This window comes from Streptomyces sp. NPDC005863 (assembly GCF_042871345.1).
In the GTDB taxonomy this organism is placed as follows: Bacteria; Actinomycetota; Actinomycetes; order Streptomycetales; family Streptomycetaceae; genus Streptomyces.
The window spans coordinates 1-54982 of the sequence record NZ_JBIAII010000010.1 but is presented as its reverse complement, the minus strand read 5'-3'; the positions used below and the strand labels follow the sequence as shown (position 1 = coordinate 54982).

The 54982-nt window shown below is 70.2% G+C and carries 53 protein-coding genes and 6 pseudogenes (1 of these 59 cut by a window edge); 27 read left to right on the top strand and 32 right to left on the bottom strand.

Annotated features, from left to right (window positions below):
* From ACFYO9_RS29375 to ACFYO9_RS29350, 6 genes are all read left to right on the top strand, one after another.
* Positions 1-346, top strand: the final stretch of a protein-coding gene (locus tag ACFYO9_RS29375) for a hypothetical protein (RefSeq protein WP_355809215.1). It extends 458 nt beyond the left edge of the window; only the last 346 of its 804 coding nucleotides appear in the window; its start codon lies beyond the left edge, outside the window; it ends in the stop codon at positions 344-346.
* Positions 343-1362: a hypothetical protein gene (locus ACFYO9_RS29370; protein WP_355809217.1), complete on the top strand. Its 1020-nt coding sequence runs from the start codon at positions 343-345 to the stop codon at positions 1360-1362. Before ACFYO9_RS29375 ends, ACFYO9_RS29370 begins: the two co-directional genes overlap by 4 nt.
* A 230-nt stretch (positions 1363-1592) precedes the next feature.
* Positions 1593-2747 carry an MFS transporter gene (locus ACFYO9_RS29365; RefSeq protein WP_388666718.1) on the top strand — a complete coding sequence of 385 codons (1155 nt, stop codon included), beginning with the start codon at positions 1593-1595 and terminating at the stop codon, positions 2745-2747.
* 204 nt (positions 2748-2951) lie between these two features.
* Complete coding sequence (locus ACFYO9_RS29360; RefSeq protein WP_358778085.1) at positions 2952-4016, top strand: sugar ABC transporter permease; 1065 nt, start codon at positions 2952-2954, stop codon at positions 4014-4016.
* Positions 4017-4119: 103 nt separating this feature from the next.
* On the top strand, positions 4120-5208 hold the full coding sequence (locus tag ACFYO9_RS29355) for an RNA ligase (protein WP_358778086.1): 1089 nt from the start codon (positions 4120-4122) through the stop codon (positions 5206-5208).
* Positions 5208-6116 carry an AAA family ATPase gene (locus ACFYO9_RS29350; protein WP_358778087.1) on the top strand — a complete coding sequence of 303 codons (909 nt, stop codon included), beginning with the start codon at positions 5208-5210 and terminating at the stop codon, positions 6114-6116. Before ACFYO9_RS29355 ends, ACFYO9_RS29350 begins: the two co-directional genes overlap by 1 nt.
* Positions 6117-6168: 52 nt before the next feature.
* Here ACFYO9_RS29350 and ACFYO9_RS29345 read toward each other — a convergent pair whose 3' ends face one another.
* The 3 genes from ACFYO9_RS29345 to ACFYO9_RS29335 form a co-directional block, all read right to left on the bottom strand.
* Positions 6169-6591, bottom strand: a complete 423-nt coding sequence (locus tag ACFYO9_RS29345; protein WP_358778088.1) for a Dabb family protein — start codon at positions 6589-6591, stop codon at positions 6169-6171.
* Entirely contained in the window at positions 6588-7220 is a 633-nt protein-coding gene (locus tag ACFYO9_RS29340; protein ID WP_358778089.1) for a TetR/AcrR family transcriptional regulator, read from the bottom strand. The genes ACFYO9_RS29345 and ACFYO9_RS29340 overlap by 4 nt, the downstream gene beginning before the upstream one ends.
* A 143-nt stretch (positions 7221-7363) precedes the next feature.
* Positions 7364-8542: an acyl-CoA dehydrogenase family protein gene (locus ACFYO9_RS29335; protein ID WP_358778090.1), complete on the bottom strand. Its 1179-nt coding sequence runs from the start codon at positions 8540-8542 to the stop codon at positions 7364-7366.
* Between the two features lie 125 nt (positions 8543-8667).
* On the opposite strand from ACFYO9_RS29335, the gene ACFYO9_RS29330 reads away from it, so the two are divergent.
* Complete coding sequence (locus ACFYO9_RS29330; RefSeq protein ID WP_358778091.1) at positions 8668-10521, top strand: CoA transferase; 1854 nt, start codon at positions 8668-8670, stop codon at positions 10519-10521.
* Entirely contained in the window at positions 10518-12191 is a 1674-nt protein-coding gene (locus ACFYO9_RS29325) for a class I adenylate-forming enzyme family protein (RefSeq protein ID WP_358708305.1), read from the top strand. The genes ACFYO9_RS29330 and ACFYO9_RS29325 overlap by 4 nt, the downstream gene beginning before the upstream one ends.
* Before the next feature lie 125 nt (positions 12192-12316).
* Here the strand turns inward: ACFYO9_RS29325 and ACFYO9_RS29320 are convergent, their stop codons facing one another.
* From ACFYO9_RS29320 to ACFYO9_RS29300, 5 genes are all read right to left on the bottom strand, one after another.
* Positions 12317-13132, bottom strand: coding sequence for a metal ABC transporter solute-binding protein, Zn/Mn family (locus ACFYO9_RS29320; RefSeq protein ID WP_358778092.1), 816 nt, complete (start codon positions 13130-13132; stop codon positions 12317-12319).
* Complete coding sequence (locus tag ACFYO9_RS29315) at positions 13090-13959, bottom strand: metal ABC transporter permease (protein WP_358778093.1); 870 nt, start codon at positions 13957-13959, stop codon at positions 13090-13092. Before ACFYO9_RS29315 ends, ACFYO9_RS29320 begins: the two co-directional genes overlap by 43 nt.
* Entirely contained in the window at positions 13956-14591 is a 636-nt protein-coding gene (locus ACFYO9_RS29310) for an ABC transporter ATP-binding protein (protein WP_355809251.1), read from the bottom strand. The genes ACFYO9_RS29315 and ACFYO9_RS29310 overlap by 4 nt, the downstream gene beginning before the upstream one ends.
* 115 nt (positions 14592-14706) lie before the next feature.
* Positions 14707-17460, bottom strand: coding sequence for a discoidin domain-containing protein (locus ACFYO9_RS29305; protein ID WP_358778094.1), 2754 nt, complete (start codon positions 17458-17460; stop codon positions 14707-14709).
* A 275-nt stretch (positions 17461-17735) separates the two neighbouring features.
* On the bottom strand, positions 17736-18623 hold the full coding sequence (locus tag ACFYO9_RS29300) for a PRC and DUF2382 domain-containing protein (RefSeq protein WP_358778095.1): 888 nt from the start codon (positions 18621-18623) through the stop codon (positions 17736-17738).
* Between the two features lie 334 nt (positions 18624-18957).
* On the opposite strand from ACFYO9_RS29300, the gene ACFYO9_RS29295 reads away from it, so the two are divergent.
* The 4 genes and pseudogenes from ACFYO9_RS29295 (at position 18958) to ACFYO9_RS29280 (ending at position 23455) form a co-directional block, all read left to right on the top strand.
* Positions 18958-19923: a pirin family protein gene (locus tag ACFYO9_RS29295; protein ID WP_358778096.1), complete on the top strand. Its 966-nt coding sequence runs from the start codon at positions 18958-18960 to the stop codon at positions 19921-19923.
* Between the two features lie 490 nt (positions 19924-20413).
* Positions 20414-20791 (top strand): annotated as a pseudogene (locus ACFYO9_RS29290) (PucR family transcriptional regulator); the annotation flags it as partial.
* A 372-nt stretch (positions 20792-21163) separates the two neighbouring features.
* Entirely contained in the window at positions 21164-22516 is a 1353-nt protein-coding gene (locus ACFYO9_RS29285) for an MFS transporter (protein WP_358778097.1), read from the top strand.
* Between the two features lie 96 nt (positions 22517-22612).
* Positions 22613-23455, top strand: a complete 843-nt coding sequence (locus ACFYO9_RS29280; RefSeq protein WP_358778098.1) for an IS5 family transposase — start codon at positions 22613-22615, stop codon at positions 23453-23455.
* Positions 23456-23579: 124 nt separating this feature from the next.
* Here the strand turns inward: ACFYO9_RS29280 and ACFYO9_RS29275 are convergent, their stop codons facing one another.
* From ACFYO9_RS29275 to ACFYO9_RS29205, 15 genes and pseudogenes are all read right to left on the bottom strand, one after another.
* A complete protein-coding gene (locus tag ACFYO9_RS29275; RefSeq protein WP_358778099.1) occupies positions 23580-23711 on the bottom strand; it encodes a hypothetical protein in 132 nt (43 codons plus the stop codon).
* Positions 23712-23996: 285 nt separating this feature from the next.
* A pseudogene (locus tag ACFYO9_RS29270) lies at positions 23997-24254 on the bottom strand (hypothetical protein); the annotation flags it as partial.
* 229 nt (positions 24255-24483) lie between these two features.
* Positions 24484-24810 (bottom strand): MazG-like family protein, encoded by a 327-nt coding sequence (locus ACFYO9_RS29265; protein WP_358778100.1) that lies wholly within the window; start codon positions 24808-24810, stop codon positions 24484-24486.
* Between the two features lie 11 nt (positions 24811-24821).
* Positions 24822-25355, bottom strand: coding sequence for a hypothetical protein (locus tag ACFYO9_RS29260; protein ID WP_358778101.1), 534 nt, complete (start codon positions 25353-25355; stop codon positions 24822-24824).
* Positions 25352-26134, bottom strand: a complete 783-nt coding sequence (locus tag ACFYO9_RS29255) for an aldo/keto reductase (RefSeq protein WP_358778102.1) — start codon at positions 26132-26134, stop codon at positions 25352-25354. Before ACFYO9_RS29255 ends, ACFYO9_RS29260 begins: the two co-directional genes overlap by 4 nt.
* Complete coding sequence (locus ACFYO9_RS29250; protein WP_388666692.1) at positions 26131-26742, bottom strand: AAA family ATPase; 612 nt, start codon at positions 26740-26742, stop codon at positions 26131-26133. The genes ACFYO9_RS29255 and ACFYO9_RS29250 overlap by 4 nt, the downstream gene beginning before the upstream one ends.
* A complete protein-coding gene (locus tag ACFYO9_RS29245) occupies positions 26736-27338 on the bottom strand; it encodes a 3'-5' exonuclease (RefSeq protein ID WP_358778104.1) in 603 nt (200 codons plus the stop codon). Before ACFYO9_RS29245 ends, ACFYO9_RS29250 begins: the two co-directional genes overlap by 7 nt.
* Complete coding sequence (locus tag ACFYO9_RS29240) at positions 27335-28513, bottom strand: radical SAM protein (protein ID WP_358778105.1); 1179 nt, start codon at positions 28511-28513, stop codon at positions 27335-27337. The genes ACFYO9_RS29245 and ACFYO9_RS29240 overlap by 4 nt, the downstream gene beginning before the upstream one ends.
* Before the next feature lie 18 nt (positions 28514-28531).
* Complete coding sequence (locus tag ACFYO9_RS29235) at positions 28532-29569, bottom strand: nucleoside-diphosphate kinase (protein WP_358778106.1); 1038 nt, start codon at positions 29567-29569, stop codon at positions 28532-28534.
* Positions 29566-30597, bottom strand: a complete 1032-nt coding sequence (locus ACFYO9_RS29230) for a thymidylate synthase (protein ID WP_358778107.1) — start codon at positions 30595-30597, stop codon at positions 29566-29568. The genes ACFYO9_RS29235 and ACFYO9_RS29230 overlap by 4 nt, the downstream gene beginning before the upstream one ends.
* A gap of 350 nt (positions 30598-30947) precedes the next feature.
* A complete protein-coding gene (locus tag ACFYO9_RS29225) occupies positions 30948-31397 on the bottom strand; it encodes a helix-turn-helix transcriptional regulator (RefSeq protein ID WP_358778108.1) in 450 nt (149 codons plus the stop codon).
* A 371-nt stretch (positions 31398-31768) separates the two neighbouring features.
* Entirely contained in the window at positions 31769-31921 is a 153-nt protein-coding gene (locus ACFYO9_RS29220) for a hypothetical protein (RefSeq protein ID WP_358778109.1), read from the bottom strand.
* A 452-nt stretch (positions 31922-32373) separates the two neighbouring features.
* The gene (locus tag ACFYO9_RS29215; protein WP_358778110.1) at positions 32374-32826 is read right to left on the bottom strand and encodes a DUF6302 family protein; all 453 of its coding nucleotides are present in this window, start codon (positions 32824-32826) and stop codon (positions 32374-32376) included.
* 94 nt (positions 32827-32920) lie between these two features.
* A complete protein-coding gene (locus ACFYO9_RS29210; RefSeq protein ID WP_358778111.1) occupies positions 32921-33310 on the bottom strand; it encodes a hypothetical protein in 390 nt (129 codons plus the stop codon).
* On the bottom strand, positions 33307-33924 hold the full coding sequence (locus ACFYO9_RS29205) for an ATP-binding protein (protein WP_358778112.1): 618 nt from the start codon (positions 33922-33924) through the stop codon (positions 33307-33309). The genes ACFYO9_RS29210 and ACFYO9_RS29205 overlap by 4 nt, the downstream gene beginning before the upstream one ends.
* Positions 33925-34235: 311 nt before the next feature.
* On the opposite strand from ACFYO9_RS29205, the gene ACFYO9_RS29200 reads away from it, so the two are divergent.
* Both ACFYO9_RS29200 and ACFYO9_RS29195 read left to right on the top strand, forming a co-directional pair.
* The gene (locus ACFYO9_RS29200) at positions 34236-35597 is read left to right on the top strand and encodes an XRE family transcriptional regulator (protein ID WP_358778113.1); all 1362 of its coding nucleotides are present in this window, start codon (positions 34236-34238) and stop codon (positions 35595-35597) included.
* 33 nt (positions 35598-35630) lie between these two features.
* Complete coding sequence (locus ACFYO9_RS29195) at positions 35631-36536, top strand: phosphotransferase (RefSeq protein WP_358778114.1); 906 nt, start codon at positions 35631-35633, stop codon at positions 36534-36536.
* Between the two features lie 255 nt (positions 36537-36791).
* Here ACFYO9_RS29195 and ACFYO9_RS29190 read toward each other — a convergent pair whose 3' ends face one another.
* Positions 36792-37934, bottom strand: a complete 1143-nt coding sequence (locus ACFYO9_RS29190; protein ID WP_358778115.1) for an FAD-dependent monooxygenase — start codon at positions 37932-37934, stop codon at positions 36792-36794.
* Positions 37935-38105: 171 nt separating this feature from the next.
* Here ACFYO9_RS29190 and ACFYO9_RS29185 point away from each other — a divergent pair, with 171 nt between their 5' ends.
* Entirely contained in the window at positions 38106-38441 is a 336-nt protein-coding gene (locus ACFYO9_RS29185; protein ID WP_358778116.1) for an ArsR family transcriptional regulator, read from the top strand.
* A 190-nt stretch (positions 38442-38631) separates the two neighbouring features.
* On the opposite strand, the pseudogene ACFYO9_RS29180 reads toward ACFYO9_RS29185, so the two are convergent.
* From ACFYO9_RS29180 to ACFYO9_RS29165, 4 genes and pseudogenes are all read right to left on the bottom strand, one after another.
* A pseudogene (locus ACFYO9_RS29180) lies at positions 38632-38958 on the bottom strand (transposase family protein); the annotation flags it as partial.
* A gap of 92 nt (positions 38959-39050) precedes the next feature.
* Positions 39051-39776 carry a GNAT family N-acetyltransferase gene (locus ACFYO9_RS29175; RefSeq protein WP_388666715.1) on the bottom strand — a complete coding sequence of 242 codons (726 nt, stop codon included), beginning with the start codon at positions 39774-39776 and terminating at the stop codon, positions 39051-39053.
* Between the two features lie 433 nt (positions 39777-40209).
* Entirely contained in the window at positions 40210-40617 is a 408-nt protein-coding gene (locus tag ACFYO9_RS29170; protein WP_358778118.1) for a thioesterase family protein, read from the bottom strand.
* Positions 40618-40725: 108 nt separating this feature from the next.
* The gene (locus ACFYO9_RS29165; protein ID WP_358778119.1) at positions 40726-42147 is read right to left on the bottom strand and encodes a helix-turn-helix transcriptional regulator; all 1422 of its coding nucleotides are present in this window, start codon (positions 42145-42147) and stop codon (positions 40726-40728) included.
* 1076 nt (positions 42148-43223) lie between these two features.
* Here ACFYO9_RS29165 and ACFYO9_RS29160 point away from each other — a divergent pair.
* The 11 genes and pseudogenes from ACFYO9_RS29160 to ACFYO9_RS29110 all read left to right on the top strand — a co-directional run bounded on the left by ACFYO9_RS29160 (position 43224) and on the right by ACFYO9_RS29110 (position 51585).
* Complete coding sequence (locus ACFYO9_RS29160) at positions 43224-44285, top strand: hypothetical protein (RefSeq protein ID WP_358778120.1); 1062 nt, start codon at positions 43224-43226, stop codon at positions 44283-44285.
* On the top strand, positions 44282-45037 hold the full coding sequence (locus tag ACFYO9_RS29155; RefSeq protein ID WP_358778121.1) for an ATP-binding protein: 756 nt from the start codon (positions 44282-44284) through the stop codon (positions 45035-45037). Before ACFYO9_RS29160 ends, ACFYO9_RS29155 begins: the two co-directional genes overlap by 4 nt.
* A gap of 118 nt (positions 45038-45155) precedes the next feature.
* A complete protein-coding gene (locus ACFYO9_RS29150; protein ID WP_358778122.1) occupies positions 45156-45776 on the top strand; it encodes a WhiB family transcriptional regulator in 621 nt (206 codons plus the stop codon).
* Positions 45773-46204: pseudogene (locus ACFYO9_RS29145) on the top strand (DUF2637 domain-containing protein); the annotation flags it as partial. The gene ACFYO9_RS29150 and the pseudogene ACFYO9_RS29145, both read left to right, overlap by 4 nt.
* Positions 46205-47169: 965 nt before the next feature.
* Positions 47170-47361, top strand: a complete 192-nt coding sequence (locus tag ACFYO9_RS29140) for a hypothetical protein (protein WP_358778123.1) — start codon at positions 47170-47172, stop codon at positions 47359-47361.
* A gap of 37 nt (positions 47362-47398) precedes the next feature.
* Entirely contained in the window at positions 47399-47683 is a 285-nt protein-coding gene (locus ACFYO9_RS29135) for a hypothetical protein (protein ID WP_358778124.1), read from the top strand.
* Positions 47680-48312: a plasmid mobilization protein gene (locus ACFYO9_RS29130; RefSeq protein ID WP_358778125.1), complete on the top strand. Its 633-nt coding sequence runs from the start codon at positions 47680-47682 to the stop codon at positions 48310-48312. The genes ACFYO9_RS29135 and ACFYO9_RS29130 overlap by 4 nt, the downstream gene beginning before the upstream one ends.
* On the top strand, positions 48309-50024 hold the full coding sequence (locus ACFYO9_RS29125; RefSeq protein WP_358778126.1) for a relaxase/mobilization nuclease domain-containing protein: 1716 nt from the start codon (positions 48309-48311) through the stop codon (positions 50022-50024). Before ACFYO9_RS29130 ends, ACFYO9_RS29125 begins: the two co-directional genes overlap by 4 nt.
* A 79-nt stretch (positions 50025-50103) precedes the next feature.
* The gene (locus ACFYO9_RS29120) at positions 50104-50556 is read left to right on the top strand and encodes a hypothetical protein (protein WP_358778127.1); all 453 of its coding nucleotides are present in this window, start codon (positions 50104-50106) and stop codon (positions 50554-50556) included.
* An 82-nt stretch (positions 50557-50638) separates the two neighbouring features.
* Positions 50639-51325 carry a hypothetical protein gene (locus tag ACFYO9_RS29115; RefSeq protein ID WP_358778128.1) on the top strand — a complete coding sequence of 229 codons (687 nt, stop codon included), beginning with the start codon at positions 50639-50641 and terminating at the stop codon, positions 51323-51325.
* A 116-nt stretch (positions 51326-51441) separates the two neighbouring features.
* Positions 51442-51585 carry a hypothetical protein gene (locus ACFYO9_RS29110; protein WP_358778129.1) on the top strand — a complete coding sequence of 48 codons (144 nt, stop codon included), beginning with the start codon at positions 51442-51444 and terminating at the stop codon, positions 51583-51585.
* 241 nt (positions 51586-51826) lie between these two features.
* Here ACFYO9_RS29110 and ACFYO9_RS29105 read toward each other — a convergent pair whose 3' ends face one another.
* From ACFYO9_RS29105 to ACFYO9_RS29095, 3 genes are all read right to left on the bottom strand, one after another.
* A complete protein-coding gene (locus ACFYO9_RS29105; RefSeq protein ID WP_358778130.1) occupies positions 51827-52513 on the bottom strand; it encodes a DUF317 domain-containing protein in 687 nt (228 codons plus the stop codon).
* Positions 52514-52591: 78 nt separating this feature from the next.
* Positions 52592-53080 carry a hypothetical protein gene (locus ACFYO9_RS29100; protein WP_358778131.1) on the bottom strand — a complete coding sequence of 163 codons (489 nt, stop codon included), beginning with the start codon at positions 53078-53080 and terminating at the stop codon, positions 52592-52594.
* A gap of 102 nt (positions 53081-53182) precedes the next feature.
* Complete coding sequence (locus tag ACFYO9_RS29095) at positions 53183-53530, bottom strand: DUF317 domain-containing protein (protein ID WP_358778140.1); 348 nt, start codon at positions 53528-53530, stop codon at positions 53183-53185.
* Between the two features lie 198 nt (positions 53531-53728).
* Between ACFYO9_RS29095 and ACFYO9_RS29090 the strand changes: the two are divergent.
* Positions 53729-54511 (top strand): annotated as a pseudogene (locus ACFYO9_RS29090) (transposase).
* 80 nt (positions 54512-54591) lie between these two features.
* Here ACFYO9_RS29090 and ACFYO9_RS29085 read toward each other — a convergent pair.
* Positions 54592-54888 (bottom strand): annotated as a pseudogene (locus ACFYO9_RS29085) (Imm21 family immunity protein); the annotation flags it as partial.
* Positions 54889-54982 lie beyond the last annotated feature (94 nt).

Here is a 54982-nt window from a genome sequence, read left to right as displayed (position 1 = left end):
CTGGCCGGACGAGCCGGACACCGTGGAACTGCGCGCGGCGGAACTGTCGCAGCCCTTGGTGCTGCGGCCCTTCGGCGACGCGGACGACAAGGCGCGGTGCTGCAAGGACGCGACGGTCGCCGTGGACCTGCCGGGGCCGGACGGGTTCGGCGGGCGACGCCCGACGGTGTTCGACGTGACGCTGGTGACGAAGAGCGGGGCCAGGGTGGCCAAGCGGGCCGCGTTCACCCTCGACTGGAGCGGGGTCGCCGGGGCTCCCTCGCCGACCACGGCGCTCATGCCTTCCTTGGCGTCACGGTCGATGCGTACAGCGGGCGGCGGTCCGCCGAAGGTGCTCGCCCGATGAGCGAGCCCTCTCCCCCGGATCCGGGCCCGGCCCCGGGTGCGGACCCGATCCCGGTCCCCGCCCCGGAGCCACGACCGAGCCCGGATCCGAACCCGGAGCCCGCCCCTGCCCCCGCACCACCACCGACCCCGACCCCGACCCCGACCCCAGAGCCGGCTCCCGCCCCAGCCCCCGCCCCCAACCCGACACCAACGCCCTCCCCCTCCAGAGTCGGCTGGGTCGAGATCGTCGGGGCCGTCGGGTCCCTGGTCACCCTCCTCACCGCCGTCCTCTTCTACTTCGGCTGGGCGAGCACCGATGCCGAGACCAAGGCGCTGGGGCTGCGTGACACCGTGTTCCATCTGTCCACCAGCGACTATCTGTTGCGCAGTGTCGGCGCGCTCTATCTCCCTGCCTGGCTGGCCGCGGGCGTCGCGCTCGGCACGCTCGGGCTGCTGCGCAGGGTGGCGGCCGAGCCGGAACGGCTTGCCCGCGCCGTGCGGGTCCTGCGGTTCGCCTGGACGGTGCCGGTCGCGCTCGTACCGCTGTACCCGCTCGCGCCTTGGCTGTTCGACCTGTTGTTGCCGCTCACCGCGATCGGCGGCTTCGCGCTCAGCGCGTACGCCCGCACCCGGGAACGCCAGGACCTGCGGCTCTGGGGGCTCACGGCGTTCATCTGCGTGCTCTCGCTCTTCTGGGCCGTGTCGGCGTACGCGGCCATCGCGGGCCGGGGGCGTGCGGAGCTGACCGAGCGGACCGTTCGCAGCGAGTTCCCCGCGGTCGTCGTCTTCAGTGAGAGGGACCTGATGATCCGGGGCGGCGGGAGCTGCTTTCGGCGCGTCACCGACAAGGGGAGCCAGTACGCGTACGAGTACGCCGGGCTACGTCTCTTCCACGTCTCCGGCGACCGCGTCTTCCTCGTCCCCCGCGACTGGTCGCCCGGTGACGGCACCCTGTACGTCCTCAAGGAAGGAGCCGGGCAACGCGTCGATCTGCTCAGTGGGGCGGTGCGCCGGGCGCGGGAGTGCGGCGGGTGACCGGCCGGGTTCAGGGGGTGCTCCGGGACGGGCGGAGCCGTGGTCCAGCTCACACCGGTCGGCCGGAACTCGTGACGCGTACGGGCCGACTCCTGTCGAGGACCTGAGGGCAGGCCCTGAGGACCTCACGACCTGACGAACCGGGGAGCGAAGGAGTGCCTGTGACGGCCGAGCCGAGGAACGTGGAACCGACGGCCGCGGACGGGGGCGGCCCGCGATCCGACGGCGCGATGACCGCGTTGCTGACCGGCGCCATGGCCTTCTCGATGATGCAGCTGTTCCTGCTCGGCGCCCTCGGCCCGCGTCTCGTAAGGGACTTGGACGTGTCGCCGACGGTGCTCGGTCTGACGACGACGGTCGGTTTCGGGGCGGCGGCCGTGCTCTCGCCGCTCGGCGGCCGGGTGGTCGACCGGGTGGGGCCGCGCCGGTGTCTCGTGGCGCTGCTCGTGGTGGCGGCGGGGGCGCTCGCGCTGATCGGGTCGGCGCCCGGTGCCGGGTTCCTGCTGGCGGCGGTGGCGCTCGGCGGGTTGCCGCAGGCGCTCGCCAATCCGGCCACCAACAAGGCGATCCTGGCCGCCGTGCCCGCGGAACGCCGGGGCGCGGTCACGGGCATGAAGCAGTCGGGGGTGCAACTCGGGGCGTTCGCGGCCGGGTTGCCGCTCACCGCGCTCGCCGGGCTCGCGGGCTGGCGCGCTGCCGTGTGGACGGCGGCGGCCGCGGCGGTGGGGGCCGCGGTGTGGGCGGCGCGTACGCTGCCGGCCGACCCGGCCCCGAAGTCCCCGCCTCCCGCCGTGTGGCGGCCACGCGGCACGATCGCGTGGCTCGCGGTGTTCTCGCTGCTGCTCGGGTGCGGGATCGCGTCCGTCAACACCTACCTGTCGCTGTACGGGGCCGAGCGGCTCGGGTGGGGGCCCACGGCGGCCGGGGCCCTCGTGGCCGTCCTCGGCGTGGCGGGGATCGCGGGCCGGGTGGGCTGGTCGAAGGTCGCGGGCGACCCGGACCGGGCGCGCCGGCTGCCGGCCGCGCTCTCCGCGGGGGCGGTGGCGGCGGCGTTGCTGCTCGCCGCGTCGACGTACGCGCATCCGCTGGTGTGGCTCGCGGCGGTCGCCGTGGGTGTCTTCGCGGTGTCGGCCAACGCGGTCTCCATGGTCCTGGTCATGCAGCGCGCCGCCCCCGGCCGGGCGGGCCAGGACTCGGCCCTGGTCTCGGCGGGCTTCTTCGCCGGCTTCGCAGTCGGCCCCCCGCTGTTCGGGGTGCTGGCGTCGTCGGGCAGGTACGGCGCCGGGTGGCTGGTCGTGGCGGGCGAATTCGCGGCGGCCGGCACGGTGGCTCTGACGTGGGCGGTACGCGAACGGGGCGCGGTGCGGGTGGTGGGGGGCGGGTGAGTACGGGGTGGGGCGACGCGAGTGGCGAGCGGCCGGCGAACCCGTGGGGCGACGCGGATGGCCGGCAGCCGGTGAACGCGTGGAGTGCCCCCCGCCACGGGGGGGGCGGGCAGCCGATGAGCACCTAGGACGCCCCGCCGTCACGCGTGGCGGACAGCCGATGACCAAGTGGGTCGACCCGACGACACGAACGGCAGGCAGCCAATGAGCACGTACGACGACCCGCCGACGTGGACCGCGCCCGGCGACCCGGCGCCGATGACTCGCGCTCGCGCCGAAGCCGCCCTGTCCACCCTCCTCGACCGCGCCGCCCTCACCCACGCCCAAGTCGGCGACCGCTTCCCGCTCTTCGCGGAGCCGGGAACCGGCCGGTGGACCAGCTCCCGGCGAGGTTCGTGGACGGGTGGGTTCTGGGCCGGGCTGCTGTGGTTGCGCGCCCGCGTCACCGGCGACGCGGCGGACCGCGAGGCCGCCACCCGCTGCACCGGCCGGCTCGCGGCGATGGTCGACGCGGACACCGCCACCCGCGGCCTCATCTTCTGGTACGGCACCGCGCTCGCCGACGGCCCCGCGGCTAAGGCGCTGCGCGACCGCGCGGCCCACGCCGTGCTGGCCTCGTACGAGCCCGAACTCGGCCTGGTCCCTTGGGGATCGGCATTTGGGGGTGAGCGTCTCCTCGCCCGGGTGGACGGCGTGCCGGGCATCGTGCCCCTGCTGTCCACCGTAAGACCCGAGGTGGCAGCCGCCCACCTGCGACGCCACCTCCAACTCTGCCTCGCCGAGCAGCCGTTCACCTGGTGCCTGCGGTACGACACGGACGCCGGTTGGATCCCCCGTGACGAGCCGCCACCCGGCTGGGCCCGTGGGCCGGCCTGGCTCCTCCTGGCCGTCGCCGACGCCGTGCACCACCTCACGGGCCCCGACGACGACTGGCGCGGCCCGTATGAACCAGCAGACCTCCTAGGCGTGTTGGCGCCTACCACCCTCCGCGTCCCGCCCGCCGACGCGACGTACCCGGACGGCCCCCGCGACACCTCCGCCGCCGCGCTCACCGCGTTCGCGCTGCTGAAGCTCGGTCGGCGGGACCAGGCGACCGCCCTCCTGGCGCAGCTAGTCCGCGACCACGTCACGGAGGACGGGCGGCTCCTCGACGGGTGCTACGACCTCGGCTCGGGCACCGCCGTCCGGCACGAACTCGTCTGGGGCGACTTCTTCCTGGCCTGCGCCCTCGCGGTGCTGTCGGGAGTGATCGACGCCGAGGAGGTCTAGGCCCGCCGGCCGCCTCATCCGCGCGGAAAACCAAAGGCGCAGCTCTCGGGCGTTCAGGCATGATCGGGGCTTCCGACCACTCGGCTCGTCAGGAGAGACGACGATGCTTGCCCCCATAGGCGACCTGCTCGACCCCGCCCTGCTCGCACGCTGCCTCGACGAAGGCTTCGTCCGCGAGCAGAGCCACCCCACGCTGCCGCTGCGCATTCTCAACTACACGGAGAAGGCGCAGTTCGAGCGGGAGTGGAACCAGGTCACCCGGCAGTGTCGCGGGCTCGTCGTCGACGGACAAGGGCACGTCGTCGCCCGGCCGTACGCCAAGTTCTTCAACTACTCGGAACACCCCGAGGGCACCTTCGGTCTCGACGACCCCGTGGTCGTCACCGACAAGCTGGACGGTTCGCTCGGCATCCTCTACCCGGTCCCCGGCGGCGGCCACGCGATAGCGACCCGGGGCTCGTTCGCCTCCGACCAGGCCCTGCACGCGACGGAGATATGGCAGGAGCGCTACGCCGCCACCGCCACGATCGCGCCCGGCGTCACCTACCTCTTCGAGATCATCTTCCCGAAGAACCGGATCGTGTGCGACTACGGCGCCCTCGACGACCTCGTGCTGCTCGGCGGCGTCGACCTCGCGACCGGCGCGCCCATACCCGCGGCCGACCTGCCGTGGGAGGGGCCCCGCGTGGACACCTTCGGCTTCGCGACGCTCGCCGATGCCCTGGCCGCCGCACCGCGTCCGGGCGCCGAAGGCTTCGTACTGCGGTTCCCCGGCCGTGCCGACACCATGATCAAGATCAAGCAGGACGACTACGTGGCGCTGCACCGAATCATCACCGGTCTCAACGCCCGGGTGGTCTGGGAGCGCCTCGGCGCGGGCGACACCGTCGCGCGGATCTGTGACGGGCTGCCCGACGAGTTCCACGGCTGGGTCAGGGAGGTCGCGGCCGACCTGACCGCACGGCGCGACGCGATCCTCGCCGAGGCGCATGCCGAGCACCGGCGCGTCCTCGCGGCCCTGCCCGAGGGCTGGACACGCAAGGAGTACGCCGCGCTCGCGGGCCGTTCACCGCTGCGCGGCTGGCTGTTCCAGCTCCTGGACGGCCGCGACCCGTCGGACCGGATCTGGCACACCCTGCGGCCCGAGGGCGACACGCGCCCCTTCCACTCCACCACCGAGGACGACTCCTGATGCCTTCCCTGCACTTCACCCGTGGCCTGCCCGCCAGCGGCAAGACCACTTGGGCGCGCGCCTGGACCGCCGAGGACCGCGCCAACCGGGCCCGCGTCAACCGTGACGACCTGCGCGCCATGCTCGACTCCGGCGAGCACGTCAAGGGTGTGACGGAGAAGCGCGTCATGGCGGTCCGCGACGTGGCCATCCTCGATCTGCTGCGCCGCGGGTACGACGTGGTCTGCGACGACACCAACCTGCCGCAGCGCGTCGCCCGCGACCTGGCCAGGCTCGCGGACCGGGCCGGCGCCGAGCTGCACGTGCACGACTTCACCCACGTCCCGCTCGCCACCTGCCTGGAGCGGGACGCGGCCCGCGAGTCCTCCGTGGGCGAGGACGCCATCCGCGACCTCCACCTGCGCTACCTGGCGGGAAAGGCCTCCCCACTGCCGCTGCCCGAGGAGAGCCGGACCGCCACGCCGACGGGCCGGCTGTACGAGCCGAAGCCCGGCAGTCCCAAGGCGGTTCTGGTGGACATCGACGGCACGGTCGCCCAGATGACGGGCCGCAGCCCGTTCGACGAGACCCGGGTGCACGAGGACCTGCCGAACCCGCCGGTCGTCCAGGTCGTAAGGGCGCTGCACGCGGCGGGCCACCACATCGTGTTCCTCTCCGGCCGCACCGAGGGGTGCCGCGAGGCGACCGAGGCCTGGCTGACGGAGCACGTCGGCGTCCCGTACTCCGGGCCGTTCATGCGGCCGGCCGGGGACTCCCGCAAGGACTCGATCGTCAAGGTGGAGCTCTTCGACGCCCATGTGCGGGACGCGTACGACGTCGTCTGCGCGCTCGACGACCGCAGCCAGGTCGTCCAGGCGTGGCGGGCCATCGGTCTGACCGTGCTTCAGGTCGCCGAAGGCAACTTCTGACGTGACCGGCCCGGCGGCGCGGCGCTACCGGGCCGGTGTCGACTCCGTCGTGTCATTCGGGGGCGACGACGGGCGTCGGCGCGCTGCTGCCGGTGTACGAGGGGAGGTCGGCGACCAGCTTGGTGAGGGCCGGGTCGCCCGCGTAGCGTCGCGCGTGCAGGTCGGCGATCTTGTCGGCTATCTCGGGGTCGTCGCTGTCGGTGGTGTCGTAGGAGACGAAGGACTCCAGCAGCGGCAGGCCGATCCGGTCGGTGTGGGCGTGCGAGGGTGCCATCAGGTACTCCCAGTACCCGTCGAGGTCCTCGATGAGGAAGACGGCGCCGTACTCGAACTCGCCGCCGATGTCCCTGCCGACGACGTACCGTTCGACCGCGTCGATCGACTCGCCCTGGTTGCGCAGGCTGGCGAGGGCCTCCTCGCGCTGTGCAACGGTGACGGTGGTCTTGAAGGTGAAGCGGTTGTGGTGGTAGATCATTTCTCTCCCTCGGTGGTCTGCGGACGGTCTTCGGGGTTCGTGGTCGGGGCCAGCCAGTAGCCGAGCAGCGCGGTCACCGCCTGGTCGGCCAGGCGCCGGGCGCGTTCGAAGCCGACGTCCTCGATCGAGCCGATGCTCGCGAGACCGTGCAGCGTGCCCCAGAGCAGGTCGGCGGCGTCCTCGACGTCGGGCAGGCCGGCCGCGGTCTCGTCCGCCCAGGCGCCGATCAGCTGCCGGGTGAAGGTGATCACGTGGTCGGCGGCGGTGCGGCGGGCGGAGGCATCGACGTCCGTGCCGGGTGCGCCCGACACGAGCTGGTACAGAGCGGGCCGTGACCGGGCGAACTCCAGGTAGGCGGCCGCCGCCAAGTGCGGGCCCCGTGACGCCGGTTCACCGGCCACCGCGGCCCGCATCCGCTCCGCCAACTCGCCGTTGCCCCGCTCAAGGAGCGTGTGCAGTACGGCTTCCTTGCTCGGAAAGTGCTGGTAGATCACCGGTGCGCTGTAGCCGATCTCGGCGGCGATCCGCCGGATGGTCACCGCCTGCCAGCCCTCGGCCTCGGCCATCCGGCCTGCGGTCTCCAGGATCTCGGCGAACGTCCGTTGACGCACCTCTTCCCGCTTCCCCACCACGAACTCCTAACGGCGTTAGAAAAGCTAACGTCGTTAGCATCTTGCGTGTTTCCCCGTCTGTCAAGCCGTCGTGGTCAGGCTGGGGAAGGAGCCTCCGGAGTGGAGCTCGGGCGCCGTCATCCGGCCACCGCCCCTCCCCCTCACGGCAGTTCGGCGCGCAGCACCCGGCGCGCGACCGAGGTGATGTGGAGTTCGTCCGGGCCGTCGAGGATCCGGGCGGCGCGGGCCGTGCGGTAGAGCGCGGGCAGGGCGGTGTCCGGGCCGAGGCCCGCCGCTCCGTACACCTGGATCGCCGCGTCGGTGATCTGTTGCAGGGTGCGGGCGGCGGCGACCTTCGCGAGGCCGACCTCCACGTGGGCATCGTTACCCGCGGCGACCTCGGCCACGGCCTCGTACACCAGCGGCCGGGTGGTGCGCAGGGCGAGCAGCGCCTCGAAGACGTGGCGCTGGACGAGTTGGAGGTCGCCCAGCGGGCCGCCGGAACGGCTGCGGGTGACGGCGCGTGCGCGCATCAACTCGAAGGCGCGGTGGGCCTGTCCGAGCCAGCGCAGGCAGCGCAGGGTACGGCCGAGCTGCAGGCGTTCACCCGCCACGTTCAGGGCCGCGCCGGGTTCGCCGACCACGTGGTCCGCGTCGACGCGTACGCCGTCCAGTGCGATCTCCCACTGCCCGGCCGCGCCCAGGACGGGCAGCGGGCGCACCACCCGGAAGCCGGGCGCCGCGGTGGAGACCAGCAGCAGAGAGAGGCCGGTACGGTCCGGAGCTCGCCCGTCGGTGCGGGCCAGCACCGTGACCAGGTCGGCGTCGCCCGCGCCGCTGGTGAACCACTTGCGCCCGCTCACCCGCCATCCGCCGTCCCGCTGCGGCTCGGCGCGGGTCTCGGTGAGGAACGGGTCCGTGCCGGGGGTGTCGGGCTCGGTCATCGCGTAACAGGTGCGGAGTTCACCGGCGGTCAGCCGGGCCGGGTAGCGTTCGCGCACCCGCGGGCTGCCGTGCCGGGCCAGCATCAGGACGTCGAGGAGCGGCGCCGAGCCGAGGGCCGCGGGACCGTGCTCACTGGCCCCTTCCACCTCGGCGACCTGCGCGTACGAGGTGAGGGGCAGCCCTTGTCCGCCGAACTCCACGGGGAGCGGCAGCGCCCAGAGCCCCGCCTCCCGCGCCTCCTTCTGGAGGCGGGACATGAGCGTCGCGGCTTCCGGTCCGCCGGCGTCCAGGACCGGTTCGCAGGGCATGACGCGCTCGCGCACGAAGGCGGCAACCCGGTCCCGTATCCCGGCGGTGTCCTGCGGACACGGAGGCCCTCCGCGTACGTCCCACATCTGCCGCTCCCTCGCATTTCTGGCGCCGCCCGGGAACTCCCGCGAACGGCTGTCCGACTGACTCTTCTGTGGAACAGGTCGGAGGCACGGACCTCCGAGTTCCCGCGCGCAACGAATGGAGAGACATGGCGACACCGATCACGCAGGCCATACCGGCGCCCGCGCGGACCGCGGCACCGCTGGACGGTCTGCGCACGGAGAACTCGGGGCCGCCGGGCCCCGCCGACGGCCTGGTCGCGGAGCATCTGCGGCTGCTCGGCGCCGACGTCGGCGGACAGCCCGGCGGTCTGGTCACGCTGGGCGGCGGGGAGTTGGGCGAGGTCCGCGCGCGCTCGGCGTGGAGCACACGAGCCGATGTCGTCGACGAGGCCACCGTCCAAGCGGTCACCGGCATCATGGCGGTGCACGGGCGCCGCGACGGCGGGCCGCGCGGCCTCGCCGTCGACTACGCGGCGACCGCCACCGGGATCCTCACCGTGCAGGGCCTGTTGGCCGCGCTCCTCGCCCGGGCCCGCGGCGGGCGGGCCGTCGAGGTCGAGGTGACGGCGGAGCGCGCCGGGCTGCTCGCCGTCTCGCAGTATCTGGCGGCCGCGGGGGCCGAGGAGGGCGAGGCGGCGGAACTCGCCGCCGGGGGGCCGCCGTTCACCTCGTCCGACGGGGTCGTCTTCGAGTTGGAGACGCTCGACCCCGGGGTGTGGGCGGTCTTCTGGCGCTCGCTGGGGGCGCCGGAGGATGCGGTACGACGCGGATGGCGACCCTTTCAATTCCGGTACGCGACCGCGTGCGCGCCCTTCCCGGACGCACTGCACGAGGCGGCACGGGGGCATGCGTGGGAACGGGTGCGGCAGGCGGCGGGCGCGGCCGGCGCCGACGTGTGCCGGCTGTGGTCGCTCCAGGAGCGGGCGGACGAGTACGACGGCCGGGCGCCGTGGGAACTGAGCGCGCGTGCGGGGTCGTCGTACCGCGCCGCCTCCCCCGGGGCTCCCGAGTCATCCGGCGTACCTCGCTCCGCCGGTGTTTCCGTGAGTGCGCCGCTCGCCGGAATCACCGTCCTGGAGGCGGGCCGCCGCATTCAAGCGCCGCTCGCCGCCCACCTGTTGGGGCTGCTCGGCGCCGACGTGATCCGGGTGGAGCCGCCGGGCGGCGACCCGCTGCGCGGCATGCCGCCCGCCTGCTCGGGCGTCTCGGCACGCTGGCTGGCCCTGAACCGGGGCAAGCGTGCCGTCGAGGTGGACATCAAGTCGGCGGCGGACCGCGACCGGCTGCGCGCCCTGGCGGCCGGAGCCGATGTGTTCCTGCACAACTGGGCACCGGGAAAGGCCGCCCAACTCGGCTTGGACGCCGCGGATTTGGCTGTCGACAACCCCGGCCTGGTGTACGCCTACACGAGCGGCTGGGCCGACCGGCTGCCCGGCGCCCCGTTGGGCACCGACTTCATGGTGCAGGCCCGCACCGGAGTGGGCGCCGCCGCGCGTCCGGCCGACGAGCCGCCCGCGCCGTCCCTGATGACCCTGCTCGACGTGCTCGGCGGTCTGCTCGGCGCCGAGGCCGTCCTCGCGGGCCTGTTGCTGCGCGAGCGCACCGGAGCGGGCGTCCGCGTGGACTCCTCCCTGCTCGGCGCCGCCGACGTGCTCACCGCGCCCGCGCGGGCGAGGGCGGCACAGGGTCTCGACCCGCGCCGACCGGCCGGTTTCCGGCGTCCGCTGCCCACCGCCGACGGCCTCATCGCCCTAGCCGATCCCTGCGCGCTCCCGTACGACATGCGGGCACCGTCCCCCGGACCGGCCCCGGAGCCGCCGGCCACCGACCCGGCCGCCCTGGAGCGGCTCTCCTCCGAACGGGCCCTGCACCTGCTGCGCGACCGCGGCCTGTCCGCCGTACCCGTCGTCACGGACATCGCCGATCTGCTCTCCTCCGACGCCATCAGCCGCGACCCCCACGGCGCCCCCGCCGTGCCCGCCCCCTGGAGCTTCCTGTGACCGTGCACCTGCACGACCTCCTGCCCACCGAGCTGCGCCGCTCCTGGGCCGTCGACGGCACCTGCCCCGACCTCGACGTCTACAGCCTCTACCGGGCACGCCAGATCGCCGACCCGCACGCCACCGCCGTCATCGACCGTAAAGGGAAGCTCTGTTACACCGCCCTGGACCGCAAGGTCCGATGTCTGGCCGCCGGGCTCACGGAGCTCGGCGTGCGCGCGGGGGACGTGGTGGGCGTCCAACTCCCCAACGGGCGTACCGCCGTCATCGCGGATCTGGCGCTGGCCGCCGTCGGCGCCGTGGCCCTGCCCTTCCCGGTCGGCCGGGGCGGCCGGGAGGCTGCCTCGCTGCTGCGCAGGTCGGAGGCGGTCGCGGTGATCGCGGTGGCCGAGCACCGGGGCAGCCGGCACGCCGCCGACCTGCTGGCGCTCGCGGGTGAACTGCCCGCGTTGCACACGGTGATCGCGGCGGGCGACGCCCCCGAGGGGAGCGTGCCGCTCGCCCGGCTGCTGCGCACCGACCCGACGACTTTCGTGCCGGCCCGGCCCGACCCCGACTCGGCGGCCCGCATCCTCGTCTCCTCCGGCTCGGAGTCCGAGCCGAAGATGGTGGCGTACTCGCACAACGCGCTCGCCGGAGGCCGCGGCAACTTCCTCGGCTCCCTGATGCCGGACGGACAGCCGCCGCGCTGTCTGTTCCTGGTGCCGCTGGCCTCCGCGTTCGGCAGCAACGGCACCGCCGTCACGCTCGCCCGGCACGGCGGGACCCTGGTCCTGCTCGACCACTTCACCCCCGAGGCCGCCCTGGAGGCGCTCGCCGAGCACCGGCCGACCCACCTCCTGGGCGTACCCACCATGATCCGCATGCTCCTCGACCGGATCGCGCGGGGCGACCACCCCGACCTGTCCCCGCCCACGGCCCTGGTCGTCGGCGGCTCCCCGCTGGACGCGTCGACGGCGGCGGAGGCACGCGAGGCCTTCGGCTGCCCGGTCGTGAACCTCTACGGCTCCGCGGACGGCGTCAACTGCCATACGGGGCTGGAGAACCACGAGGCCACCGACGGCGCGGGCCCCGGCATCCTCGCGGGGCACCCCGACCGGCGGGTGGCCGACATACGTATAGCGGTGCCCGGCACGCCCCACCTCGTCGAGGCGGCACCGGGCGCGGTCGGCGAGATCGTCGCCCGCGGCCCCATGACGCCGCTGTGCTACGTCGCCGCGCCCGAACTGGACGCCCGGTACCGCACGTCGGACGGCTGGGTGCGCACCGGAGACCTCGGGATGATCGCGCGGGACGGCGCGCTGCGGATCGTCGGACGGCTCAAGGACGTCGTGATCCGGGGCGGCGCCAACATCAGCCCCGCCGAGGTGGAGGTCGAACTCGCCGCGCACCCGGCGGTCCGTGACGTGGTGTGTGTCGGAGTTTCCGACCCGCTCATGGGCGAACGCCTCGCCGCCTGCGTGGTGGTCCGGGACGGCGCCACGCCCACGCTGGAAGAGCTGGGAGCGCACCTCGACGCGCGCGGCCTGGAGCGCCGCAAACATCCCGAACGGCTGCTCCTCCTCGCGGAGTTGCCGCTCACCCCGGCAGGCAAACCGGACCGCGCCGCGCTGCGGGAGCGGGTCGCGGGGCCGGTGGAACAGCGGCAGCCTGTCGCGACGGCGGGTTGACCCGCTGGGTGACAGGGGATGTGCGAGAGGGCCCGCCTGGACTATTCGGGCGGACCCTCTCTTCTCTTGACGGGGCGTCAGCCGAGCGGCACCCCCAGCACCCGTTCAGCTCAACTCAACTGGGCTCAGGCGGATGCCTTCATGGCCTTCTCCACCGCCGTCGCCGCGTTGCGGTACACCGCCAGCAAGTCCAGGTCCCGAGCCGGGTAGTTGACGATGCCCACCTGGCGCGCCCCCGAGTCGGGCAGCACCTTGCCCGTCGACATGTGCACGTTGTCCAGGACGAGGGCGGGCTTCTTCTTGGAGAGGTCGGCCAGCTGCTTCGCCGTCACCGCTTCGGGGCCGTACGTGCCGACGATCCGCGCTCCCGCCATCTTCGCCGCCCACGCGGAGTAGACCTGGGCGACCGCGGTCGGCGCCTTGCCGTCGGGCCACGCCTTTTCGAGGTCCTTGCGGAGGGTGGCGTACTCGGCGTCGAAGGACTTGTTCCATTTCGCGGCGTCCTTCTCGGTGCCGAACAGCTCGCCCAGCCGGGTCACTTCGGCCTTCACCTTGGCCGGATCGTTGTCGAGCTTCTCCTCGACCAGTTCCGCGTCGGAGCCCGCCGCCTCCTTGATCTGCTCCGCGTACGGCTCGAAGGGGGCGTAGAGCACGAAGTCGGCCTTGGCGACCGCGGCCAGGTCGGAGGGTTTCGGGTCGTAGTCCGGGGCGTGCTGGGCCGAGGACGGGACGATGACCTCGACGTCCTTCGCGCCCGCCGCCTTGGCGAACGCGGCCTCCCAGGTGGTGGTGGCGACGACTACCGGTCCCCCGGCTCCGCCCGAGGACTTCGCGCCGTCCGAGGCGTCGCTGTCGCCACCGCAGGCGGTGGCCGTCACGGTCAGGCCCGCCGCGAGGGTCAGTGCGAGGAGGGGAGTGATGCGGCCGCGGGTGCGCGCCATGAGGTGATGCTCCGTTCGGGTATGAGGTGGACGGCGAGGACCAGCACGCCGGCCGTGAGGACGAGGACGGGGCCGGGCGGCAGGTCGAAGCGGAGTGCGACGAGGAACCCGGTGAGGTTCACGACGACGCCGATGCCGACCGCCCAGGCGGTGATGGAGGTCAGGGAGGTGCCGAGGCGGCGGGCCGCCAGTGCGGGCAGCAGCGTCAGGGCGTCGACGAGCAGCGCGCCGGTGAGCTTGATGGCTCCGGCGACCGCCACCGCGACCAGGACGAGCAGGACGAAGGTGAGCCCGTCGACCCGTACGCCGCTGGAGACGGCCAGTTCCCGGTCGTGGAGCAGCAGCGCGATGTCGCGCCGCCGCCACCAGAACAGGCCGGGTACGGCCACGGCGAGCGCGGCAAGCACCCACAGGTCGGCCGCGGCCACCGAGAGGATGGATCCCCACAGCAGCGCGAACGCGCCGGCCGCGTTCACCCCCGAGACGGAGAGGACGAGCAGCGCGGCGGCGATGGCCAGGCTCATCACCAGGCCCATCGCGCCGGAGAGGCCGTCCGGGGAGCGGGCCAGGGGCGCGACGCCCGCGCCGGCGAGCGCGCAGGCCACCAGGGCGCACAGCATCGGATCCAGACCGGTCAGCAGGCCGATCGCGATCCCGAGGAGCGCGACGTGCATCATCGCGAACCGCACCGGCATGATGTCGAGCCCGACGATGACGACGCCGACCACCGGCAGGCCCACGGCGGCCAACAGCAGGGCGAATCCGGCCCGTTGGACGGGTACGAGTTGCAGCAGCTCGCCGACGTCGGCGGCGGCCAGGGTGGTCACCGGACCTCCCGCAGCCGCCCCGCGGCCATCTCCAGGACGCGGTCGCAGCGGTCCGCCAGCGCCCGGTCGTGGGTGACGACCATGACGGTCACCGGCAGCCCGAGGAGCACGTCGGCGGCCTCCTCCTGGCCGGCGAAGTCGAGCGCGGCGGTGGGCTCGTCGGCGAGCAGCACCCCGGCGCCCGCCGCCACACACCCGACGGCCCGCGCCAGATACATGCGCTGGAGCTGCCCTCCGGAGAGGGTGTGCAGCGGCCGGTCGACAAGGGGGCCCACGCCCAGTTTCCGCGCCGCCTCACCCGCCTCCGCGGGTGCACCGCTGCTGCGCAGCAACTCGCCCGCGAGCAGCGGGAACCGGCCCACGGCGGGCTTCTGCGGGATCCACGCACAGGCCCGTCGGCGCCAGGCCCACTCCGCCGCGTTCCCGGTGCTGCGCCCGCCGACGAGGATGCGCCCGGCAAACTGCCGGTGCAGGCCGATGACCGCGCGCAGCAGCGTGGTCTTGCCCGACCCGTTGGTGCCGGTCATCGCCACGCGCTGGCCCGGCGCGACGTCGAGGTCGACGTCGTGCACCGCCTCGACCCGGCCGTGCCGACAGACGACGTCGCGCATCCGGACGTCCAGTCCCTCCATGCCACCTCCCTGTTCCCCTCAGCAGTCGGGGCGGGGAGGGCGTTGGTTCCCGGAGATTTCCGGATCGGCGGGCGGCGCGGTGCGCCCCGGAGGCCGTACGAGCCTCTCGGGCGCGTCAGTTCACCTTCAGCTCCGCGATTCCCGGGTGCTTCTTCGCGTTCGCGTCACCGCGCACCGTCACCCGTACGAAGCGGGCCGACCGGTCGTCGTCGGTCTTCGCGCGGTGCCAGTGCCGCCCGTCCGTGGAGAGTTCGACGGTGTGCGCGGCCGGCTTGGTGTCGGTCCAGGTCGGGGTGACCTTCTTGATGTGGACGCGCTTGCCGAGGTCCGTCGTCAGACGGCCGGTGGGGCCGTCGGGGACCCATGCCGTGGCCGTGTTGCCGTCCACGGCCGCGCCCGCGTACATGCCGGGCTGCTGGGAGGTGGCCGTGGCACCGGTGCAGCGGGCCTTGTTCGTGGTGGGGGTGAGGTCGGGGCGGCGGGTCTTGAGGACGGCGGGCGCCGCCTTGCTGACGATCTGCTCGCCCTGCGGCGTGTCGATCGTCATCGGCTTCCCGTCGGTGAGCCGCACGGTCGTATGGTGCGCGCCGAGCTCGATGTCGTACGTACGGCCCTGCCAGGTCAGCCCGCGCAGAGTGACGCCGCGGGCGAGCTGCGGCGGCAGCATCGGGTCGAGGCGAACGCGGTCCTCGCGCATCCGCAGGCCGGTCAGGCCGTTGGTGAAGACCTGCAGGAAGCCGCCCTTGCCGGTGAGGAAGTCGTGCGCGGGCGAGCCCGCCAGCGGGTCGTCGGCGCCGGCCTTGTCACCGCGCGCCTCCGAGAACTGCGCGAAGGGCCCGCGTACGAACGGCTTGATGGACCGTTCCAGATAGGTGTACGTGGAGCAGCCCGCCTCACCGATCCCGGCGGCGTCGATCGCGTGCACCGAGTCCGTCATGGCCGGGCCGTCCGGGTCGGTGCGCTGCGCGTAGTAGTCGAGGGTGCCGGCCGCGGCGCCCTCGGGCATCCGCCACTCCAGCGGGTACATGAGCAGGACCGTGTCGGCCTGCTTGATGGTGCTGCCGTTGTAGCCGTCGTACTGCTGGAAGACCTTGCGCTTCGCGTCGTACGGGATGCGGATGCGGTCGGCGATCGACTTCCACCGCGCGGGTGCGTGCTCGCCCAGCAGCTCGGCGGCGCGGGTGGCGTGGCGCAGCGCGGTGACGGCGCCGGCGTTGGTGAACACCGCGTCGTCGACACCGTTGCTGTACTCGTCGGGGCCTGCCGTGTCCTTGATGGAGTAGCTGCCGTCCTTGTTGCGGCTGACGCGGTCGGCCCAGAACTCGGCGATGCCCTTCATGACCGGCCAGCCGCGCTCGCGCAGCCACTGGTCGTCCTTGGTGGCGAGGTAGTACTGCCAGGTGGCCAGGGAGATGTCGGACTGGAGGTGGATCTGGGTGCGGCAGTGCGGCGGGTCGACGCTATGGCACTCCTTGGCCAGGTTGCCCGAACTCCCGCTGTTCCAGGGGTAGAAGAGCCCGCTGTAGCCCAGCTCTCGGGCGTTCGCGCGGGCCCCGGCACGCGTCCGGTAGCGGTAGTCGACGACGGACTTGGCGAGTTCGGGGCGGGTGGCGAGCAGCCCCGGGTACATCCAGGTCTCGGCGTCCCAGAAGACGAGGCCGGCGTAGTTGTCGCTGGTCAGCCCGGCCGGGGCGATGCTGTTGGCGGCGCCGGCGCGGGTGCTGGAGTACAGCCCGTACTGTGCGGACCGTACCCATGACCGCATGTCGCGCCGGCCGTGCACCTCGATGTCGCTGCGCCACAGCCGCGCCCAGGCGGCGGTGTGGGTGCGCAGCAGCCCCGTCCAGCCACGGTCGGCGGCACGCCGCGAGGTGGCGGTGGCGTCCCGGCGCGGCGAGCGGGAAGTAAGGGCGGTGTCGACGCCCACGTACTTCGTGAAGTCGTACGACCGCCCGCGCTGGACCGGCAGGTCGAGGGACTGGCGAGCCGTCAACTTCGTTGCGGCGCTCGCCTGTTGAGGCTTGACGCCGTGCGTTCCGGCTTCGGCGCGGAGCGTGGAGGCCACGGCGCCGTCGACCTTCGTGCCGTCCGTGCGGAAGGCGACGTCCATGCTCGTCGCGGCCTGCCGGTGACCGCGCTGCTCGGCGGTGCGGTCACCACCGCCGGTCTGCCGGATGCGCCGCGCGCCGCGGCCGTCCAACAGGTCCGTGACGGTCGCCTTACCGCTCCAGTGCGGCGTCATGCTCATGCGTACGGCGCCCGCGTGCGGGTGGGCGCGGTCGGCGAGCACCTCGTACACGAGGTCGGTGCGGCGGCCGTCCGCGGCGGTCCACGTCAAGGAGGTCCGCACGACGCCGCAGTGGAGGAAAAGTGTCTGCCGGTAGTGGGAGATGCGGCCGGACGGTGTCGAAGAGTTGAAGGTATCGCCGTGCGCGCCGCCGGTGCTGACATTGAGGGCGGACCAGGTGGGCAGCGCGGCGACGGCCTGACGGTCCTTCGCGGTCTGCTTGTTGTGCGCGTACAGGCCCGACACGAAGGAGCCGTCGTAGCGCGGGGTGAACAGCGGCCAGCCCGTCTTGATCTTGCTGTCGGCGTAGCCGGCGCCGTTGGGCGCTACGCGCTGACCCAGGTAGCCGTTGCCGACGAAGGCGTCGTGGGTCTCTGTCGCGTCCGGGCTGGTGGTGCCGAGCGTCCAGCCGTCGCTCTTGCGGCAGTTCGCGTCCGTGGGGGTGGCGGCGGCCGGGCTCGCGGTGGCGATGTCCTGTGCCGCCTGCGAGGCCGCGGGCGGCACAGAGGCGACGAGCGCTCCGGCCAGGAGGACCGCGGTCAGCCGGGCGGCACGCGGCCGTGCGCCGAGGGAGTACGTCATTGTTCTCCGTCACTCTGGTTCGCCTGTGAGGGTCCAGGGACCATAAATTTCCTGAACGATCCACGTCAATAGATGCGCACCATCGATCAAGTCCCGAACACAAAAGCAGCCCTGCGGGCGGGCGAGCGGCCGACATTCCGGCTCGCAGCACCCCGGCGAGAACCACCCGTACACGGCAAAAAGGGAGGGAACACCCGTGCACGGGTGTTCCCTCCTTGCGCCGTCAGCTGCCCCGTCAGAGGGCGCTCAGCGCGACGAAGGCCGGAGCGCCTGCGTCAGTGGCTCGGACCCTGCTTCCGGTCGCGCCAGTTCTCGCCCTTCGCGTCGCCACGGCCACGCTCGCCCTTGGCGCGGTCGTACTCGATCTGCTCCTTGCGCACCTGGTCGGAGACCTCACGGGTCTCGGTGACCTTCTCGGTCTCCAGACGGACCCGCTCGACCGGCACCGCTTCCTTGCGGACCACCGGCTTCTCGGCGTGCAGGGTGACCTCGGCCTCTTCCTCGCCGATCCTGGCGCGCGTGCCGTCACCCTCGCGGATGGGCTCGCGGACGACGCGCACCTCCTCGTGCGAGACGGGCACGGAGGTCGTCACGTCCTCGGTCACGACCACCTTGCGGAGCCGGGCCTGGCCGACGGTCTCCTCTTCGGTGCCGACGCGCAGCCGCTCCTCGGAGCGCACCATCTCGTCGCGCTTGCGGTCGCGGTCCTCGGCTCCGGCGCGCGTCGCGAACTCGCGTCCGGCACCCGCACCGGCACCCGCGCCCGCTCCGGCCATGTCGCCCCGGCCGCGACCCGTATCGGGCCGCATGCCGCCGCCCATGCCACCGACGGCGTCAGCGGGGCGCTCGAGACCGTAGTGACGGTAGAGCTCGTGCTCCTGCTCCGGCTCGAGGTGCTGGTCGGCGTCCACGCGCGGGGCGTCCTTGACGGCTTCCTTGGTGGTCGCGACGTGCAGCTGGTCCTCCTGGCGACGGGCGCCGGCCAGCGGGACGAAGCTCTGCTTCATCCCGAAGAGACCGGTCTTGACGGTCACCCACTCGGGACGGCCGCTGCGGTCGTCGAGGTAGACCTGCTCGACACTGCCGATCTTCTCGCCGGTCTGGTCATAGGCCGTCAGGCCCGCAAGCCCGTCGGGATTGGTGAAGGCCTCGCCCTGCGTCATGGGTGATCACTCCCTTGGAGCGCGCGACGGGCAGAATCGACTCTCGCCACGGACGACGCACGCCTCCCCTCCATCGCGCGCCGACCCGCTGCACTCCGCAACCAGGAGAGTCACGGAACGTGTGCGGATCGCCCGGCGAGGGGCGTTCGGCGGCACGGTTACGGCGATCGAGGCGATCTGGGCCGCTCCCCCGCCCGCTAGCCCATTCGGGTCACCCGCAGAGGGCGCCTCGACCGTGATCGGAGCGGGGCGGGACCGGACGGGACCGCAGCCGGAAGGGTGAAGGCCAAAGACGCCTGCCGCTGGGGCACGCCCGCAGGCTAGGTTGAGCGGCATGAGCAACCTTGACCGTCAGGCGGTTCCCTCGCTGTGCGGCGGACGTGGATTCGTCGTCGCCGAACCCGTACGCGAGCTGCTGAGCCCCCGCCGCGTCCAGCTCGGCGCGTCGACCGAGGTCCGCCGGCTCCTCCCGAACCTCGGGCGCCGCATGATCGGGGCGTGGGCCTTCGTCGACCACTACGGTCCCGACGACATCGCCGACGAGCCGGGGATGCAGGTGCCGCCGCATCCGCACATGGGGCTGCAGACGGTCAGCTGGCTGCACGACGGCGAGGTGCTGCACCGCGACTCGACGGGCAGCCTGCAGACGATCCGGCCCCGCGAGCTCGGCCTCATGACGTCGGGCCGGGCGATCTCGCACTCCGAGGAGTCGCCGAAGTCGCACGCCCGCTTCCTGCACGGCGCCCAGCTGTGGGTGGCGCTGCCGGACGAACACCGTTACACGGAGCCGAAGTTCGAGCACCACGCCGACCTGCCGACGGTCACCGCCCCCGGTCTTGAGGCGACCGTGCTCCTCGGTGCCCTCGACGGCGCGGCGTCGCCCGGCTCCACGTACTCACCGATCGTCGGCGCCGACCTCGCCCTCACGGCGGGCACGGAGACCCGCCTGCCGCTCGTCCCCGACTTCGAGTACGGGGTCCTGTCGATGTCGGGCGAGGCGCACGTCGACGGTGTGCCCCTGCTGCCGGGATCGATGCTCTACCTCGGCTGCGGACGCGACGAGTTGGCCTTGCGGGCGGCGTCCGACGCGGGCCTCATGCTCCTCGGCGGCGAGCCCTTCGAGGAGGAACTGATCATGTGGTGGAACTTCGTTGCCCGCTCCCAGGACGAGATCGTACAGGCTCGCGAAGCCTGGATGAAGGGGTCTCGATTCGGCGAGGTGAAGGGCTACGACGGGGCGCCTCTACCCGCACCGAAGCTGCCCGACCTCCCTCTCAAACCACGTGGAAGGACGCGCTGACCTGGGAAGAGACGGTCCGTCGGACCAAGAACCAACGAGGCTCCGACTGTTCACGCCATGCCGAAGGTATCGGTCGCCATGGACGCCAGAGCGCGTGCCTGATCCCCTCCCGGGTGGGCTTGCAGGTTCCCAGGCTGTGAGCATCTGTAGGCAGCTTTGACTGGACGAATGCTGACCTGATGCTGACTTTCCTGACTGGCCGTCAAGTGCTGTCGGAGGTCGGGCCTCAACCTGGATGACGTGAAGCAGAAGAGAAAACGCACGCCCCCCTCGCGACTCTGGCTGCGCCGGAAGCCGATCACCCCAGGGACACAGCCTTGGGGGCGGGAGCACATCGGCCATTGTGGGAATCCGACATCGCTTGACGCAGTGACCGCCACTTCCGGCCCCGGGAGGCCACTTTCAGGCACGGCGCCGGTATCGAGCGCGACCACGAAGTCGATCCCGATCCTCGCGGCCGCGCCTGCGACGCGGGCAGCGACTAGCCTGGAGCGTCCCGGCCGCCGCCGAGCAGGCCGTGGACGCCTTCGCCGAGGGCTATAAGCGCGCTCAGCGCGTGGCGATCCGGCAAGAGATCTCCGCGCGCCGGGAGTTCATCGACGATCTGCTCTACGGCCGCAGCGATCTCGGCCTGCTCGCCGGGCGGGCCGAACGCTTCGGACTACGGTTGTCCCATACACACGCGGTAGCCGTCGCCTAGGGCGGGACGGCGTACGACGAGACCCGTGCCGTGCTATGTGAGGTCGAGAGCGCCCTGCTCGGTTGGTTCGGTGACCGCAGCATTCTGCTGGCCGCCAAGGACGGCCGGCTCATCTGCATCGCCCCGGGTGACCAGAGCGAAATCTTGGCCTTCTTCGCTAAGAGATCGCGCGGATAGGTGCTCCGCGGCGACGAGCTTCCCGGTGTCCAGGAAGTTCTGGCGAACGGGCCTACGAGTGAAGAGACGAGACATCGGGCAGGGCCCTGAGCCGGGTGTCTCTGCCCTGGTAGCGTTCACGGCATGTCTGCTGCTTCGTGTGCGGCCGCTTGTGCCGCAGTGACCAGGTCCTTCCGCTAGCGGCGGGACGTTCGACTCACACACTCTTCCTGGACGTCCAGCCGCTTCGTGATCAGACCGGAGCGGCACGTTTGTGCTGCTCAGAACTTCTTCTGAGCGACGGAGCACCTGATGCTTCCAGGCAGCCTTTCTTCCCGCGGGCACAGCCCGTCCCCGGCACGCGCATGGCTGGTGCTGTGCGCGATGTCCATGCTGCAGTTCTTCATCGCGGTCGACGTGACCGTGGTCAACATCGCCCTGCCCTCGATCGGCGCCGACTTCGACGTCGACGGGCACACTCTGACCTGGGTCGTGGTTGGGTACACGGTCACCGGTGGCGGGCTGCTGATGCTCGGTGGCCGGCTGGGCGACCTGCTCGGGCGGCGGCGCGTGCTGCTGCTCGGCACCACCCTGTTCGGTGCCGCGTCCCTGCTGGCGGGCCTAGCCCCCACGTTTGCGCTGCTGGTGGTCGCGCGCCTGCTACAGGGCGCCGGTGAGGCCATCGCGCTGCCTGCCGCGATGGCCACCATCGTCCTGATGTTCCCCGAAGGCCCGCACCGGTCGCGGGCGTTGAGCGTGTGGGCGGCGGTGGCCAGCTGCGGTCTCGTGGTCGGGTTCGTCCTGTCCGGAGTCATCACCGCCCACCTGGGGTGGCGGTGGATCTTCCTGGTCTCGGTCCCGTTCATCCTGATCGTGCTGCTGGCGGCCGTCTTCCTGGTCGAGGGGGAACGGTCTGTGGCCAAGGACGTCCCGCGGCTGGACCTTTCCGGCGCGCTGCTGCTGACCGCCTGCCCGCTGCTGTTCATCTTCGGCGTGGTCGAGGCCGGTGAACCCGGGACGCCCGCATGGGTGATCGTGGGGGCGTTGGCCGGGGCGGTGGCCGCTGGGGCCGGGTTCGTGCGGGTCGAGGCGCCCTCGCGCAACCCGCTGCTGCCGCTGCGCTTCTTTGCCAACCGCACGCGTGTGGCGGCCAACCTGGCCACGATGCTGCTGAGCGGGGCGTTGTCGACCTCGTTCCTGCTGTTCACCTTCTATCTGCAGGACCGGTTGGGCATCGGTCCGCTCGGCGCGGGCCTGACGATGCTGCCTCTGGCGCTCTCGCTGATCTTGTTCTCCATGCTCGTGCCCCGGCTGCTGGGCCGCTGGGGAGCACGCGCGTGCGTGCTCGCCGGCATCGGGTTCACCGCGGCCGCGATGGCAGCGATCGCGGCCATCGCGGCCCTGCGGGCAGATGCCGTGGCGATGCTCCCGGCCATGCTCCTGATCGCGGCCGGGATGGGGTTCGGCCTTGTGGGACTCCAGTACCTCGCGGTCAGCGGCGTCACCGAGGACGACGCCGGGGCCGCCTCGGGCGTCCAGCGCGCGGCTGACCAGTTGGGCGGTGCGACCGGGGTGGCCGTCTGCGTGGGGATCGGGTTCGCCCCGTCCCTGCACTCCCTCGATCCGTTCCTGGTCGCCACCCTGCTGGCCGCCATGGGGCTCGTGACCGGCGCGGTCGTGGCCTGGCGCATGCCAGCGCCCGCTCCCGCAACGGACCTGCAGGCACAGGCCGGGTGACTTTCGCCCCGCAGGGGTGTGCCGCCATGACAGTCGGGACGGCACACCCCTGCGGGACTTACTGGTCAACGCCCCCTACGGCCGAACGAAGGTCACGTGCCCGTCCTGCCCGCATCCATAACCGACCCCTTGTGGGAGCAGTTCAAAGCCCTCCTGCCCAAGCGGGCAGTAGCCGTTCATCCATTGGGCTGCCACTGTCCCCGCATCCCCGACCGGGTCGTGTTCGACAAGCTCCTGGCACGCCTCGTGCTCGGAGGCACCTACCAGCAGCACGCCGACCACACCTGCTCGGCAACCACGATGAGGGCCCGGCGGGATGAGTGGATCGCCCACAGCCTTTTCGACCGGCTGCACCAGCTGGCGCTGAAGGCATACGACAACGCCATCGGCCTCGACCTTGAGAACCTCGTCGTGGACGGTTGCGTCGTGAAAGCCCCTGGCGGTGGCCAGAACACCGGACGCAGCCCGGTGGGCCGAGGCAAGAGCGGTCTGAAGCGTTCGATACTGGTCGACAGTGAGGGCTTGCCGTTGGGGTGGGTCCTGGCTGGCGCGAACCGCAACGACTCGCTGCTGTTGCGACCCACCCTGGAGACCCTGCACCTGTTCGGGTTCCGTCTGCCCCCGTCGATCACGGTGCACCTGGACGCGGGCTACGACTCACAGCCCACCAGGGCGTTGCTGGAAGAGCTGGGCTGCGCTGGACAGATCACCCCGAAGGGGCGGTTCGTCCCGATCAACCACACCCACCGGTGGGTGATCGAGCGGACCAACTCCTGGCATAACCGGGGGTTCAAGGCGTTAGCGATCGTGACCGACCGGCGTGCGGTGGTGCAGAACGCATGGGTGGCGTTGGCCAGCGCGATCATCGTGATCCGCAGGCTCCTACGCCGGGCCTGGACGACCTACCGGTGGGATGCCCGCCCGGCCCGACGGCCCTGACCTATCCGCGCGATCTCTAAGCAGTCATACGCCGCCACGGAGGGCGGCCTCGCCCGCCCGAAGGGTAGTCGCCGACGTAGGCCACGACGGACACGAACCCCGGCTTGCATCCGTGCCGGTCCAATCACTCGCCGAACCCGGTAACTCGGCAGGTGCAGCGCCGTGGCACGCACCGGCCGTACACGTCGAGCAGCTCGCCGCGGATGGCGTCCAGCTCGTTATGCGTGCGGAGATCCGTGGCGAATGCCGACGCCATACTGAAGCCCTCCAAGCAGCAGTGTGTGCAGACCGCATATCTGCGCCGGTACTTGCTCAGCGGCAGCCCCGCAGCGGGCAGCGACCCGAGCGACCGGGCTCCAGAGAGAGCCTTTCCTCCATGAACTGGTGCGACTTCCCGCGAGCACGGATCGCTGTCAAGTGGGCCTTCCTCAGAGAATGTGCCAACGCATGCTCAGGTCTTCGTCTTCAAGGCCGTGTACGCGGCGCAGCACTTCGTGGACGCTTTCCGGAGCATGGTGCACTTTGCGCGCGTTCGTTGTGATCATGCGCAATTCGCGGAGGTCCCGCATGCAACGTCCACGCCGCGATCAACTATGGCCCGGAGCATGTCGCGTGCCCGACGGTCCAGCTCGGTGACGTGGCGACCTCCGCGTTGTCGGACCGGTGAGAGATCGCTCTGGATGCGGACTACGACGTCATGCGTCCGGCCGAACTGGACACCCGCCATGGCGTCGAGCGCTTCGCTCCAGGTTGCGCATGCCTCATCGAGGTTCCCTCGCTGCACCTGGACGGCGCCGAGGGGTGTGGTGAGGCACCATGGCGTGGCGCGCGACGGACTGAGGTCAGCACAGTCTCAGTCCTCCCGGCGGCGCTACATCAGATCGTGGCCGACCGTCCACGGCTGGCCACGCTGTATGGACGCTGTTACGTCGTCAGGCGTTACACCGCAAGCCGATGGTGCTCGCGCCCCAGAGACGAGCAGCGGCTCCTACTTAAGGGCGAGGAGCCGCGAGGTCTGTCTCGTGGCGTTAGGGTTGCGGTGCCGGGGATAGGTCCCTGGCTGCGATCCGCGCCAGGTGATGAGCCAGTACGGACGGCGCCTCGGGGTTGAGCCGCAGCAGGGTGACCATGCCGGTCACGATGACGTCGCAGACTTCCGCCTCTACGTCCTCCCATGTGTGGCTGGCTCCCTTGCGGGGGTTCTGCCCCATGGCGCCGATCACCGCCTCGGCCACTTCGCCTGTCTCCTCCTGGATCTTGAGCAGCTGGAGGAGGAGCCGCTGCTCGCGCGGAAGTGTGGAGTGCTCTTCGAGCCTGTTTGCCAGGCCCTCGATCGTCGGCCACGGATCAAGCATGTGAGTCCTCGCTATCTGTTGGGCGGGACATCTTGGGGTTGCACGTCCTCGACTCGCGATATCTGCCCATCCCGGAGGTGGAGCATCGCTCCGATCTCTGCGGCTTGGAGACCGAGGAACGCCCGCAACTTCCCTTTGCGCGCGAGGGAGGAGAGCGCATGTCGCTTGGGCAGCACGAGCAAGTCCGCGCGCGGGTCGCGGTAGACCAGTGCGCATGCCTCGCGTGAGGTCAGCGGCTCTGTGATGACGACGTAGGTGATGACCTGCCTGCGCCGCATCTGTACTTCGTCCACCACGACTCGCCGTTGAACGGGGAGTTCGTCCGCCAGTCCGGTGAGCACGGCCCGCCCGGCGTCCTCGGGGCTCTGGCCCTTCTCGACAGCCCCCGTCGGCAGGGCAAACGTGCCGTCTTGGAACCGAGGAAGCACGAGGTCGGAGTTGCCTACGGGGGCAAGCACGGAGACGCCGATGATCGGCGGCCGCCAGTTCTCATACGGCGCCCGGCGCCGCGCTGATGGGGCGGCGAACAGTGCGATTGCCGTCACGGGAATTCGCCCTCAGCCACTGCCTGGACTATGGCGTTGAGGTGGTGCGGGTTCCCGGTCCCGGGGATGGGCGCGGTGTGCGGTCCGCGGGCGAGTAGCCAGGACAGTGCGGACCTCAGCCCGTGTCCCATCGTTGCGGCGCCGGCGTCGAGCGGCCGGTAGGGGACGTACGGGATCTCTTGGGCGAGGCAGAGTTCCAGGATGGGGTCGTATCGATCGTTGATGTTGAGGACGTTCTGCACGGCGCCGATGGGGACTTCCTTCTGGGCGAGAAGGAGGTCTTCGGGGGTGACCTTGGAGACGCCGATGGAGCCGATCTTGCCCTCGTCGCGGAGCCCGGCCAGGGTGCCGAGCTGGTCGGCGAGGGACACGGCTGGGTCGATGCGGTGCAGGTAGCACAGCTCCAAGCGCTCGACGTTCAGGCGGCGCAGGCTCGCTTCGATGCTGGCGCGCAGGTACACGGGGTGGCCGTGCGGCGCCCACATGCCGGCGGCGGGGCGGACGAAGCCGACCTTGGAGGCAATGAGGAGTTGGCCGGGGTAGGGGTAGAGAGCGTCCTTGATCAGGTGCTCGACGGTGTGAGGACCGTAGGCGTCAGCGGTGTCGATGTGAGTGATGCCGTGGGTGTGGACGGCCTGACGCAGGACCGTGAGGGCTTGGTCGCGGTCTACGGGGTCGCCCCAGGTGCCGGGGCCGGTCAGACGCATGGTGCCAAGGCCGAGGCGGGAGACGGTTTTCCCGGCGATCTCGATGCTGCCGCCGGGTGGGCTGCTGGTCATGCCGGGGCCTCCGTGCAGCAGAGCCGAAGGGCGAGTTCGATGGCGTGGGCCTGGTTGCCGTCGTTGCTGGTGACGCGGGTGTGCGGCAGGTGTTCCTCGCGCAGGAGTGCGTGGGTGTGCTTCTCGACCAGCCGCCGGTATCGGTCGTCGTAGTCGTGCTTGGGCTGGACCGGCATGTCGGGGTCGAGGATGGTGGCGAGCAGAAGGTCGTAGGGGGTGTGGGCGGCGGCGAGCCGGTGCAGGGCCTCACGGTCGGTGCGCGGGATGGTTTGGCCGCGCCACTCCATGGCGGCTCGGTGGTAGGCGAGCGCGTCCCAGCAGGCTCGGTCCGCGAGGACGACGCGCGTGGGGGCGGTGGTGTCCAGGTTCGCGGCGGCGGCGACCTCGTCGGCGATGCCGGTGGCGAGGACCCAGCGGGTGGACTCCGCGGTGTGGTGCTGCATCTTGGGCAGGGGAACGCGGGCGGCACGGCGGCCGAGACCGCCGGTGCGTGCGACGGGGATGTCCCGGCTGCGCAGTTCCATCTCGATGCGGCGCATCAGCAGGGTTTTGCCGGTGGAGTGGGTGCCCATCACGCCGATGCGGATGAGGTTCGGTTGTGTCACCACAGGGTGGGCTCCTGTTCGGGTTCGGGGGCGCCGGGCAGGCCGGGTGGGACGGCGGCGGCCACGAGCTGTTCCCAGCTCTCGTACCGCTCGGCCATCGTGATGAGGAGCTGGGCGGTCGCGTAGGCGTCGAAGGTGGCGCGGTGGCGCTGCCCGGGTGCCTGGCTCAGGTCCGGCGTCGTGTATTTGATCAAGGCGTCGAGGGTGTACTTGGGCAGGTTCGGGTAGGTGGCTTTGGCCAGTCGGAGGGTGTCGATGACCCCAGCCGGCTGCCACTGCGGCAGGTGTGCGGACAGGACGCGGTAGTCGACGTGCGCGTGGTGGGCGGCGATCCATGCCGTGCCGAGCAGTTCGTGGACTGCGCTGCTGATCTCCTCCCAGCCCGGTTGATCGGCGAGGACCTGGTTGGTGAGGCCGTGCACGCGGGCGGCGAACGGCGTGACGGGCCGCTTCGGCTTGGTCAGCCACGCGCCGGCGGTGCTCTTGTCGGGCTGTCCCTCGCGCACGGGGAGCGCGGCCACCTCGACCAGGTCGGGCGGGTTGGTGCCGTTGCCCTCGACATCAACAACGAACAGCGCGGGCCAGGAGGAGAAGTTCATGCGGCGGGTGTTCCGTCCTCCGCCTTCCAGCCGATGTCGGCGCGGCCGTGCTGGCGGTAGTGGTGGGGCTTGGCTCGGTCGTGGCACTGGTAGCCGAACCCGTGCTGGAGGTAGTAGCGCGGCGGCTCGTCCAGTCCTTCAACGACGATGGCACGCTCAGTGACTTCGATCGGGCCGGTCGCGCCGAGTCCGCGGGCCTCCTGCGTGACGGCCTTCGCGTCCGGCTGGACCCAGGCCGCCTGGCACTTCGCGATCTGTTCCGGAGGGCAGATGTCGCACAGTTCGCGGATGCCGTAGTGGCCGTTGTAGTCGGCTTCCCCGTGCGCGTACGCGACGCCGCAGGAGGTCTTGCGGAACAGCGCTCCCCACGAGGTGTCTTCCTCGAAGGCGTCGAGTATTCGCTGCTCGGCCGCCTCGGGCATGATCTTGCGCCGGGCGGTGTCCTCGTAGGGCATTTCCAGGCCGTGGGCCTCGTAGTACGCGGCGATCTCCTTGCGGAAGAACAGGCCGGTGAAGACGGTGGCGTGCGCGTGCTGGGACAGCTCCTTGGCGCGGGCGATGTCGTCCGCGGAGTCGTTCAGGCCGGGCACGATGGGGCGCCAGTACAGGACGGTGCGGTACCGCTCGGCGTTCTCGTAGAGGGTGCGCAGGCTCGCGGCGGCGATGTTGCTGTCCACCGGCTCGATCCGTTCGTCCCGGATGTGCGAGTGGGTCACCAGCACCGTCAGCCGCAGGTTGGTGAAGCTGTTGAGGACGGCGCAGTCGTCGGGGTCGACACGCCACCGGGTGATGATCAGGACGTGGTTGGTCAGCCCCTGCTCGTCGAGCTGCCGCAGCACGTTGAACACGTGGGGTTTGACGGCGGGCAGCATCGGGTCCGTAGCCCGGTTCAGGAGCTGGATCGGGGTCTGGTGCGGGCGGAAATAGCGGTGCCCGACGAGGCGGCGCACGGCGTCCTCGTCGCTCATCAGCCGGCGAGGGACCTTCATGTCGAAGTTCTGGAAGAGGTGGCGCACGCAGTACCCGCAGTCGAGCGGGCAGCCAACGATCCAGTTCAGCGAGAGTCCCGACTTGCGGTACTCGATCACGTCGGCGAGTTCCTGCTTCAGGCCGCCGACCTTGTCGGGGGTGAGGATCGGCAGTGCGCGCCGGGCTCCGATGGTGGGGGTGCTCATCAAGGTCTCCAGGTGGGATCAGGCGTCGGCGGGCGTGCCTTGTGTCGGCAAGTCCGAGGAGAGGAGGTCGCGGCGGCCGACGCCGTACCAGGTGCCGAAGTCGCGCCTCGCGGCGTCCGCGTCGTCGGAGGTGTGGACGAGGTTGCGCACCAGGCGCTTCTCGGCGAGCGCTGCGCGGAGGCTGTCGTCGCCGAGGTCGCCGCGGATCGTGTTGGGCGCGGCCTTGGTGGGGTCGAAGTGGCCGAGAAGGTCGCGGAGCTTGGTGTGCACGCCCGGCTCTCCGTAGGCGAGTGCAACGGCGACCCGGCGGAAGGCGTACTCCTGGTCCAGGCAGGCCGGGATGTCGCGGTCGGGGTACCAGTCGCGGTCCACCAGGAGATCCCAGTAGTGGACGTGGGCCTGCCACGGCTGGGCGGTCGCCTCTTGCCGGTTGGCGATGGTGACACCGGTTGCGGAGATGCGCTCCAAGACGGCATCGACCAAGCCGCGTTCGACGGCGTCGGGCTTGCACAGGATGACCGAGCACCGGTTGAAGTCGGAGACCGCCAGGGCTCGGCCGGGGCCGTACCAGGTGCCGAAGTCGCGCCGCGCGGCGTCCGCGTCGTCGGAAGTGTGGACGAGGTTGCGCACCAGGCGCTTCTCGGCGCGCGCTACGGAGAGGCTGTCGTCGCCGAGGTCGCCGCGGACCGTGCCGGACACGGCCATGGTGGGGTCGGTGTGGCCGATCAGACGCCGAAGGCGGGCATGGACGTCCGGTCCTCCGTGCGCGAGCGCCACCGTGACGGTCCTCCCGGCGTAGGCATCGTGGAGCCACCTGGGCACGTCGGCGGGAAGCCGCCCGGGGTTGGCCAGCATGTCCCGGTAGGCGACGTGGGCTTGCCACGCCTCGGCGACCAGGTCCGTACGAGCCTGCACGCCGATCCCCGCGAGCTCGATGCGGCCCAAGACGATGTCGACCAAGCCGCGTTCGACGGCGTCGGGCTTGCACAGGATGACGGCCCAGCGCGTGAAGTCGGCGCCCTCGACCACGTCACCGGACGGCGGCTTGCGGCTCATCGGTTACTCACCTCTGCCGCTGCCGCGCACGAGGCCCACTTGCGTCCCACGAGCCAGCGCAGGCCCGGCAGAAGCGCATCCAGCACGTCACGGCTGACCGTGTCGGTCCCGTCGTGCTGGATCTGCCGGTACAGCTCGAACAGCAACAGCACCTGCTGCCAGTACGCCTCGAAGCCAAGGTGCCTGATCTCATCAGCGCTGTACCGCGCCGTGTTGGTGCGCAGCAGCTCTTCGTGCTCCAGGACCCGCCGGATGGTGTCGGGCCCGGTCGCCTGCGGCATCACCGGGAAGGCGAACTGCGGGCGAGTGCGACGCAGCTCCGCCTCGTTCAGCACCCTCTTGACGCGCTCGACGTTGCACTCGTTGACGTGCGCGGAGCCGATCGTGTGGGTGTAGTGGCCCAGGCGCACGCCGAGTTGGACGGCGGCGAACTCCTGGATCATCGTGAAGGAGAACACGTCGGACAGCAGCCCGCAGTCGAGATCGTTGGCGCGCATATTGCACACCATGTGCAGGTATCCCTCCCGCACGAGCAGGTGCAGGCCGGCCAGGCACGCCATGTCCGGGTTGTCGGCGGTGCCGTGTTCGGCGGCCGAGAAGACAGGGAGGTAGCCGCGCTTGCTGTCGGCCTCAGTGCGCAACAGCTCCAGGACCCGGTCGAACGGCGACACCGTATCGCCGACGGCGGGGTTGAAGAGCTGGTGCCCGTAGGCGGAGCCGCCGAGATTGACTCCGTCGGGAGAGCTGGAGCGCATCGACGGCGCGTAGTAGCCGATCATCGCCAGGTCCCGGCGGCCGGCCAGATACCAGAGCGCTTCGGCAAACTGGAAGACTGGGTTGGCCTTTCGCGCGGCGATGTAGGGCAGCCGCTGGCGCGGGTTGGGCAGTTGGAACGCGACGCCGATGACCTCGCGAGCAGCGTTCCCCCGAGCCTCGATGCGGTACGTGGGGCTCGCGCAGGCCAGGCGCAACAGGTCGAGGTATGCACCCTCGACGGTGCGGTAGGTCGGTGCAGTGAGCATCATCATCTTTCCGATCCGGTGGAGGAGAGGTGAAGTACGACTTGGACACGCCCGAGTGGTGGAGCCCACCCCACGCCCTGTGGTGTGGGCAGGAGCGCCAGACAGCAGGGAGACGGGCGGGTTTAGGCAGTGGCGCCGGTCGAGGACACCATCAGGGAACAAGCACGGGGTGTGGGAGGGGTGATGGGGGGGTAGGCCGACCGCCGCCTCGCACCCCTGAAGGGCGGCGGTCGGGGCGCTCGCGCATCTAACCGGGTTGCGAGAGCGCCTCTTCCTCCCCACGGTGTGGTCTCGGGCCGCTCCCGCACGGGGGCACGGTGGGCACGAGACCGGAAGGAAGCCCAGTCTGTGAAGCGTCAGGCCCCTACGGTGCCGCTGGCCAGCGCCGCGGTCTGCAACAGGCCGTACTGACGGGCCCTGGTCACCACGTGCGGCCGTGTCCGAGCGTTGAGGGTTTCCTTCAACTGGCGGAGATGCAAGGTGACTTGTCCGAGCGACATCCGAGTCTCGGTGGCCATCACCCGCTTCCTCGTGTTCAGCGCAAGCAGCCGGATCAGCCTCTGCTGCTCGGGCGGCAAGTCGACCGTGCCGCTTTCACGAGCAGGGGGCTGGAGCAGTCCCAAGTCGTAGGAGCGAGACACGAGTGAAACCTGTCCCCCGGCGCCCACCTTCTTCTTCGCCGTGCCTATGTAGTGCCGGACCGTGTTCGGTGATCGCTCCAGGCGACATGCGATCTCACGGTCGGTTTTGCCCTCGGCGAGCTCTTGTACCACCTGTCTCTCGCGGTGGGTGAACGAGACGGTCATGACGGCGGTCACCTCTGTCCCCTCTCTTGCGATGCTGGATGAAGGGCCGCTCAACGAGCTGGGTGTGTGCTCTCCGGCTCACCGAGCGGCTGTCTTGGGCGGGCTGGCGCTGTTACAGGTCGTCGAGGCTGACCACCGTGAACGCCCGCAGGGCGCACGAGTTGCTCGGCCACCATCCAGTCCAGGTCGGCGTGGCCGTAGGGCACCGGCGGCGCCGTCGCACGCCAAGACCTGGATGGCGCGATCAGCCGTGTACTGGTAAGGCGTGCCGATGACGCCGAACAGGGGCGCGCTCTGCGTGAGCAGTGCGACGTACCCGTGCTGGGCGAGGTGGGGGAACCTCTGCGGCGCCGTTCGAGGCAGAATGGCGGCTAGGCTGTGCGGATCGCGGCACTGGGCTCGTGCCCGCACTCCTCGGTGGAGTGAAGGAACAGCAGCCGGCCGTCGGGCATCGCTGCGGGCTTGCCGCAGACCTGGCACAGCAGCTTCGCCATCGTCTCGCGTAGCCGGACCGGGTCGATCATCTTCCAGGGCGGCGTACCGGTCAGCAGCCCGTGCTCGTCGAACGACTACGAGACCCGTGCCCACAGGACACCCTGTGCGTCTCGGTTCTTCCACCTTTCGTCCACACGGCTGATGTGGTTGCTCCCGGCGCTGCTGAAGGAAGCGCGTATGGCGAGGAAGGACTCGTCCACCTCGCCCTCGCGGCCCGTGATGTACGGGATCGTCGCCCGCGGCCGCGAGGGGACTGCCCCCATTACTGTTTCTGCCTTGCGGTCCAGCCGGTGCGGCAGGGCCAACCTCTCGGCGACTAGCAGGATGCCGGAGCTGCCGGGCGGGCGCGCGCCGCCGCGCGAAGCGCAGCCGCGGGCGCAGTTCCCAGGGGCGGCCGCTGCCGGCGTCGTGGTCGGCGGCGTCGAAGTCGGCGCTGGGGGGCTTGTACACAGACATGCGGTGCTGTTCCTTTCGGGCATGCTCAGACAACGGGCCGCTCGGAGAAGAACACCGAGCAGGAGGCCGGGGACGTGGTCGGCGCCCGGGTGTGCTGGGCCGCCGTGTACTGGTCGATGGCGTCTTCGCTGTAGCCGTAGAAGCGGCCCAAATCCGCATCGTTGTGGCCCGGCCGGAGGGATGGGGGGTGCGCGCCCCACTCCACGACGTAGCCGTCGTCCGGGTGGGCTGACCACCGCACCCGCGGGAGGGGGAAGCCGGGCTGTCCGCGCAACGCGTTTCGGACAGCGAGCCCGAAGCACAGGCAGGGCACGGGGTAGCAGCCACCGTGGCGGCTACCTCCGATGGGAACAGCCAGCAGCGGCATGCGGACCATGCAGACCGCCAGGCTCTCCTCCACCAGCTCCGGCTCAGCGAGTCGTTGCGCGTAGTACGTGAAGTCGTATGCTTCGCGCGCCTCCATCAGAACCGCGGTCACAGGCGGATGGTCCTTGGCGTCGGGCGTATGCATCATTCGGTGTCCCGGAGGCCCGTGCCGAGTGCTTTCAGCAGGTCAAGGGTGGACCGTGCTTTCATGGCGCGTTGTCCCCCATCAGGTCGAGCACGTCGACGATGGCCAGGGCGAAGCGGAGGATGTACCGGTGGGCGTTCCGGGGTTGTGGTCGCTCGGCGCGCAGTTCGGTGAGGAGGTACATCTCATCGACGGGGTATGGCGTGACCGTGTACGGCACGAGCTGGATGAGGGAGAGCGTCGTCTGGCGGAACCGGGCGGCGAGTCCTTCGATTTCCTCTGGAGTGGGGCGCGCGTGTTCACCGAGCACGGCCTCTAAGTCGCCGTACAGCGCCGGCGCGTCGAGGCTGATCTGAGAACGGCGCAGTGCGACAAGCAGCGGCCCCACCTCGTCGGGCGCGGTGGTGTACCGGCGCCGCATCAATTCCGCGCAGACGTGTGTGGTGGTCATCGTGGCCGCCCCTCAGCGGTGGCGAGGGTGCACCATGTCGCCATGCCGTCGGGGCTCACGCCCCACTTGGTCGCGAAGGTTTCCACGAGGTACATCCCGCGGCCGTGCTCCTCCTCCGCAGACGCCTTATGCACCTGCGGCGTACTGACCGTGCCGTCGGTCACCACGATGGCGATCGCGTCTGTGGTGATGATCAGACGGAACCCGAGGACGATGCCGTACCGCAACGCGTTGGTGGCCAGCTCGCTGATCACCAGCATCGCGCTCTCGACAAGGACGGGGCCAATGCCCCAGACGGTCAGCTTGGCCATGCCGATCCGGCGGCAGCGCCCGACCCACACAGCCTCGGGCCTGGGGAAGTCTGCGTCCGGGGCCCGGCGGTCGAGCTGGATGACGAAACCCACGTCGTCGAGGACATCGTTCGCGTCCAGGGGGAGGTAGTCAGGAAGACGGTTGGTCGCGGTGCCCATCAGTTCCCGCCTCCGGTGATCTCCGCTGTTGACGACGAGCTGAGCGCCCAAGGGGCGAGGGGGCTCCTTTCTATTCGCCGGTCTCCACGACTCCTGAAGCGTCGGCTTTGCGGCTTTGAAGGTGACGTCGGTGATGGGCGTCATGGGTGAACTTCCCATCTGCTCAGTGCCGGGGACCCTGCTAGGTGTTGAACCGATTCCCGAGGCTGTGGTCGCCAACGGCATTTGGAGGGTTGAGCGTTGGCGTTGACGGTCCGGCCTGCGAGGTTCGGGGTGTAAGGGTTGTCAGAAGGGCAGGCGGCAACAACCGTGACTCGAGCGCGTTTTACGGGTGCGCCGTCCGTTTCACGGTTTCGCGCCTCGGGACCGTGAAGAAGTCACGGATTCTCAACGCAGCGTTGCGGTCTGCTCACTACGCTCGTGACGGGTGACCGCGTACGGAGAAGGGCCCGCTCATGAACCAGCGTTCGGTATCGCACAACCCCTCGTGCGCCAAACGCATCCGCGACACACGGTCCGAGGCGGGATACGGGCTGTCCCAGATCGCTTTAGAGATTCACCAGTGCTGCCACGTCAGTTTGCTCCGCGCCCAGCGGCTTGCGCGCGGGTGGGCCCAGACCGAAGCCGTTGAACATTTACGCGCATTGGCGGAAGACCTGGGGCTGACCGCGCCACGTACCGATGCCGACCAACTGCGGCTGTGGGAGATGGGCATGCACCAGCCGCGACAGGGAGCGATCTCCTTGCTGTGCCGCCTGTACGACTGCTCGGCCCATGATCTTGGCTCCGCTGTTCCGGCAGGTGGCGCCTGGACGCCGGAACGGCAGCCCGAGAGGGCCGGCACACCGGTCGATCTGATTGGCCGTCGGATTGAGGCTGCCCGCCGTTCCATGGACCGGACTCTGGCGCTGGGCAGTGTCACCGCAGCGCAGATGGACTTGCTCGACGAACGCATCCTCGATGTCCGGCGGCAGTACCTCTACGCCCCGCCCGCGAAGATGCTCACCGAACTCCTCGATGAGTTGGAGGAAGTCAAGAACTTGGCGGTGGACCGGCAGCCTGCCGCGGTGCAAGTCCGGCTGTCGGAGATGACGGCGGTTCTCGCCACACTGATCGCCGATGCCCTGATGAAGTTGGGGCGCCTCTCACCGTCTCGCGCCTGGTACGACACTGCACAGAGCGCGGCCGACGACAGCGGCAACATCGAACTCAGGGCGCGGGTCCGCGCCCAGCGCGCCATGCTGCCGTACTACTACGGGCCCCTGGAAGGCGCCGTCACCCTGGGCCGGGAAGCTCGTCTGCTCTCGCGGGGCCGACAGACCGCGACAGCCACCTTCGCGACCGCGGCAGAAGCCAGAGCCTTGGCACGTCAAGGGAATGCCGCCGCAGCGGAGGCAGCCATCGCCGCCGCCCAGCGCTTGTACGACCGCTGTGACCCCGGCGACCAAGACGATGCGTTCAGCTTCCCTGAGCGGCGGATGCTGTTGTACCTCAGCGGCGCCTTCACCGCCCTGGGCCGCAGCAGCCAGGCCCGCCGAGTGCAGGAAGAAGCACTCGCCATGTACCCGGCCCGCACGGGAATCGACCCTGCCCTCCTTCAATTGGAGGCGGCGATCTGCTTGGCACACGACCGCAGTCCGGCCGAGGCATGCCAACTCGCCGGCACCACCTACCTCCGGGTACCAGCCAGCCACCGCACCCACATCCTGGAGGAGCGGGCCCGGGGCGTCCTGGAAGTGCTCCCACCGGGAATACGCCGAGGACGTGCCGCACGCGAACTCTCCGAAATCCTCGCGCTGCCCAAGGGACGCGCGTGACAGCGCCAGGGATCGTCGGTCAGCCTGAACCCCATGACAGCTCCAGCACCGGCACCCGGCGGCTTCGACGAATTCGAACTGCGCCACATCGTCAAGCACACCTGCGAGGTAGCAGACCTCGACGGGTCGAACGCACGCCTCCTGCGCGGACACACCAATGCCGTCATCCTGCTGCCCCAGGCCGCCGCAGTGGTCAAGGTCGCCCGCCGCGGCACCCCGGCCGGCAAAGTGCAACGCACCACCCGCTTCGTACGCTGGCTGATGGCCCGCGGCTTCCCCACCGTGCCGCTGCACCCTGGACCGGAACAACCTCTCTTGGTCGACGGACACGCCGTCACCATCTGGACCTACCTTCCGCAGCCAGACCACCCAGTCAGCGCAGCACAGATCGCCAAACCCCTCTTCCACCTCCACAACCTGCCCACGCCACCCGTCGAGCTGCCAGAACACGACAACGTCCGTGCGATCCGCAAGTCCATCGCCGCGATCACCGCCTCTCCCACAGCGACTCTGCGGTTCCTCACCGAACGCGTCGACCGACTCGAAGCCGAACTCGCCGAAGTGGACTTCGCTTTGCCGACCGGCCCCTTGCAAGGCGACCCTCAGCACCGCAACGCCCTGCATCATGGCGGTGAAGCAGTGCTGTGTGACTGGGACACCGTGGCATATGGCCACCCGGAGTGGGACCTGGTCACCATCGAAGTCCACTGCCGACGCTTCGGTTACGGCCCGGCGCACTACCGGGAATTCGCCACGGCCTATGGGTACGACGTCACTGCGCTGGCTGGTTACCCGACCCTGCGTGACCTACGCGAATTGCGGATGATCACCACGAACGCACGCAAGGTGCACCACGCTCCGGAAAGCATCCACGAAGTGCTGCGCCGCGTAGACGGCCTCGGAACCGCAGACTTGGACATGCGCTGGCACATCCTCTGACGGGAGTGTGAGCGTTCATGCGGTTGGTTCAGGCCGCGATTCCGTGCATCCGGCTCATGCTGGGAGCGAGATTCGGTGCGGAGGAGGCGGAACGTGGCTCCACCGTACAGGTGGGTCCGGCCGCCAGCAGCCGACCTGCCGCATCGGCGGTGCCCTGCCACTCGAGCCGGGCTCGTCGGACATGGCGGCGCCGACCGGGCTGAGAGCTACCGCGGAGCTGCGCCCCGACCGGTGACCGGTCGGTGCGGGCCCGGTCTACCGGTTCGTGGCTTCGCGAGAGGCGATCGGGTTCGTGCGGCCGACCGCGCGGCCCACCGCGTTGCGCACCGCGAGGCCCGGCCGGGTGCGGGGCACCATGAGTCTGGAGAGCAGACCGACGCGTCGCTGCCGCGGGCCTACCTCACGGCGGAGACGGGCCTCGTAGGCGGCGAAGGCGCGGGCGTGATCTCCGGGGTGGGCGGCGAGCTCTTCTGCGAGGGCGTACGCGCCCGCCATCGCCATGCTGGACCCGTCACCCAGCAGGGCCGTCGCCGCCGCGGCGTCTCCGAGCAGTACGACCCGTCCGCAGGACCACGAGGGCATCCGGAGGGTGGTCAAGGGGTCGAAGAACGGAGCCGGGTGGTCGAGGAAGGCTGCCACGAGTTCCGGTGCCCGCCACCGCACGTCGGCGTAGGCGTCGGCCACGGTCTGCTTGTGAAGGGCGATGTTCTTGCGGTCGTGGGGCGCCGGCTGTGCGGTCCGGAAGGTGAAGATCGCGAGCGGGGTGGTCCGCGAGGGGTGGAGGACCAGCATCCGGTTCGGCACGGTCAGCATCGTCATCTCCCTCGGGTCCTCGACGGCGTCGGGTTCCAGCGGGACGGTCGCGCCGTACAGGCCCAGGTCGCTCGAGAACTGCCGCTCGGGGCCGAATACCAGGCGCCGTACGGTGGAGTGCATCCCGTCGGCTCCGACGACCAAGTCGAAGCGCCGTGGCGCGGACCGCCGGAAGGTGACGTCCACCCCGCCTTCATCCTGGTCGAGAGCGGTGACCGTGTCGTCGAACAAGAACTCTGCCTCGGTCTGCGCCGACCGGTGGAGCACCTCGGACAGGTCGGCTCGGGTCACCTCGACCGTCGGCGTCTTGTCCGAGGTGAGCGGGAGTTGCAGGATTCGCCTGCCGTCGGGGTCGAGCAGGGTCAGCGACCGATTGCGGGTGGCGAGTTCGCGGAGCTGCGGGAGGATGCCCATGCGCTCGGCGACCGGGATCGCGGGCCCCTTCACGACGATCGCGCTGCCACCGGAGCGCAGCTGCCGGGCGTGTTCGACGACCGTCGGCCGGTAGCCGTTCCGGGAGAGCCAGTACGCGAGTGCGGGCCCTGCGATTCCGGCACCGACTATCAGCACCTCGGGCTTCTTCATGACGATGACCTCTCGGAGTGTCGATGACCAGGTCCCCGGCGAGTGCCGGGCCGGGTCCGGGGGACGCGGCGGCACGGGGCGGTACAACCGGATCCAGGTACGATCAATTTCGTACCTCAGGGAAGCATGCCCTTCAGGTACGATGCAACTCGTACCTGAAGGAGGTGCCGCATGGCCGGGAGGAACCTGGACGGCCCGGAGGCCGATGCGCTCGATCTGGGTGCGGTGTTCCGTGCCCTCGCCGACGAGCACCGTCGTTCCGTGATGACGGAGTTGGCCACCGACCGCAGTGACAGCGAGCGGGGCTGCAACTCGTTCGATCTTCCGATCTCGAAGCAGACCCAGACCCACCACTTCCGGGTACTGCGCGAGGCAGGTCTCATTGACGAGATCGACTACGGCAACCGAAAGGGCGTCCGACTACGACGCGCGGACATCGAGAAGAGATTCCCCGGCCTCCTCGCGCTCCTGGAAGCAGGGCACCCGGCCGATCCCGCTCCTCGCTGAGCACAGCTGGGCACACCTGAGGGGCGTCCGATTCATCCCTGAGCCGCAAGTTCGACCGAGTCCGGCTCGTGCCCGGCTCGCAGGTAGCCGAGCACGACGCAGACACGAGGGCGGAACGGTCCGAGATCAGTGCGGCGATCGCGCGATGAGTCTCGGCATAGTCCTCACGTCGGCCGGTGTAACGCTGGAGTGGCCGCCACTGCCACAGTTCGGCGTGGGCGTGCTCGACGCAGATCCGATACGAGGACTGCCGTCGGCGCACCTCTCGCCACGCGTACTGATCGCCGAGCGGTACGTCGTCCTTCGGCTTCTTCGGCGGGGCGCTGACCGGGGCAGGGAATTCGTTGGCCAGACCCCGGTAGCCCTCGTCGACCTCGGCTCCCACTTCTGGGCGGAGCTGGAGCTGCTCGGCGATGCCCTCGGTGCGCATCGCGGTCTGGTCGTGCATGCGGCCCAACCGGTCCGCACCGGACCACAGCAGGCGGCCCTGGCCATCGCTGACCGTAGTGGTCTTGATGGTGTTCTGCTTCTTCTTGCCCGAGACGAACGCCCGTCGTCCGAGATGGTTGGCCTTGGACCGGCGGACCTAGGTCTCGACTCCGTCGATCCTCAGCCGGATTCCCTCGGCTTTGACGTAGGCGAAGACGTCCGCCAGGGTGCGCAGCCGCATCCCGGGGCGGTCCGGGACTGCGAATCCGCGCGCCGCCAAGAGCGGGCGGACCTCAGCGATGGCGCGGGAGACCGTTGAGCGGGCCGTGCCATACAACTCGGCGAGCGCGGCGTGCGGGAGCCCGTGCGCAGATGAGCCAGGGAAACCAGCACCCGGTCGGCGAAGGCCGGGTCGTACTTCGGGCCAGCACCGGCCGTCCGCCGCGGCACGGAACCTCGCCGCTCACGCAGTGCCGACTCGCCCCGCGCCACCGAGGCGGGACCCTCGCATCGTTGCGGGTCAGGCTTTCGCAGAGTGCTTGCTGGCGGGCGCATCATGAAGACATCGATCGGGTCCTGGGCTTCCACGACGAATCCGTGGCGCTCGTAGAGTCGACGGGCAGCACTGCCCTGCAAGACGTTCAAGCCCACGGTCATGCCCTGCGCGTCCGTTCGCTTCAGTGCCGTGCGCAACACAGCGGATCCGAGCCCTCGACCCTGACAGCGCGGAGCAAGGTAGAAGTGCTCCAGCCACTGCCTGCCTTCGGCGGGACGGACCGTGACGCAACCTGTCAGTTCACCGTCGATCATGATGATCGACGTGTGCTGCGGGGAGAAGGAGTCCCGCAGCCGCTGCCGTACCCGGTGCTCGTCGTAGCGCCCAAGGCGTTCCAAGTCCGCACGCATGACCGTGGCCCGCAACTCCGCGATCACCTCGATGTCCGCTGCCACCGCAGAACGCAACACCCAGCCCGCGGCGTCCCCCGATGTTGTGGTCCGCGCGGACACTGCCATGTCCGATTGCCTACCGCTCCCCATCACCCCGGCATCCATGGCCGGAGTATCTCAGTCCGCCTCCTCCGAACAGGCATGGGCATCTCCGCCCGGACCACCCGATCCCAGCGCGACCACAACCGCGGATCAGGTCGTGAGCAGCCGAGCAGGGCTGGGTGGGGGGAGAGAACGGTTGTGGCGGCGGCGAGTTGTGCAGACATGGAGACCATGGACACGATGATCACAACCACCGACAGCCGGAGGAACGGGCCGGAAGGAGAACAGCCTGTATCAGCTCCCGGCTGGGGCGAACTGCCGTATCCGCAGATGACAGAGCACCGTTGTCCTAGGAATCGCTGTAGCGAGCGATGAACTCCTTCTCTGCTTCGCTCAGGCGCCGCGGTCTGCCGTTGTCCAGATCATAGGCGGCGAGGGTGGTCGTGCCCTCCGCGTATAGCTGATCGACATCTCGGATCTCATACGCCAGCTCGAAGGAGACCGCCCGACTCTGTGTCACCCAAACGTGCACGTCGACCGGGTCCTCGCGGTAGTGCAAAGGAGCTCGGAAGTCGATGCCGGCGCGGCTCACGACGAATGCGTTCTGGCGACGGCCTAGCTCGTCGGCGGCCAATACTTCCTGGAACATCCTCGTGCGCGCTTCTTCCATGAACCGGAGGAACAAGGCGTTGTTGACGTGTCCGTAGGCGTCGGCGTCAGCCCAGCGCAGTGGGCATGGGTAGGTGTACCTGTGCACGACGGTGTTCCTTCTCCTCGTGGGGGCTGCACTCGGCGTAGTCATGCGCGCCGGCCGCAATGGATCAGGCGGATAGCCTTCTGGCGAGGGCTTCTTGGTGATTTTGCTCTACCGGTTCGGCTGATCGCTGTCGGTCGACGGCAGCTCCGCCCGGATTTCACGGAGGAGGCTTACCCATGTTTCCGCCTCATTGAAGTAGCGGGCCATCGTCGTAGCAGCGTCTTCGGGGTGGTGCGGCAACGATGCCCGGAGTACGGACTTCGCTTCAGCTCGAACCTGATCATCGAAATCGTCCCAGGGGAGCCGGGCGAGCACCGTGAGCGGGGAGACTTCGGTAGCCCCCCAGCGGTCGGGAGCTTCCTCGACTGCCCAGGTGACTTTGCGGTTTGAGGGCGAGAGGAACAGCTGCGCGTCGGGGCCCATCCGGCGGCTGAGCGCAGGCAGCGAGACAACGTCCTGTCCCACCCGGGCCGCGGCCTGCTCCGGGCTGCTGACCAGGACACGGGCGGTGCGGAGGTCTGCTTCACGAAGACGGTCGGCTTCGGCCAGACGCCCCTGCGCTCGGTCTATCCCCTGCGCGAGGTTGTGCGTCTCATCGGCCCAGGCATCACGGATACCGCCGAGCGCGTCGTGCGTGGCGTCCGGTTTCACTTCGGCGCCGGCTTCGACCCACGTCATGACGACGAACCGGCAGTCGGGCATGATCGCGGGGTAGGCGACATGGCTGACGATCTCGATCGTCCGGTAGTCGAGCGTCGGCACGGTGGCGAGGAACACGTGCCCGTCACGGTGCTCGACGAAGTCGGTGTCCAACTCCCAGATACGGAGAACCTCGGGGTTCTTCTTGACGTCCTTCATCAGTTGTTGCAGGTCAGGGTCGTCCCCGTGGGTGGTCTCGGCGAAGCGGAGCATCCGTACGAAGACCGTGGCGTGCTTGTGCCAGTCGTGGTAGGTCGCGCGCCCCTCGGCCGTGGTCAGCGCCCAGCGGATCAGGTTGGCCTTCGGCTCCATCACCCACGGCCAGGTCTCTGCCATCGCCTGGTTGTAGGCCAGGACGTTCCAGTTCCTGTCGCTGAGGTACGTGGGACTGGGCATCTGCTGGTCAATGAGCAGCCGCAGCGCGGGACCAACCTCGGGCTGCCCCTCGGCCGACCGCAGGTAGGTGCCGACATTGTGGAGCAGTAGTGCGCGGCGCTCTTCGGAGTCGAGTTGCAGTAGATCGACGAGGGCGTCGCACTGTTCCTGGGTGAAGCGCGGCGTGGCGCCCGATTCGATGCCGCGCAACTTGCGCTCACTGATCCCCAAGGTGCGGGCGGCGCGAGGCTGCGTGACCCCGGCGACCTTCCTCCACCGCTTGAGCATCGCGCCGAAGCCTATGAACTGACCAGCGGGGGCGGGGCGCGCAGACACGAGTTCCGCCTCTGCGGCCCCGGTGCCGCCCGTGTCGAGGTGCTGCCGTGCGCTTACGTCGGAGGTCTCCTCTTCCGCAGCGCCGTTGCTGTCGGACTGGTGCGGTCCCTTCGCGACCATTGAGTTCCTCCCTCACCCTTTCGACAGGAGACGCGCCTGATTTTGGGCATGCAAAAAGGGGGACAGCTCGATAGCCGACCCCCGCCCTGCCGTCTCCCCACTCACGACCATACGCAAAGATTTTGGCGGTCTTGACCACGTGTGGCCTCGCCCACATACCCCCCGGAACGCATAGTTTATTCATGAACGGAACTTGGCGATACCCGAGAGACGTTCACTCGCAAATCGGGCATCTCGACGGCAGATCGCGATCGCTCCGCGAAACCGGCAAAAGTTTGCCGGTTTTCGTTCAGCGCTTCTAGGGGCGGTCTAGACCAGCTCGTACCGCCGGCCGCACGACATAGTGGATTACCTCATTCCGCTTACGTCGCAAGCGACTTACGGTCCCGTAGGTGAACCAGTGGTCGCACATCAGCTACCTGAAGTATGCGGTTAAATCGGACAAAAGATCATCGTTGACGCCCCTCATGCAGCTTGGCTTAAATCCTCCTGACCAGCTGGTTCAACACGTTGTGGCATGAGGCGCAGGGGGGGGTCGCAGTGCAAATCATCTCCGGGATGCTCGGGGCGATCCGACAGCTGTCTGTGTCGCGGCCCGCGGCCTCGACCCGCAGGCGCCGGTGCCGGCGCCCTCCCTCTGCGACTTGTACCGCCACCTTTAGTTAAGTCTGGATCTTGCGGCGGCACCCGCATATGTTCGTCGTCCCTCGCCGGGCTCCCGTCCGGCGTCTGACGCGAGAAGGAGCGGCATGCGGTTCACGCGGGGCATCCGGGCCGGGCCGGGTAGCCCGGAAAACAGCGGCGGCGCCTGAGAGGTGCAACTCCCAGACGCCGACCGCCAAATGGAACTCCTGCCTGTGCAAGGGCCGGAGATTTACCCACCTTCACCGCACCGGGTCAATTCCCAAACACGCCCCGAAGCGGCTTCCACTTCAGAGGAGAGTGTTGCATGCGCGCTGCCCTGCGCAAAAGGTCGGTCCGCCCGGCCAGCGCGGCAGGCTGCCCCCTGTCCACCCCCCGGGACCGCGTGCTGGTCGAGCGGGGCCCGCTGCAGGGTCGCGTCGGAGGTGGGTCTGATGGCACGCATCCGTACGATCAAGCCCGAGGCGTTCGAGTCGGAGGACCTGGCCTCGGTCAGCCTTACCGCCGAGCGCACCTTCTTCGGACTCCTGACGCAGGCCGACGACTCCGGCCGGCACCGCGACCACCCCGCCATCATCGCCGGGCGGCTGTGGGCCCTGCGTCCGGAGCACACCGCCACCCACGTCGCGCGCGACCTGGACGAGCTGGCCTCCGCAGGGCTGGTGTGCCGCTACACCGGATGCGACGGTCGGACCTGGTTGCACATCGTGACCTGGGACCAGCACCAGAAGATCAACAAGGCGACCGCTTCCCGCCTGCCGCGCTGCCCCAGCCACCACACCCGACAGCACTGCGGCAAGTGCCAGGGCGCGGCCTGCCCCAGCACGCGCGCCGAAGCATCGCCGTCGGAGGTGCTGGCTCCTCCCGGAGAACTCCCGGAGGGCTCCCGGAGTCCCCAGGGAGGGCTCCGCAGCCCTGTCACCCGCGCCGCCGGCACTCCGGAGCGTGCTCTGGAGCCCGACACGGCCACGGTCGGTACCCCCGTGGATGCCGACTCGACACCAGCGGGTAAAACTGCAGGTCAGACGGCACTTTCGGAGGACTCCCAGAGGGCTACGGGAGGACTACGGGAGGAGTCACGCCCTGGATCTAGGATCTTGGATCCTGGATCATTCCTTACGGGGCGCGAGGCGCCCGCGCCCGACGCCTCACCGGAGAAGGTCTCGGCCAAGCATCTGGTGGGCGAGTACGTCCGAGGCTGCAACCGCCGCCCTCCGGAGGACTTCCTCGGCCATTTGGGCCGGAAGATCAACACTCTGCTCGACGAGCGGTTCGAGGCCGACGACATCCGCGCCGCGCTCGACAAACTGCGGGCCAAGGGGCTCAATCCCAGCGTCCTGCCGAGCCTGGTGAACGAGGTCGTCAACGCGACGCCCCAGTCAGCCGCCGCCCTGCCGTCCGCCTCCGGCGCGGGCCCCTGGGCCAGCACCGGCAGCTCGTACACGCCGTATCTCAATCCCACCGCCGAGCCGACGACGTTTGGAGGCCACCTGTGACCCGCGCCCGCTACGCCGACCCGCAGCCCGCGATCTCCGAGCGGCTGCGTGAGCGCCTGGAGGCCACCCTCGCCGAGCGCGGCCTGGACCTGGACCGGGCACTGCCAAACACCCCGGAGCCGATCCCGGCCCTGGAAGCCGCCCAGGCGCGCATCCCGGTCGACTACCGCGCCGCCGTGCCCGAGCACCCGGACGTCGTCGCGTGGGTCCACTCCATCGCCGACAACGCCGTGGCGCCAAACGCCGAGGGCGTCAATCCCCACTACGGCACCGCCGGGCGCACACAGATCACGCACGGACCCAGCCTGCTGCTGTGGGGCTCCACCGGCGCCGGCAAGACACACGAGGCGTTCGGCGCGATCCGCGCCCTGACCGCCGCCGGATGCGGGGTGCACTGGCACGCCACCACCGCCGCCGACCTGTACGCCGAGCTGCGGCCGCGCGCCGGGGCGGATCCTGAGTACCTGCTGCGGCGGATCATGCGGACCCCGCTGCTGCTGCTCGACGACCTCGGCGCGGCCAAGCCCAGCGAGTGGACCGAGGAGATCACCTTCCGGCTGGTCAATTGGCGCTGCCAGAACCGGCTGCCGACGATCTTCACCAGCAACATGCCGCCCGTGCGCTCTGCCCGGATGCCCGCGCGCCAGGCAGTGCTGCGCGACAAGGTCGGAGACCGAGTGCTCTCCCGCCTGTCCGGCATGTGCACCGCCGTCGAGTTCACCGGACCTGATCGCCGCTTCCAGCGCCGCTGACCCGCCCTTGCGCCGCCGATCCCGCCGTGCGGCCCTGTCCGCCGCACCCTGTCCCGCCTCGCCGCGCACCGCCGCACCGCGCTGCCCGCCTTCCCGCGAGGCGATCTCGGAGACTTCCTTGCGCTACAAGACCACGAACGACTCCCCCGCACCGGACCTGCGGGGAATCGCCGACCACAGCTGGCACGCCAGAGGGGCCTGCCACGGCATGGACCCGGCCCGCGCCGACAAGCTGTTCTTCCACACACCCCGGGACCAGCAGGCCATCGCCGAGGCGAAGCGGACCTGCTCGTCCTGCCCGGTGAAGAAGGACTGCTTCAACTACGCGATCGACAACCAGGTCCGATACGGCATCTGGGGCGGCCTGACCGACAAGGAGCGCCAGCCCTGGCTGGCCAACCTGAGTAAGCGCCTGGACTACGGCCGCGTACGCGCCGCCCTCCAGGGCCGGGACGTCCACCTCAGCACTGCGGAGCGCAGCACGGTCATCCACCACGCCTACCTGCGCGGCTGGAGCCCGGAGCGCGTGGCCTACCTGCTGAGTGCCGACCTGGACTGGATCCGCGACCTGATGCGCGAGGCCGCCTACGTCGTCGAGGACCGGGACCGCTACTGGGGCCTCGACGACGCGGACGACGCCGATGGCGAGCGCCCGCAGGGCGGAGAGAGCACCGCGTCGGACGGCCCCCGTCGACTGCAGACCCATGCCCTGATCGCCTCGCTCGGAAAGGCCGCATGACCCACCCCAGCGCTGCACACCCCGCCGCCGCGCCCGTCGGAGTCTGGGACCGCCTCGCCGTCGTGGTCCTGGGCCTGGCCGGATGCGCTCTGAGTTACGACGCCCTGCAGCAGATGGCCGTCGCCATCCACATCCGCGGATTCCTCACGTACCTCTTCCCGCTCGTGGTCGACGGCTTCATCGCCTACGGAGTGCGCGCCCTGCTGGTCCTCTCCGAGGCTCCGCTGCGTGCCCGCCTCTACGTCTGGGTACTCTTCGGCACCGCGACCGCCGCGAGCATCTGGGCCAACGCTCTGCATGCGGTCCGCCTCAACCAGCAGACCACCCACTCGGGTCTGCGCCTGAGCGACACCGTCGTCGCGATCCTCTCCACCTTGGCCCCGCTCGCCCTGGCCGGTGCGGTCCATCTGTACATCCTCATCACCCGCTACCACCCGGCGGACCGCACGGCGGTCCGGCTCGAGGAGACGTCCTCCGCGGACCACGCGTGGGCGGACCACGAGCACGGGCCGGCCGAGGGAGCCGGTTCGGCGAGCGCGGACCAGGGCGCCCCGGCGGACCAAATGCCGGATTCCGCGCACGCGCAGACCACCGACGACACCGCGCGGACCACGGACCGACCGGCCGACTCCTCGACCTCCGCGGACCACGACGCCACGGCCGCGGACCAGCAGACCAATCCGGCACCGGACCACGATCCGGACCACAACGCTCCGGCCACGGACCAGCGGACGGACCAGCAGATCACCGCTGGTCCGCAGCACGCCGACAGCGAGGAGCGGTCCAGTAACCCCGCAGGTCAATCGGCATCTGGCGCATGCGGTCCGGCGGACCACGTGCAGGTGGTCCACGAGCACGGACCGGCTGAGGAAGCCGGTCCGGCGAGCGCGGGCCAGGGCGCCCCGGCGGACCAAATGCCGGACCGCGAGCACCCGCGGACCCCCGATGACTCAGCGCGGACCACGGACCAACCGGCCGACTCCACCCCCGCGGACCACGACGCCACGGCCGCGGACCAGCAGACCAACCCGGCACCGGACCACGACCCGGACCACAACGGTCCTGCTGCGGGCCAGCCCGCAGACCAACCGGCGGACCCAGGCGAGGGCGGCTCCACGGGCGGAGGGCAGGGGGCGCGGACCACGAGCCGCCCCGCCCCAGCCCCGGGCCCTCGGACCAAGCCCGTGGACCAGGACGAAGTCCCGTGGGAAGCGAAGGTCGCGGTCGCGCGCAAAGCTGCCCTCGCAGAAGGTCGGATGACCCGCCGGGCCATCCGACCGCACCTGCGCAACGCCAACATCACCGTCAGCAACGAGCTGTTCAGCGACCTCCAGGCCGCCCTGTACGCGGACCCGGCACTCGCACACCTGCCCCGCGACACAAGGAGAGCCCGATGAAGACCTGCGCGCGCTTCGAGCGCATCAAAAGCGGCTACGAGCGGGACATCACGTACCTGCGCAACCACTCCCAGCGCAGCGCGGGCACCACGGCAGCCAAGACAAGCGCGACCAATGCTCTCGCCGCGAAGTCGCGCATGGCCAAAGCCCTCGTTCGGCACTTCGAGCGCTGCCCCATATGCGGATGACTGAGCCATACCAGCAGGTCAACCCCTTACCGACGCAGTGGCTCGGCCTGATGCCGGGCACTACCCCCACCCTGGAGGACCCGCCATCCGCTCGCCCAACTCCCGTACGTCGGTCCCGACCGCCGCCGAAGCGAGCGTCTGGGCCGAGGTCCTGGTCCGCCGCCGGCTCCTGCACGCCGCTGTCCCGGTCCCGAACGGTCAGTGGCTCGTGCAGAGCGCGTCCGAGGCGCCCGTCCGCCTCCTGGACGGGCCCGCCGCCATGGTCGATTTCGCCGCCCAGATCCAGCGCCACACCCGCACCACGAGGAACCACACCCGATGACTCAGCAGCGCGAACCCCATCTCACCCCCGCGGAAGAGCCCAACACCAACACGGCTTCACGGGGAGCAAGTTGGGGCGGAAGCGTAGCTTCCGCCGACCCCGCCCCGAAAGGGGCGGGAGCGGGCCTGCACCAGGGGGCGCAGGTCCGGCAGGCTTCAACCGAGGGCGGACCGAAGCCTGGGGGAAAACACGAAGCGAACCGCCGCCGTCGCCGCTCGTCCGCCGCACCGCGCGCCCGTCAGCGTCCGCGCCAGCCGCGCGAGAAGAAGCGACTGCACCAGCCCAATGCCCGTTTCAACGATGAAGAGTTCGCGCTGATCAAGTCCGCCGCCGCCCAGTCGAATCTGTCCGTCGCCGGCTTCCTCGCCCGCGCCGCCCTACGCGCCGCCCGCGACCGTGACCGCACCGCCGCCGAGATAGCCGACGACCGCGAAGTGATCAGCGCCTTGTTCGAGTCCCGCCGCCGTCTCGGCTGGGCGGGCAGCAACCTCAACCAGGCCGTCAAGGCACTCAATTCCGGCGCTCCGGCACCGCAACTTGTGGAGGCCGTCGCCGCCGTCCGCGCGGCGGCCGACCGCGTCCAAGAGGCCACCGCTGAGCTCATCGCCCGTCAGCAGAACCCGGCATGATTCCCAGCATCAACGACCCTGGCGAGAACACTGCCGGTCTCCTCTACTACTTGTACGGCCCCGGACGCGCCGAGGAGCACGTCGACCCGCACCTCGTCGCGTCCTTCGACGGTATGGCACCCGATCCCGGCCGCACCGCCGAATTCCATCGCGCCATCAAAGAGCTGGCAGCTCTTATCGACCAGCCCGTCGAGGCCCTCCCTCTGCACTCCCGCCCCGCCCTGCCCGTGTGGCACACCTCTGTGCGTGCCGCTCCCGGCGACCGCATCCTGTCCGACGACGAATGGGCGGGCATCGCCCGCCGGGTTGTCGCCGCCACCGGCATCGATCCCGGCGACGGGGAACCCGGCTGCCGCTGGGCGGCCGTACGGCACGCGGACGACCACATCCACATCGTCGCCACCCGCGTGTGCGAGGACGGAAGCCGGCCGGACGACTTCCGTTCCGGTATGCGCGCTCAGGCCGAATGTCGTCTCATCGAGAAGGAGTTGGGCCTGACCCTGGTCAACGCGGGAGACGGCACCGCCGCAAAACGCCCCTCCAGCGCAGAACGCCACAAGGCCGAGCGCCAGGGCCGGGAGCAGACCGCCCGCGAGGAACTGCGTGAGACGGTCCGCCGCGCCGTGGCCGGCGCCCAGAACGAGGAGGAGTTCTTCGACCGGCTGGCCTCGGCCGGCCTACTCATCCGCAAGCGCCAAGCGCCCTCCGGTGATCTCCTAGGCTACACGGTGGCGCTGGTTGATGACCGCAATGAGGACGACGAGCCGGTCTTCTTCGCGGGCTCCACGCTCGCCCCCGACCTCTCCCTGCCCCGCATCCGCGAACGCTGGTCCGCCACGCAGCAAGACCCATCTGCCGACGATCTCGCGGGCACCCCCAGCGGTCCGGCACAGGCTCGGCGGCACGCGGCGGCCGCTGCCTGGCAGGCGGTCCTGATCATCGACCACGGCAACGACCAACAGGTCGCCGCATCCATCGCGGCGGCCGGGGAAGTCCTCGATGCCCTCGCCAAGACCGCCGCCGCCCATACCCGCAAACAACTCCGTGACGCGGCACGGACTTTCGAGCGGGCCTCCCGCTCCCACGTACAGTCCGAGCGCGGCCACGACCGCGCGCTGCGCCAGGCCGCCCGCGACCTCGTCTACGGCGGACCCGCCCTGGGGCGCGGAGAGGACGGCGCCACCACCGCCATGGTGATCGACATGGTCGCCTTCCTTGTCATCGCCGCGGCCCATTGGCACGACAGAAAGAACCACGCCCAGCAGGCCGCTGCCGCCCGCCAGGCCGCCGAACACCTGCGCGCGGCTTACCAGTCCGCCGCACAGCATCCGATGGCCGTGCTGCGCCACCGTGGCCGCCGCCTCTCCCAGCCGCTTCAGCGCCGCCAGGTGGCCCATCTGCGCCAGGCGGTTCCGGAGCTGGCCGAACAGATCCTCGCCGAGCCCGGCTGGCATGCGCTCGCCGCCACCCTCGCCGACATCGAGGCCGCCGGCCACGAGCCCGCCGCCCTGCTCGCCGCGGTCGTAGCACGACGCGAACTCGATACCGCCGAGTCGGTGAGCGACGTCTTGGTCTGGCGGCTACGTCGCTTGGCCGACCTGCCCGCCGACGCCTCCGCCATGCCCGAGCCGGGCACCGCCACGCCGCAAAGCGCCCGGCGGGCGAAGCGGCCTTCCAGCGGGCGCAACACCCCGCCCAGGAAGGCAAGGTGATTACTGAATCTGCAAGTTGCAGCAGGTCAGAGACCTAGTGCACTCTCCGTGTGCCGATCAACGACGAAGAGGGGGACAGATGTTTCGACGACGTGCTGACCGCGAGTTCCGTGACGCCCAGCTCGCCGGCCAAGCCCTGCTGGAGATGCACGCGACCTGGACGGCGCCCGACTTCGTCAGCCCTGCCGCCGAGCCGACGCCGACCGCGCAGGACGACACGGGCGTCCAGGAGGTGCCCGACTTCCTGCCGCCGGACCTTCGCGTGCCCTCACGCCACGAGGTCAAGGGACTGATGATGCGCTGGGAGCAGCCGCTCGTCGTGGACGGCGAGGTGCGCGAGTGCCCGCAGTGCGGCGCGTACCGGGACTGGGTCGTCTTCAGCCTGCGCGACGACACGATCTGGCTGCGCTGCCGCGCCGGCCACAACACTGCGGAGCCGCGTCTGGACCCGGCCTGGTACAACCGCAACTCCGGTCCCGTGGACCACTTCCACCCCACCCTGGACGACGGCCTGCGCCACCTGGGCCACTGACCACCCGTAACCCCCTCCCGCCGACAGCGGATCGCGTGTCGGCCCAAGTCAGACCGTCCGCTCGCACACCCAGGGGTTTCGCATGCGTCACCACACCACGACCGCCCTCGCTCTGACCACACTCGCCGCACTCGCCCTATCCGCTTGCTCGGCAGGCAGCTCCGGCACCTCGCCGTCGGCGACCTCCACGCCCCGCGGTGGAAGCGACGCCGTCGGCGCCAAGCCGCTGTCCTCGGCCGCGCTGAGCAGGCGGCTCCTGGCCGAGAAGGACCTGGGCGGGGGCTACGTACGCAAAGCCGAGAGCACTCAGCACAACGACGACGTCACGGTGATCGGCTGCCCCGCCCTCGACGAGCTCGGCGGGGACGCGGCGACCGGCCAGAGCCTCGACTTCCCGAACAAGGCGAAGGCCGCGTTCACCTACAGCGGCAGCAGCAACTCCGAGGTGAGCGAGGAGCTCTACAGCAACACCGCCAGGAAGTTGTCCGACGGCGTCGACCGCATCTTCGACGCGATGGCCTCCTGCCCCAAGTACCAAGTTGTCTCGGGTAGCACTGCCATCGACATGACCACTGAGACAGCCACCGCACCCGACCTCGGGGACGAGCGATGGAGTCATCTGCTGACCTACGCAGCTGGCGAGCAGCGTACCGTCGTCAAGCAGACAGCAGTCCGCGCCGGGAAAATCGTGGTGATCGTCTCCGGCTCGCCAGCCCTCGTTGATGCCCACCTCGACAAGGCACTGAACAAGGCACGTGCCCAGGGGTGAAATCCTTCACCGTGGAATACGTGGAAGGGCGTTCTCATATGTCCAGTTCGCATAACTCCGCCTCCGATACACCACCGATTCTTTGGCTGGGTGGTGGGACTGCTGCGCTGTTTGGCTTGTTCGCCTGGGTACTCACCGGCAATCCGCGGTGGTGGCTGGTGGGCGTCATCTGCGGGGTGTGCGTGAGTCTCGTCGCGTTCGGCGTACGCACCATCTTCCGCAATCACGAGCTCGGTCTGCGCACCGACCGCACCACGTGAGGCAGCACTCAACGGCGCCCCTGCCACTTCCGGCAGGGGCACTGTCATTTCTTCAGGCGGAAGCCGCAATTCCTGGATCGCAGGCGGAACAACCGCGCCATCCGCCCCAACCCCCGGACCCTCACCATCTTCGTCTCGGCGTGCGAAGCAGCCCCTGCACCTCCTCAGATGGGGAGAGTCAACCAGCGCGGACAGCGAAGGCCCGGCAGACCAAAGGGTCTGCCGGGCCTAGCCCTGCTGGTCAGCCGCGGTGGACGATGGTGAGTCGCTTCTCCGCGCTCTGTGGCAGCCGGTGGCGTGCCACCGGGGCCGGAGAGGCGAGCGAGGCGGCGAAAGCCGCTACCAGCTCGTGCGGAACGCTCGGGCTGAAGTTCGCACACCATAGATAGGGGGCCCCGAACGTGGGCTCGGCCCATGCCTGCCAACCCATCAGGTCCTCCCGCAGATCGGAGTCGGCGATCAGGTCCGGCAGCATCTCGAGCGAGATGTGCGAGGCGAAGCCGGGGTCCGTAGCGGCGGTGCGGGGGCGGTCCACGTCACGGATCCAACCCCGGGCGCTCAGCGCCGTGACCACCGCCTCTGGCTCCTCGAAGCCCATGCCGGGCACCGCGCTGGCGTCGAGCGCAACGAGGAAGTCGTGTAGTGCCTCGTGCGGGACGCCGGTGGTGAAGTACGCGTTCCACTGCACCAGGGCGCTGTCGGCATCCGGACGGGCGGAGATCTGCAGGGCCACGCGCAGGCCGCCAAGTGTGAACGGGCTGCTGGCCAGGATCCATTCGGCTCCGCGCAGCTCGTCGGGGCTCACATAAAGCAGGGTGTCGCGGGAGGTCGGCCACATGCGCCACCCCAGGTCGGTGAGGGTGTCCCCGATGCGCTCGGCGAGGACGTCGTCATCGCCGGCCAGATGGCGCGGGGTGACCCAGCGCACGGCGTCCGGCGACGCGGGGTGAGAGGGATCCGCGGGATGGTGCGGGTGCAGGGGCGCCTCCGTGGGCTCGGGGGTGGTTCACTGCCCGCCGCTGGGGCGGGTGCCGCGCCGACGGCGCGGCGGGGCCTCGGTCGGTTCGTGCCAGGTCAGCGCGACCGCGACGTCGGGCAACAGGTTGCCGAACTGTTCGACTTCGTCCTCGTCCGGCTCGGTGAGGAGCAGCACGGGACGATCCTTCTCGTCGCGGGCGGCGGCAACGGGGCCCGCGCGGTGGGCCATCGGGAAGTCGGGGTTGAGGGCGAGCCGCACGACGGCGTCGCGGCCGCAGGCCGACAGCTGGTCGAGCAGGTCACCGACGGTCGTCTCGGGCAGCGCGCCGAGCGGCTCGGCGTCCTTGGCCTCGGCGATGAACACCACCGGTCGGCCGGCGTCGTCACGGGTGGGGACCACGCCGCCCAGGCGGCGGCCCGTGCGGGCGAAGGGGTTGATCCACAGGCGGACCACCACGTCGCGGTCGCTGGTGGACAGGCGGTCGAGCAGATCGCCGACGGTCAACTCCGGGGCCAAGACGCATCTCCTTGCAATAGCGGGCGCCCCCGCAGGGGCCGAGGGCAGGGTACGTGCCGTACGTGAGCAGCGGCTCCGATCCGCGCGGGACCTGCGGTCGGTTCACAGAGGCCGGGAGGTGGCCAGGACGCGCTGGACCGTGGCCGCGACGATCTCCGCCGGTGTTTCGGTGTCGAATCGGATCCGGTAGCCAGGGACCTTGGCAGTGCCGGTGACGGCGAGGGTCCAGCCGTCACCGTCGGTGCCGGGGCGGCCGAGGGGGAACCATCCGAGGTAGAAGCGGCCGCCCTTGCTGCTGATGTGGACGTCGGCGCGGTCGTCCACGACGAGGTGGAAGAACTCGGCCTTGAACAGATCGGTGACCATCGTCGACTGGCCGGGGCCCAGTTGCCACGAGCGCAGCTGCAAGGCTTCGGTGGCGGTGGAAAATCCGGGGGTGGACGCGTCCATGATCACGGGCGTCACCTCTCTGACCTGGGGTTTCGGGGAAGGTCGTCTACGTTGACATGCCCCTGGCGGCTTCCACCAGTCCTTTCGCGATCTTTCCTGTCTGCCCCCGGCGAACTTGTCCTTCGTCATCGAATCCAGTCGTTTCGGCTTGCTTGACGTCGAACCTAAGGGCTGTCCCGTAAGTGATCTTGCCCTGCGATGATCTCGATCGTGCCACGCGTGATCACGGCGTCCGAGCCGTCCTGGATAGCCCCGTTCACTGGTGTGGCTCCGCGCCAGTTCAACCGGGTGGTGCGTGCCCTGCGGCGGGCAGGCGCCGACGTCGCTCGGCAGGGCCGGCCATGGGGGATTCCGCTGGAGGACCGGGTGCTTCTGGTCGCTGCATACTGGCGCACCAACCTGACGCTGCGGCAGCTCGCACTGCTCTTCGGTGTCTCGAAGTCCGCGGCTGGCCGCATCGTCAGGCACGTCGGGCCTCTTCTCGCGTTCCAGCCCTGAAAGCGGTTTCACAACGATGCCGTGCTCATCGTGGACGGCACTTTGGCTCCCACCCGCGACCACGCGGTGGCGGAGCGGTCCAAGAACTACCGGTACTCGACGAATCACCAGGTCGTCATCGACGCAGACACCCAACTGGTGGTCGTGGTCGGCCGGCCGTTGCCGGGCAACCGCAACGACTGCAAGGCATGGGAGCTATCCGGGGCGAAGGCCGCCGTCGGGAACACCGCAGTGATCGCCGACGGAGGCTATCGAGGTACCGGGCTCGTCATCCCACACCGCCGCGACCATGGGCAGAGCGAACTGCCTGCCTGGAAGGAAGAGCACAACGCCTCTCACCGCAAGGTCCGCGCTCGGGTCGAGCATGCCTTCGCCCGGATGAAGACCTGGAAGATCCTGCGCGACTGCCGTCTCAAGGGCGATGGCGTGCACCACGCGATGCTCGGCATCGCCCATCTGCACAACCTTGCGCGCCGTGACTGACCGCACCCAGCCCGAAGTGCTGTCCGTTCAGGATTCGGCGGGAGGAGCTGGACCAGGCCGACCCAGTTCTCCTCGTCCACCTTGGTCTGTGTGGCGCGGACCCTCCAGCGGCCGGCGGGCAGTGAGACCGACGCCTCGGCGGGCATCCCGCCGTCGGGGTATTCGACGCCCAGGTCGGAACCCGTTTCGGCGGAGTCCATGAGCACCGCCGGACCGTCCGAGGCCCAGGTGCCGCACTCCTCCCACACTGTGGCCGGGTCTGCGAGGACAGTGTCCGCCGCGGCTCTCAGTCCGGCCTCGGAGTCGGCGGAGAGCCACCGCAGGAACGCTCGGTGCTGGGGCAGATAGCAGCTGGTTGCCGGCTCGTCCGCCAGCACTAGGTCGTGTTTTAGAAGTGGCTGCTGTGCCGTGCCTTGGGCCGTGATGATCTCGGTGTGGGGCGAGGGGATCTTTCGGATGGCCAGTGGGCGG

Excerpts from the sequence above, each read along its gene's own strand:
- ACFYO9_RS29345 (WP_358778088.1), bottom strand. The coding sequence starts at position 6,591 with ATGATCTACCACCACAACCGCTTCACCTTCAAGACCACCGTCACCGTT.
- ACFYO9_RS29140 (WP_358778123.1), top strand. The coding sequence starts at position 47,170 with ATGAAGACCTGCGCGCGCTTCGAGCGCATCAAAAGCGGCTACGAGCGG.
- ACFYO9_RS29245 (WP_358778104.1), bottom strand. The coding sequence starts at position 27,338 with ATGAACTTCTCCTCCTGGCCCGCGCTGTTCGTTGTTGATGTCGAGGGC.
- ACFYO9_RS29295 (WP_358778096.1), top strand. The coding sequence starts at position 18,958 with ATGAGCAACCTTGACCGTCAGGCGGTTCCCTCGCTGTGCGGCGGACGT.
- ACFYO9_RS29255 (WP_358778102.1), bottom strand. The coding sequence starts at position 26,134 with ATGACCAGCAGCCCACCCGGCGGCAGCATCGAGATCGCCGGGAAAACC.
- ACFYO9_RS29115 (WP_358778128.1), top strand. The coding sequence starts at position 50,639 with ATGCGTCACCACACCACGACCGCCCTCGCTCTGACCACACTCGCCGCA.
- ACFYO9_RS29275 (WP_358778099.1), bottom strand. The coding sequence starts at position 23,711 with ATGGCGTCGGCATTCGCCACGGATCTCCGCACGCATAACGAGCTGGAC.
- ACFYO9_RS29230 (WP_358778107.1), bottom strand. The coding sequence starts at position 30,597 with ATGATGATGCTCACTGCACCGACCTACCGCACCGTCGAGGGTGCATAC.
- ACFYO9_RS29120 (WP_358778127.1), top strand. The coding sequence starts at position 50,104 with ATGTTTCGACGACGTGCTGACCGCGAGTTCCGTGACGCCCAGCTCGCC.
- ACFYO9_RS29360 (WP_358778085.1), top strand. The coding sequence starts at position 2,952 with ATGAGCACGTACGACGACCCGCCGACGTGGACCGCGCCCGGCGACCCG.
- ACFYO9_RS29300 (WP_358778095.1), bottom strand. The coding sequence starts at position 18,623 with ATGACGCAGGGCGAGGCCTTCACCAATCCCGACGGGCTTGCGGGCCTG.
- ACFYO9_RS29200 (WP_358778113.1), top strand. The coding sequence starts at position 34,236 with ATGAACCAGCGTTCGGTATCGCACAACCCCTCGTGCGCCAAACGCATC.
- ACFYO9_RS29285 (WP_358778097.1), top strand. The coding sequence starts at position 21,164 with ATGTCCATGCTGCAGTTCTTCATCGCGGTCGACGTGACCGTGGTCAAC.
- ACFYO9_RS29355 (WP_358778086.1), top strand. The coding sequence starts at position 4,120 with ATGCTTGCCCCCATAGGCGACCTGCTCGACCCCGCCCTGCTCGCACGC.
- ACFYO9_RS29235 (WP_358778106.1), bottom strand. The coding sequence starts at position 29,569 with ATGAGCCGCAAGCCGCCGTCCGGTGACGTGGTCGAGGGCGCCGACTTC.
- ACFYO9_RS29330 (WP_358778091.1), top strand. The coding sequence starts at position 8,668 with ATGGCGACACCGATCACGCAGGCCATACCGGCGCCCGCGCGGACCGCG.
- ACFYO9_RS29165 (WP_358778119.1), bottom strand. The coding sequence starts at position 42,147 with ATGGTCGCGAAGGGACCGCACCAGTCCGACAGCAACGGCGCTGCGGAA.
- ACFYO9_RS29205 (WP_358778112.1), bottom strand. The coding sequence starts at position 33,924 with ATGACGCCCATCACCGACGTCACCTTCAAAGCCGCAAAGCCGACGCTT.
- ACFYO9_RS29125 (WP_358778126.1), top strand. The coding sequence starts at position 48,309 with ATGATTCCCAGCATCAACGACCCTGGCGAGAACACTGCCGGTCTCCTC.
- ACFYO9_RS29175 (WP_388666715.1), bottom strand. The coding sequence starts at position 39,776 with ATGCGTGCGGACTTGGAACGCCTTGGGCGCTACGACGAGCACCGGGTA.
- ACFYO9_RS29305 (WP_358778094.1), bottom strand. The coding sequence starts at position 17,460 with ATGACGTACTCCCTCGGCGCACGGCCGCGTGCCGCCCGGCTGACCGCG.
- ACFYO9_RS29335 (WP_358778090.1), bottom strand. The coding sequence starts at position 8,542 with ATGTGGGACGTACGCGGAGGGCCTCCGTGTCCGCAGGACACCGCCGGG.
- ACFYO9_RS29130 (WP_358778125.1), top strand. The coding sequence starts at position 47,680 with ATGACTCAGCAGCGCGAACCCCATCTCACCCCCGCGGAAGAGCCCAAC.
- ACFYO9_RS29195 (WP_358778114.1), top strand. The coding sequence starts at position 35,631 with ATGACAGCTCCAGCACCGGCACCCGGCGGCTTCGACGAATTCGAACTG.
- ACFYO9_RS29160 (WP_358778120.1), top strand. The coding sequence starts at position 43,224 with ATGGCACGCATCCGTACGATCAAGCCCGAGGCGTTCGAGTCGGAGGAC.
- ACFYO9_RS29095 (WP_358778140.1), bottom strand. The coding sequence starts at position 53,530 with ATGGACGCGTCCACCCCCGGATTTTCCACCGCCACCGAAGCCTTGCAG.
- ACFYO9_RS29265 (WP_358778100.1), bottom strand. The coding sequence starts at position 24,810 with ATGCTTGATCCGTGGCCGACGATCGAGGGCCTGGCAAACAGGCTCGAA.
- ACFYO9_RS29240 (WP_358778105.1), bottom strand. The coding sequence starts at position 28,513 with ATGAGCACCCCCACCATCGGAGCCCGGCGCGCACTGCCGATCCTCACC.
- ACFYO9_RS29225 (WP_358778108.1), bottom strand. The coding sequence starts at position 31,397 with ATGACCGTCTCGTTCACCCACCGCGAGAGACAGGTGGTACAAGAGCTC.
- ACFYO9_RS29190 (WP_358778115.1), bottom strand. The coding sequence starts at position 37,934 with ATGAAGAAGCCCGAGGTGCTGATAGTCGGTGCCGGAATCGCAGGGCCC.
- ACFYO9_RS29350 (WP_358778087.1), top strand. The coding sequence starts at position 5,208 with ATGCCTTCCCTGCACTTCACCCGTGGCCTGCCCGCCAGCGGCAAGACC.
- ACFYO9_RS29210 (WP_358778111.1), bottom strand. The coding sequence starts at position 33,310 with ATGACCACCACACACGTCTGCGCGGAATTGATGCGGCGCCGGTACACC.
- ACFYO9_RS29370 (WP_355809217.1), top strand. The coding sequence starts at position 343 with ATGAGCGAGCCCTCTCCCCCGGATCCGGGCCCGGCCCCGGGTGCGGAC.
- ACFYO9_RS29365 (WP_388666718.1), top strand. The coding sequence starts at position 1,593 with ATGACCGCGTTGCTGACCGGCGCCATGGCCTTCTCGATGATGCAGCTG.
- ACFYO9_RS29220 (WP_358778109.1), bottom strand. The coding sequence starts at position 31,921 with ATGATCGACCCGGTCCGGCTACGCGAGACGATGGCGAAGCTGCTGTGC.
- ACFYO9_RS29185 (WP_358778116.1), top strand. The coding sequence starts at position 38,106 with ATGGCCGGGAGGAACCTGGACGGCCCGGAGGCCGATGCGCTCGATCTG.
- ACFYO9_RS29320 (WP_358778092.1), bottom strand. The coding sequence starts at position 13,132 with ATGGCGCGCACCCGCGGCCGCATCACTCCCCTCCTCGCACTGACCCTC.
- ACFYO9_RS29310 (WP_355809251.1), bottom strand. The coding sequence starts at position 14,591 with ATGGAGGGACTGGACGTCCGGATGCGCGACGTCGTCTGTCGGCACGGC.